The sequence below is a fragment of the Thauera propionica genome (genome assembly GCF_002245655.1).
Classification (GTDB): Bacteria; Pseudomonadota; Gammaproteobacteria; order Burkholderiales; family Rhodocyclaceae; genus Thauera; species Thauera propionica.
Map to the genome: position 1 here is coordinate 1 of NZ_NOIH01000022.1, position 47,595 is coordinate 47,595.

Consider the following 47,595-nt stretch of genomic DNA (forward strand, 5'->3'; position numbering starts at 1 on the left):
CCGCGCTCGAAGTAGGCAAGAACGCCGCCCGGTTACCGCTTACGGACTGGGCGTTACGGCGCACGGGCTGCGGCACGAGACCTTGTGCAATCTCTTCGAGGAGCTGGCAGGGGTTCCGGCCCCGATTCGTGTCGCCAATCCCCGTGAGGTGCTTGCGCAGGCCGATCCGGACAAGGTTGAGCTTGCGCGTGCGGCGGTGGCGGAGATGGCTGGCCATGCACGGGTCTCGATCAGTTCATCCTATCTGGGTGGGCTACTTGGTCGTGAGCGCGAGCCGAGCCCGGCCGAGAAGCGGCACATGGCGAAGTGGACAAGGTTCATTGAGCTGCATAGCCGAACCCTGCTGACCGAATCGGAGAAGCTGGAAAAGGCGCGCTTGAGGAAGATCCTGCGACTTGAGGACCTCAAGGGCGATGCTCCGGATGTCGAGGCGGCAGCTACGTCGGCAGAGTCGGACGAGGCGCATCTGGCGGCGGGAGGTGCGTGATGGGTGTCATCGACGGACGGCAAGTGCGTTTCCGGAAACGCCCCATGAACGCCTTCCCTCCCCTCTGTCTGGCTAGGCCTACCTGTGATGGGGTGCGGCGATGAGCGCGTTCCTGTTCGAGGCGGATCTGCGTGCCCACCTGGAGGCGTTACCGGAGATCGACGGGTTCGTGATTGGGGAGTGGCTCTGCACCTTGTCCCATGAGGCGCTTGGAGAGCTGATCGATCGGCTGGAAGTGATGCTGTCCGACGAGGACGCGGAGCTTGAGAACGAGCTGGTGCTCGATCTGCTGCTGGCGACGAACCTTGGGTATGCGGCCGAGTGCGGTGGGCGCACCTTGTCGGGTCTGGATGAGATCGAGGCGGCGATGTTGGGTCTGGAGCATGCGGCGCACCTTGTCGCAGTCGAACGGGCTGGGCTCATCGAGGTGGTGGGCATGGTGTCCATGAGCGACGAGGAGCGCCCGAGCCTTTCGCTGACACAGCGCGGCGTGGAGCGCCTGGTCGTGCGTCGGTGGATGTCGGGCGAGGACATCGGTGGCTCGGGAGCGCATCGCGTCCTGAATTGACGCGAGGCGTTGAGGGGCGACCGGGACCAGGGAAGCGGCCCCGGTTGGCACCAAGCCCTGTCACCCCTCTGTCTGGCTAGGAAATCACAACGGTAGGACTTGAACGGGCGCGACTTGCCGGTACGGTGGGTTGGGCACAAAACGGTTTTTCACACAGGAGAGCGAACGAGATGTTTTTCAAGAATGCGCAGGTGTACCGGCTGGCGAAGGACTGGGGCATGACGGCAGAGGACTTGGAGGCGCAGTTGGCCAAGAAAGCCTTTCAGCCGTGCGGCAGCCAGGACATGGAAAGCCGCGGCTGGGTGTCGCCCAACAAGACGGAGTCGCTGGTGGCGGCGGTGGGCGGTCAGTGGCTGGTCGCGCTGGGGTTCGAGAGCCGGATCCTGCCCGGTGCGGTGGTCAAGCAGGAGGCCGAGGAGCGTGCTCAGCTGATCGCCGAGCAGCAGGGGTTCAAGCCGGGCAAGAAGCAGATGAACGAGATCAAGGAGGCCGTGCTCCAGGAGTTGCTGCCGCGCGCCTTCACCAAACGCTCGACGATGTATGCGTGGATCGACCCGGTGGGCGGCTGGCTGGTCGTGGATGCGTCGTCGCAGTCCCGTGCGGAAGATGTACTGGAGACGCTGCGTCACACGCTCGACAGCTTCCCGCTGACGCTACTGCGCACTGAGCGCACCCCGGTGTCGGCGATGGCCGACTGGCTGGCGGCCGGCGAAGCGCCCGAAGGCTTCACGCTCGATTCGGACTTTTCGCTGAAGTCTGTCTCGGAAGACAAGGCCGAGGCGAGCTTCAAGCGTCATGGGCTGGAGTCGGCGCACGTGAAGGATCACCTGGAAGCGGGCAAGTTGCCCACGCGGCTTGCGATGACCTTCGACGACCGTGTGTCGTTTGTTCTGACGGACAAGGGCGAGGTGAAGCGCATCGATCTGCTCGACGTCGCCAAGGAATCGCTCGAGGGCAAGGACGAGGATGCCGAGGCGTTGTTCCAGGCCGAGTTCGCGCTGATGGCGGGCGAGCTGAGCCGCCTGTTCGAGTCGCTGGTCGATGCGTTGGGTGGGGAGCTGACGCAAGTGACGGATGAGCCCCAGGGGGTCCCCCTCCTGGAAATTGAGGTCAAAACTGTGCCCGCGATGGAGGTGGCATGATGCTCAACAAATTCTATCTTCTTGATGCTGATCGGCCCGAGGTACAGCGTGCGCTGGACCACTACGCGCGGGCACACCAAGCTGTCAACGCAGCGAAGAAAGCGCTATCGCGACTGAATGCTCGAGGCTTCACTTTTGACCGAGAACGGGGCCTGGGCCTCACGTTTCGCAGGGTCGAGGATGCGCACGGCATCAAAGGAATGAGCAAGTTGTCCCTGATGGAGCTCCCTCCCTTGAGCCATCACGTTACCAAGCTCCCACCTTTCGAGGTGCCCTGCTATGTCGGTTACCCTGATAAGCGCACGCGTGCTGGTCAAGAACTCGAAGATGAATTGCTGAACTTCAACCATCTTGTCCTCAGCTGGGAATGGTCACTTGAGGAGGCGCTGGGGATCTACAGAGGCCTCTCAGCCTGCGATCAATCGCGGAGTCACTACTGCGCGGCGTTTGCGCTGGCCGATGGTCGGGTAATCGTCAAGGAATCGGTGGAGAGAAGCACCCCAACGGGGGAAGGCCAATTGCGGAGCGAAAACGATCCGGTCATCCCCGAGTGGGCGATCGAGATCACAGAGGCGGAGTTTGATGTCCTGAAGGATCTGCCTCGCTACACAAGAGAGCACCCCGAGCCCGCGAGCGTGTAGTCCGGCGCCACCGAAGCAGTTTGAGACGAAGCGCGGCACGTCCGCGCTTTGTTGTTTCTGGGCCCGACGCACGAATTATCCAGATCAGGAAAAAGGCCATAAATCGGGATCGACACGCGCGTGCCTTGAAGTCGCGGCCTCATCCGGTAGGTTGGCTGGCATCTGTGGGCCGCATGGTGCATGCCTGTGTGGTCGTCTCCCATCAACCCATCCCCATCCTTATCCGTGAGCAATCAAACCCAGCACGATCTCCTGCGCGGCTCGCCCAGCTCGTCACTCAACACGCTCGGGTGTGATGTCGAGGTCGCTGACCACCGCCCCGCCGTGTCCTGTCCGTACTGCAACACGCCGGCTGAGTTGGTCCGCGGGGACGTGATCTACCGTGGCCGTCCGGAACTGCACGCCAAGCGTTTCTGGCGTTGCGCCCCGTGCGGTGCCCACGTCGGCTGCCACGCACCGAACCGACGGTTCGGATACGACGGCACGCAGCCGCTCGGCCGCCTCGCCAACGCCTCACTTCGCAAGGCCAAGGCGCGGGCACATGCCCTCTTCGATCCGTTCTGGAAATCGGGACGGATGAGCCGTGTGGACGCTTACACCTGGCTGGCCAGGGAGCTTCGGATCGATGTCGAGGCCTGCCACATCGGCGAGTTCGACGAAGCGATGTGCAACCGGGTCGAGGAGATCTGTAAGCGCTGGATGTTCGGCCCCGGTCCGGGCTGAACGGCAGGCTGAAGCCCGGATTGGTGCTGCATCACGGTGCGCCCACGCGTTTCCGGAAACACGCCATCGAAGTCGGGCGCGACACGAGACAGCCGGCCTATCCGCCCGCCTGACGCAACTGCGTTCCGCTTTCGAGGATCTTGAGGAACTCAGCGTAGGCGAACACGCGCCCGCGCCGCTTCCCTGTGATTTCTCCCACGACCCCGAGGGCCTCGAGCGCATCGAAGGCTTTGTTGACCGTGGGGGCGCTGAGTCCAGTCCTTTCCTGTGCCTGCGCGGCATTGAGGAACGGGTGTGTCTGGAGCAGCTCGTGGATGCGGAGCATGGAGTTGGTCTGCTCACCGCATGCGGCGATTCGCTCCCGATCGGCGCGAAACAGCGCGACGATGCGCATCGCGCTTTCGTACGCGTTGTTGGCCGTCTCGGCGACCCCGGTGAGGAAGAACTCCGTCCAGGTTTCCCAGTCCCCGCGGAGCCGGACCTCCTGCAGGAGGCGGTAATAGTCCTCCCGGTGGGTCTTCAGGTAGAGGCTGAGGTACAGGAGCGGCTCATGGAGAACCTTCTTCTCCACCAGGAACAGGGCGATCAGCAGGCGGCCGAGGCGCCCGTTTCCGTCCAGGAACGGGTTAATCGACTCGAACTGGACGTGCAGATAACCGGCCTTGATGAGCGGCGGGATTGCCGCGGAATCGTCGTGCAGGAAGCGCTCGAGGTCACTGAGACACGCTTCCATCTCGGTGACCGGCGGAGGCACGTAATGGGCGTTCCCCGGTCGGGTGCCGCCGATCCAGTTCTGCGAGCGGCGGAACTCGCCGGGATTCTTGGCTTCCCCTCGGCCACGCTGCAACAGGCGGGCGTGCATGTCCCGAAGCAGGCGCAGGCAGAGCGGAAGACCAGTCGGATCCCGAATGACCTGGAGCCCGTACATCATCGCGTCCACGTAGTTCGAGACCTCGGTGACGTCGTCGAGCGGCTTCCCGGCGAGCGCGGCGTTCTCGAACTGAAGGAGATCGTCGAGCGTCGACTGCGTCCCTTCGATCTGGGATGACAGAACCGCTTCCTTGCGGACATACATGTACAGGAATAGCGCCTTGTCCGGGAGCAGCATCGCCACCCCATCGAGGCGACCGATGGCCCTGTCAGCCTCGCTCAAGCGCTGAAGAAGGATCGGTGACAGCGCGAGGGGCGGATTGGGGGGCAACGGCGGTGGCACGTAGGCGTTCACGGCCTCATCGAAGGCCACGGTCGTCACGTAGCGCCCGATCCTTGAGGTCACGTCCTGTTGCGTTGGGCTGTCGGTCATGGGAGTCCTTAGTTAAGCCCGCTTTACTTAACCGGGCCACTAATTAAGTTTAAGCCTATTTTTTTTAATTAGCGATGAAGCTCCCACTTCCAGCCGGGTCGAGCCGATCTTCAGGCGCCGGATGTTCGATGCGGGCCCGCGTTGATTTTGCAGGTCACAAAACCCCCGTTTTGAGCTGTTTTACGGGGCAAGGCCGACTGGCGCATCCCGGTATAACGGTCTGATCTCAAACGCCGCCCCAGATTGGGGGTTCCGGAGCGCCCTATGTCAGAGCTATCGCCGGCCATGCTTGCGCGCCTCGCGCTGAAGATGCCCGCCGAGTTCGATGTGCGTCAGAGCACGATCTGGATCTACCTCGAGCGCGGCACGGGCCGATACGTGAAGGTGGTCCTGCCGCGGCTGCGGGTCGTGAACGCCGAGACGATGGGGCGGCTCAATGAGCAGGCGTCCGGGCAGGCGCGCGATCTGTGGTGCGAGAAGTACGGCACCCCGTTTCCGGAAACGGGTGTCGACGGCGACTGGTCCGAGTTCGTGCTTGCCGACGAGATTCCGCACGAGGGGCCGACGCGGCTCACCGAAGCCGAATGGGCACATGTTCAGCGGGCCGCCCGCCAGGCCGCGCTCACCGTGGACATTCTGTGGTTGCTGGTCGAGGGCCTTGGCTGGCGCCCTGGTCAGCCGGTCGCCGACAACGATCGCGGCTGGTTGTCCGTGTGGGCCGAGGAGGAGGAATCGCCGGGGGTGATGGAGAGCGTGCGCGAGCTGCTGTGCCTGCCGCGCCGCTACGACTGGATTCCGCCCGCAGTCACCGCCGCCTACCCCACCCCGCCCCGATCTTCCTGGCGCGCAATCGCCGCGGCATAAGCGAAATCCCGATCATTCATTTATCATGCGCGGTCGCGCTCAAGCTGTTCGTTACCCTGTGCTGCCGCTCATTTTCCTTCCCTGACCACAACCTCAATATCCGAATCGAACACCATGCTCGACGCGCTCAACGCCATCTTCATTGCCGCCAACATCGCCGCCCAGACCCTGAACGTGGTCGCCCGTGCAGACGAAGACATCCTCATCCAGAAGGACGTGAAGGTCTATGCGGTCTCCATGACCGAGCAGGCCCCGATGTGGACGGACAAGTGCAAGTACGAAGGGGTAATGGTCGAGTACGCCCGGGACTGGGAGGAGGAGCAGCTCTCGACCGGCGTCATCCTGGCGCCCGAACCGGACAAGCCGATTGGCTACGCGCTGATCCTCACCAAGGAGCGCTGCCCCGAGAAGGAGGAGCGGGCGATCTTGAACGTCGGCGACTCGCCCTCGTCGCCGTTCTTTGGCCGAAAGCATGTGCTGCGCGAAGGAAACCCGGTGGATACGCGGGATTTCGAAAGCATGAAGGAAGAATATCGGCCCAAGTGGATGCCGCAGGTGCTTCGCACGATCGAGGCCGAGGCGCCGAATAACCCGGCAGCCCAGCACTTCCTCGACGAGATGCGCACCCGGACTGCTGCGGCAGGCGTTGAGGCGCCGTTGCAGGCTGAGCCGAACCCGGAAGAGCCGAACCCGACGAACGCTGAGCCTGCGCAACCGCTAGCTGAAGCTGAGCCGGCGGAGCGCGCCGCTGAGAACTGAGAGACCCCTGTAGTGCCCAGACACCATGCCCCCTTCGATCCGGCGTTCATTCAGTCGGTGAACGAACACCAGTTCGGGCTCGGCGACACACCGGGTTTGCCCGCTCGCTGTCCGAACTGCTCCGAGAGCGGGCATCGCGCGGTGTTCGACGCACCTGGGCTTCTGGTGGCCGACACGGACGGGCTGCGCTGCCTCGATTGCGGGCACCTGGACCCCGCTCCTGTGTTTCCTCAGTCCGTTCTGGACGGCGAGCGGCGCGTGCGATGGGCACAGGTCCTCTATCGGAACCAGACAGCAACCATCTCCGCCCTGATCGGATCGCTCCTGGCGCATCCCTGTATGGGTTCGCAGGCGTCGGACGCCGAGCGGGATTGCGCTCCTCCCACGATGAGCGCGATTCGGCATGCCTTGGGCAGCCTTCGTCGCTATGCGCTGCTGTGCGAGGGCATCGAAACTCGCCCGGGTCGCCCCTTCGAGATCACAAGCGACTGGGCCTCAGTCCGGGACTGCTGCCCGCCTCCTGGATGGGCCTTCGATACGCTCTGTCACCTCGACGGCGAGACCGATCCGCACCATCCGGCCTTCGGGGTGGGTTGGCACATCGTCCGATTGGACGGGTCCGAGCCGGCCAACAAGCACGGTCGAGCGCACTACTGGCGCTACGTTGCCTGAGTCTTGGCCAGGGCGATCGGTGATCGGTATGCACTGCGGTTGAACTTCCACGTTCCTGTGCAAGACTCAACGACATCCCCCTGAACTGGAACACCCCCTATGCTTTTCGATGTAGTGGCCATCAGCCTGCAGACGAACGTCGTGCGCCTGGTGGCAGAGAAGAAGTCCAAGGAAGACGCTGATGCGCTCGTCTCCATGGCTGTCATGCGAAACGGCGTCGATAACGAGTTTTTCGCGAGCGTCAGCGCTGGTGCGTTCAGGTCGGGAGACCAGTACATCATGCGGGGTGCGGCATGAGCGTTTGTGCGGCTATCGAAACCCGTAGCGGGTGCGCAGCGGCTGCACCCTTGCCAAAGGGACAGGTGAAGGAGCCGCAGCGCGAGGTTGGCACGAGCCGCAAGCCGTCCGGGCGGCGCCAGAAATGCAATCCGCTGCTGGCGATGGCGCTGGGGATGGCCGCGCCGCACCCGCGCTCGCCGCTCGCCCCGGTGCGCCAGATCCGGCCGCTACACGACAACGACGAACCCGAGGATGCGCCGATCCTGCGCCCGAGCCCGCGGCGCGATCAGATCTTCGAGTTGATCCAGGCGCGGGCGCACAGCGTCAATGAGATCGCCGATCAGCTGCAGATCAGCATCAAGTCGGTGAACGAGCACCTGCGCATCCTGCTCACCGCCGGCAAGGTGGAACGGACAAGGCAGCGCGATCGCAGCGGTCGGGTGTGCATGGTGTATCGGGCAAAGCCAAGCGCCGCCGTTGCGTCGGCAGGCGATGGAGCCCCGGCCGCGTGACCAGCCGGAAATGACGCCCATCCCTGGGTCGATCACTTGAAGAGCGGGCCTCCTGTGGCACCTTGGAAGGACTCACTCAGGAGATCGCGCATGAAACCCATCGACCATCCGTCCTGCCCCGCCTGCGGCGCCACCGAGTACGAAGGCGAGCTCATGCCTTGCCCGCACTGCGATAGCCTCAAGTGCTCGCATTGCGACATGGGCGACGACACGGCGTGCATTGCCTGCGAGTGTGAGGACTAAGCGATGCCTGTCTCGATCGAACAGATCCGCCCGGGCGCCGTCTTCCGGTTCAAGACCGCCGCGCGCCGCGTCACCTCGCTCAGCAAGCCGTTGGGTGCGGGTTTTAACGTGAACTGGGAGTACGCCGATCGCCTGCCACGTGCCGGCAAGCGCACCGGCTCGCAGTGGGTGCACTACTTTCGAGCCAACGCGATCGAGGAGATCCCCGACCCGGGCCCCGCCGCGGAGCAGCGAAAGCTCATCCCGCTTCAGCGCGTGGTCGGTTGCCAGCCCGCTCCGGTCACCATCACCCTCGAGACCCGCTGTCCGGACAAGTACGCCATCGTCGATCTGGAAACCGGAGAACTGTGGGGCCACACCGGTGACACATTCCGCAGGCTGTCCGAAGCGGAAAGCGCCGACGTCGCCTATGTCGCCGGCCTGGCCTCGGGCGCACAGCGTAGCCACCCCGACGACCAGGCCGTTCATCGTTCTGCGGCGACCGGGGAGCACAACGCCATCCGTGAATCTCTGGCCGCACTCGTCGGCCGGTACGACGACCACGCGCTGCGTTCCCTGCTCGCCGAGCTCGTCGCCGAGATCGACGCGAGGGCAGCCCGTTGAACGCGCAAATCACCGAGCTCGAGCAGGGCGCCCCCGACACGCTCCGAGCGCCCCTGATCGCGGGCTGGGCGTCATACAACACGCCGAATGCGCTGTTTTACGGAGGGATGTTGCACGGGTGCCTTCGGTATAACGATGCTGTACGGGCGGCCTGTTTCGCCCATCGCATCGAGGATCGTTCATGTCGAAGTTTTCCACCCCTACCGAGCGCGCTCGAACCTGGCGGTGCAGCCCCTGCTGCTGCACAGGCCAAGGAGGTGCATGGTGATCGAGCACCTGCTGGGCCTCACACCTTTGAATCGTCCCGCCAACGCGCCCGTGAGACGGGTGACCCCGCTGCAGGAAAAGCGCGCCAAGCCCGAAGAGGTAAAGCGCTCGGCAAGCCGTGAGGACGTACATCGTCTGATCTGCACGAAGACGATGAGCGCGGCCGAAGTCGGTGAAGCGCTGGCGATCTCGACCAAGGCGGCTGCCGCCCACCTTCGCAGGCTCGAGGAGGCGGGTCAAGCGCTTCGCAGCGGAGATGTCACGGTCAATGGGCGCAAGGTGCCCAAGTTCAGAGGTAGCTAATGAGTTGGGATCTGGGATACCTGGCTGGGCAAGCAGCGGAGCGAGCGATTGGCGAGAACATTCTTGCGATCAAGGAAGGTCAGTGGAGACAGGAGATCAACGAGGTTGCCGCGGAACGCAATCAACTCGCCCGCAAGGTGCAAGAACTTGAGGCGCACCTTCGAGAACAGATTGCCTACTCCGACGACCTCCAACGAGATCTCGATCGTGCGCTACAGGCCTTGGCGAAGGCTGGCGCCAATCCCACTGAGCGACAAGCACTGTCCGTCGCACCCCATGTCCGTCGGCAGAAGCTGGCTGAAGAGGAACGGCTGCGCCGGGAAAAAGCTGAAGAACAGGAGCGGCAACGTCGCCATCAAGCGTACCTGGCCTCGCTACCAACTCCAGCCCAGATCGAAGAGATGAAACAAAGAGAGGAGCTAAGGGAGCGGCGCAGGAGGCGCAATTTCCGCATCCTGGCCATTACTTGCCTGGCGTCAATTACTTTGACCGGCCAGGTTAATTGTCGCCGGCCATCGGCCAAAACGATAAAGCAACGCAGATGCCGCAGTTCCATGAGCAATGTTCCTATACAGGCGCTGACGACCTCCTTCTGTTTGCTCCACGCTATGCGCGTTGAAAACCTCTTTTAAGCGATGTTTTTTCATGTGTTCTTGAGCATGAGATGTAGGCGTTCAACTTTTCCAAACGAGAGATCGGGCTGTGTTTGACCGAGCATTCAAGAGCCCTGTTTATCTACGGCGCTAAGGGTCAATCTTTACAATGTCCCCAATGTCTTGTACGTATGCGAGTGCATAGGCCATCTCTCCAGAGGTTTGCGCATGCAAAAACATCAATGGTTGTCCGCGTGTTATCTCGTCACCTAAGCGCACCTGCAATTGAATCCCTGCGGCTGGACTCTCAGGCGCACCGGCCAATTTGGCTAAACGAGAAAGCTTACGGTTGTCGATGTGTACTGCTCGGCCTGAAGTGGTTGCCAAAAGCGGTTCGACATAGAGAGCTTGGGGCGGCTCACGAAATCCCCCCTGAGCCGCGCAGATTCTCTGAAATTTTTCCCACGCGCGGCCACTGCTGATCGTCTCATGAGCCAACCGAAGTCCCTCCCCTTCTTTGGCGACGCCGCCAAGCTCAAGCACCGCGCCCGCCACCAACGCCACGCGGTCACATAGGTCTTGCGGCGCATCCGCCTCGTTGCGCAACACGGCCAACACGTCGCGCGCCTCCAACGCCGGGCCGATACCTCTGCCGACAGGCTGATTCCCGTCTGTAAACAGGCAACGCAATACAAGGCCAAATGACGCGGCGACTTCCGAAAGGTGATGCGCAAGATGCTCGGCAGTTTCCCGGCTGCGGACTTTTGCGGTTGGCCCAACCGGAATATCGATCACGATGTGGGTCGCCCCTGCTGCAATCTTCTTGGATAACACCGAGGCAATCAGTTGTCCTTGCGTGTCGATATCCAGTTCACGCTCAATACGCACGAAGATGTCGTCCGCGGGGCTGAGGTGCATCGCGCCGCCCCACGCCACGCATCCACCCTCTTTCTCCACGACCTTTCTGAGCGTATCCAGGTCCAGGTCTACAGGAGCCAGCGTTTCCATGGTGTCCGCGGTGCCAGCGGGAGAGGTGATGGCGCGTGATGAGGTCTTGGGCATCACCAATCCATTGGCTGCGGCGATGGCAACCACCAACGGCGTGGTGCGATTTCCCGGTAATCCGCCCACGCAATGCTTGTCCACAACAATCGGAGCCTGCCATTGCAGGTGATCCCCGACATCGACCATCGCACGGGTGAGATGGATGGTCTCTTGCATATCCAGAGGCAGTACCGCCGTTGCGGTCAGGAAGGCCGAAAGTGCGACATCGGTATAGCGACCATCGACCACATCACGGACGATCGCCTGCAACTCCGTCGTTTGCAGTCGGTGGCCGTGAATTCGCGCACGCACGGCCGACAACGATTCGAGCAGCGGAGGATGCCGAACCTGCACAAGATCGCCCTCATGAATGTCCAGGGCATCCCAGGCGGCCTCGGACAGAGCGATCTGTCCGGTTTTGAGCAGATCGCTGTCGATTTGGTACAGTAGCGCTTGCACAGTGCGGTCGCCGGCAATGATCAGTACCTGTGACCGCGGTGCCAGCCCTTCGGCACGGCAGACATGGCAATCGGTACGCATCAAGACGACGGGTTGATGCTGGGCATGCAGTCGCATGCGCAATGCTTGCAAGGCGGGTGTCTGGGGCGTGATGCGGGCACTCACAGGGCGAACTCCTGGTTTTGCATGGGCACCGATGCGTGCCAATTGAGTTCGCGCTGGATACGTTCGCGCAGCGCCTCAGAGGCATCAGATTCACCGTGAACAATGAACACTCTTTCCGGCGCCTTGGTAAAGCCGCGCAGCCATCGCATCAGCTCATCGCTGTCGGCATGAGCCGACAACATCGCAAGCTCGGCGACCTCTGCCTTGATCGGCATCCAGCGTCCATGGATCTTGACTTCGCGAGCGCCCTCAAGCAGCTTGCGCCCGCGCGTACCTGCTGCTTGGAATCCAGAGAACAGCAGCGTGTTCTGATGGCTACCGCCAAACGCTTCTATGTGATGCAGCACGCGGCCGCCGGTGGCCATGCCGCTGGCGGAAATAATCACCTTGGGGTATCGATTCGCCGATAGCGCCTTGGACTCTTCAACGTCGCGCACGTATGTGACTTCTGAGAATGCCGTCTCGAAATCGTGTTGAGCGAGCTTGTGGTCGTCGGCATGGCGGTGCAGCAGCGCAGTTGCGCTGGTGGCCATGGGACTGTCCAGATAGACGGGCACGTTGCGGAGCCGACCGCGCTGTCGCAACAGCCATAGGTCATAGATCAACGACTGCGCGCGTCCTACGGCAAAAGCGGGAATCACTACGGTGCCTCCGCGGCGAGTCGTACGCTCGATGATGTCGCCTAGCGCTTCGACGGCATCGGAACGGTCATGATGACGATTGCCATAGGTGGACTCGATGATGATGTAGTCCGCTTCCGTGACGGGTTCAGGATCAGGCATGACCGCATCGTCATAGCGGCCCAGGTCGCCGGAGAACACCAAACGCTTGCCGCCGATGTCGATCTGCGCCGTCGCCGCTCCAAGAATGTGGCCGGCCCTGCGTAGAACCAGGCGTGCACCGCCCGGCAATACCGTCTCCTGATGCAGTGGCACGGGCTTGAACTGCAAGAGCGTGCGTTCGGCATCTCGGACCCGATACAGGGCAAGGGCTGGCTTGTGCTTGGAAAATCCCTTCCGGTTGGCGAACTCGGCATCCTTCTCCTGCAACCAAGCACTGTCGAGCAGGATGAGTTCGGCGACGTCCCGTGTGGCTGGCGTCGAGAAAATCTTCCCGCGGAACCCGTTCAGCACCAATCGGGGGAGATATCCACAATGATCCAGGTGCGCGTGCGTCAGTACAACCGCATCGATGTCCTTGGACTCAACGACAAGATGCTGCCAGTTCAGCTCGCGCAGGTTCTTCAGTCCTTGGAAAAGTCCGCAGTCGATCAGGATGCGGGTACTGCCATATGTGATCAGGTGTTTGGAGCCGGTGACGGTACCGGCACCGCCCAGGCTGGTCAGTGAGAGCATGAAGTTGTCTCCTCGCTTGTTGGTGGGTTGTGAAATCAGGAGCTGGCGCGGTCACTGCGGACCGTGTCAGAACCACTTGAAATTCACGCGTCGGTCGCGGCAGCAGCAGCCTGCGAACTGTTCCAGCCGGTCACTTGCGCAGCGGCATAGATGGCATCCACCCAGGTGCATCGATTGGCGATCAGCATTCCAGCCACATCGAGGGTGCCGCCGTGGTTGATGTATCCCAAAGCCCGCGTCTTCGAAGGGCCGCTGTCAATGCGGCGAAGCACGCCCAGCATCGGCTCAGGGCGGGTATGGCTTATCAACACGCGCGGCAGGTGAGGCGGGAAGAGCGCTTGCAGGGATTCGTCACCGAGCACGAAGGCGGCCTCAAGTTCGTCTCGCGGAATGCGTAGACGGCCGGGCTCGACCACCACGGTGATGCACGACGCAAGCCCATGGTGCTCCAGGCGGGCATGGGCTTTGAGCGCTTCCTCCAACTGGTAGGCGCCAATCGCTACGAATTGCAGTTGTGCGGTGGACGGATCGCCGGCTACATGGGCTGCTCCATGCTCGATCAGCGATTGAGCCGCGGCGGCACTGAAGTGATTCGGCGTGTCGCGCTTGGAGACCACCACACAAGCCACTTGGCCGCGGCTGGCGTAGACCGCTCGCAACGCGGCGCACGCCGTGTTTTCATCCACCGGGAACAACACGCGTGCGGTGTCCGACATCTCCCCCAGCAATGCTTCGCCAATGGTCGGGTCCTGGTGTGACTGCTCGTTCTTGCTGTTCTCCCAGGTGTGGGATGTGACGATCAGCGGGACGGAGATCCAGCCTGGCGGCTGGCCCAGCTCCTTCTGCCGACGCGCGAAGATGATCTCCTGGCGCATCAATCCAAGCATCTTGACCGCGAATGCCTCGTAGCTGACGATCAGGTTCAGCCCCCCTTTGTTGGCGAGGGCGGCGGCCGCAACGGCTTCTTCATTGAGTGCGGTGACCACCGAGCCATCCGTCGATTCCGGGACGCCGGGTTCGGGCACGTTGACGCGGTGCTTGAGCAGCGCCAGAGTGGCCCCCATCTTGTTGCTGGCCAGTTCGTCGGGATTGCCGATCCGGATGCGCAACTGTGGATTTGCCTGCACCAGCTCCACGAACCAACGGTCCAGTGCGGACATGGCGCTGCCCGACACCTCCGTTGGCCCCCAGGTCGGCATCGGCAGTTGAGGACTCGCTGGATGGCGTCGGGCCATGGGGTGCTCGCTTTCGCGCGAGCGCCGGCTCTGGCCGTGATTCGCAAGAATGGTGAGCGCGTTTTCCAGTTCGGTCTCCGGCACGAACAGCGCCGCAGCCCCTGCATTGAAGGCCTCGCGTGCCTGTGCATCCTCGCGCGGATTGCCGTCCAGCGGCAGGTTGTGGGCGGCATTGGTCGCCGCGCCCGGGAAGCCAAAACCTTTCTCCGTCTCGGCGATCACGTAGGGCAGCTTGACGGGATAGCGCCGGTCCGAGCGTGCGGCGAAGGCGCTCAGCGTGTCTTCGGCTTCAACAATGGCCCATGCGATCGCCATCGGATCACGTCCATCAACGATGACCGGATCGAAGCCGTTGTGGCGCAGGTCCTCGGCCAGCCAGGTAGCGCCACCTTCCTGCACGATCTGGGTGCGCTGCTCGATGCGCCGTCCGTTGAGAATCATGACCGGGATGGCGAAGCCGCAGTCCTCGGCGCGCCACCAGCGCGGCGCCCAGTCCGAGCCACGTTGTTCCTCGAAAGCGCCATCACTGAGGAATGCCACCAGGCTTTCTCCCGGCAACGGCGTGTGCACATACTGCAGCCCGGCGAACCCCAGATAGCCGCCTTCGGAGATCGCGCCGGCCGTGTTCGGCCCGGCATGGCTACCCAGCGGTACCGCGGGCCGACCCTGCTTATCGATGGCATAGGAGTAGAAGTCCGCGATCAAACGCGACAGGCCCGCCTCGCTGCGGTCGTAGCGTCCACGCTGGGCGGCGGATACATCGCCGGTCAGTGCGTTCACCGCCTCGATCGCGGCCACGCAGTGCCCCTGCCCCATGAGCCAGCCGCGTGTCGTCCCGGTCAGCGCGTTGGCCAACAGATAACCCACGAAGGCTGGCACCATGTTGAGCGAGCCGCCGGTGTGGCCTTCGGGCGTTTGTTTGAAATCATCGGAGCCCAGTGGGCAGCCGCTTCGGTCGATGCGCCGGGCATAGGTCATATGCGCCACTACGCTCATGGCCGTGCAGGCCACCCGGTCGGCTGCAGCCAGCAGCGCATGGGCCGAGGCTTCATCTGCCACACGCCCTTGCGCAACCATGCGGTGCACGAGGGTCTGCATACGTTCGATGGTTTCGGACTGGTGCGCGATGGGCCCGTAACCGGCACGCCAATCGATTGCGAGGTTAGCCTGAGAGGGCATCTCGGGTTCCTTGAAAATAGCGGGATAGGTGGAAGATCAGGCTCGCGGATCGGTCTGGCCGCTGGATAGCGCGCCGGCAATCAGCGAAGCCAGACCGATCCGGTTGCTCGGATGCGGCACCGCGTCGGTGGACGTGATCCGAGCGAACAGCGGCGTCAATTGGCTCCAGGCGTCTTCGGCGAATAGGGCATGCACCACTACGCACTCCGGCTTGCGCATTCCTTGTTCGGCGAGTTTGTGCGCCGCGACAGCGAGCGTGCGGCCCGAGGATGCGATGTCGTCCACCAGCACCGGCGTTCTGTCACGCCAGACCGACAGGTCGGGAACATCGATGTCCACGCTGCGATCGCCATGGCGTGTCTTGCGAAGCACGGCGTGCGGCACGCCGATGCGGGAGGCGATGGAGCCGGCCCACTGCTCGCTTTCCTCATCGGGGCCGACGATCAAGGGCTTTTCGACATGATTGGCGATCCAGTCGGCCAGCAGCGGCGCGGCATGCAAGGTAGTGGTGGGAATCGTGTAGAGCGCGGAGAGCGTTGGATAGCGGTGCAGATGTGGATCCACCGTAAGCAGCTTGTCGAACGTCGATGAGACCATGCGTGCGAAAGACCGCGATGTCACGCTTTCGCCGTCATGGAATCGTTTGTCCTGGCGCATGTAGGCCAGGTATGGTGCAACCAGATTCACTTCGCGCGCGCCGAGCTCGCGTGCGGCGTCCGCGGCAAAAACCAGAAGCAGGAATTGCGGATCAGGATGGGTCAGCGTGCAAATCAGATCCACGATCTGGCCGGTAGGTTCGCCATGCAGTCGGACATAGCTCTCGCCATCGGGGAATCGGCGCGTTTCGATGCGGCCGACATCGCCGCCATATGTCTGCGCGAGACGACGGGCGAAATCTTCGTTGCCTGGAAGGGCAAGGGTGAGTCGTTGCATGCAGTTGTCTCCTTTCTTGTGAGTTGTCCTTGGTCGCTTATCGAAACTCAGGCGCTTGGTCGGAGTCGATGCTTCATCCGGGCAACCAGGCTCGTGCCGACGAATAACGACGGGATGGCCCGTGTTGAGTCCAGGAAGGAACTGATCTGCATCAGAATTTCCGTCCTACAGTGATCGTTCCGTAGACCGGGATTTCGTCTTGCCCCCGGAATTCGCGTGTGCGGTGGTAGCGGGCTATCGCGATGCGCCAGTTGCCCTGAGTCATCGCGATGCCATAGCCGACATCGGCCACGAATGGCCGTTTATCAACACTATGACTGGACTTGAAGGTATTGCCATCCAGCGTGATGTCGTGCAAAACCCAGCGGGCGTCGAGTGCTGCGAAGAGGTGTCCGTTCCAGTTGCTTCCAGCGGTCGTGCGCACGGGCGAGGTATTTTCTCCGGCCGGCCGCAGCGGCGCGGTGCCTAAATCGTCCGGCAGGCGCAGGCCATAGCGCAATTCTCCCCCGACATTCGCGTAGGTGGCGAAATTGCCGAAGCTGCCGCCCCAGTGGCGGGTGAGGTCCCAGCTCCAACCGCTGACGTTTTCTTGCCTGAAGACTCGCGTTCGGCGTTCGTGCAGCAATTGCAGTACAGGCTCGTCGCGCAGTTGGTGTCGCCAGCCATTGAATTTGTCGACGCCGATGGTGTCATGCCACCAGTTCTGGGTTTGCCTGGCCAAGGAGGAAGGGCCCACAACACCGACGCGGATTTGTGAGGTGCGCAGCGTATCGCCGCGCCGCGCGTTGTAGCCGAGGCTCAACATCATTGCGCCGGCGAAAGGGCGGTCGTCTTTGATCAGATCGCTGCGCGTTTTGTCGCTCGGGGTGTACATCATCTGCCCGAAGCCGATGGTCATGTTCTGTTCGTCAAAACCCTCGGGGTGCAGCACCGTGAGAAAACGATTCAGCCCACGGACGAGACGGGGTAGGCAAGGGTCATCGCGATAGTCCACAAGGTTGGGGGAGACCCAGCTGACGAGAAACCCGTTGGAGTACCCTTGGTCTTGTCCAATGCCGCCGAACATGTCGTTGTCGATCCGCAGATTGAGCGTTCCCGTTGAGCGCAGCGGGTTGTCCTGGTGGCAGGACTGGGCCTGTGCGGAGGCGCTCAGCAATAGCAGCAGCAAGGAGGCTGCGACTTCCAGCCTCCATTCAGCGGGGTCGGCGGACTGAACTTTCGTCACGCTGGCGTGCCACCCTGCCCAGGGGTTGCAGTCACAATGACCGATTGGGACTGGCGCACCAGCATCACCGGAACTGGTGCGATGCGAGCGAGCTGCTCTGCATCGCTTCCCATCAGCAGCCTGTCCACGCCCCGGCGTCCGTGGGTACCCAACACCACCAACTCGCATTGAGTAGTCAGTGCCTGCTGAGCGATGAGCACCGAGACGCGCTCGCCCTTGCTTTCCAGAAGGACGGTCTCAACCGCCAGGCCTCCCTGCCTCAGCCGCAGCGCCGCCTCGTCCAGCAGCTTCTGCCCGGCCGCCAGGAAGCCCGGCCTCACTTCTTCAATATAGATCCTCGGCCTCTCGAAGCCGTTGCTGTGCTTCATCTCCTCGATGACGTGCAGCAAGACGATGGTTGCGCCATTCAGGCGTGCCAGCACCGCAGCGTGGTGGAGCGCCAAATCGGCAGTAGGACTTCCGTCGAGCGGAACCAGGATTCTTGAGTACATGAATGTCTCCAGTTATCAGAGTAAAACGGGGTGACGAACAGATATTGCGTATACCGTGTCGCAATAGCGGACGCGGTATGCGCTTATTCAGTTGCGTACATATTCCCCTGGGGCGTCGCAAACAGTGGGGTATCCACTGGATTCAGCACCTATGAGCGGAGGCGCAACAACATCACCGGAACGCTCTCGCAGCCACGCCGACCATGCGGGCCACCAGGAATCCGGATGCGTCTGCATCGTCGCTTGCCACTCATCCGGCGCCATGTATCCATCACCGGCCGCGCGGGTATGGATTTGATATTGGCGCTTACCTCGGCCGGGCTCGCTCACGATGCCGCCGTTGTGTCCTCCAGTGGTCAGCACGAAAGTCAGCTCGGCCGAAGACAGGAGATGCAGCTTGTAAACCGAGCGCCAAGGCGCAATATGATCCGAGGCAGTGCCGACGCAAAACACCGGCACAGCGATGTCTCCCACTGAAACGGGGCGACCCGTGACGGGATAACGCCCCGCGCTGAGATCGTTATTCAGGTAAAGGCGTCGGAGATACTGCGAATGCATCTTCGCGGGCAGGCGAGTCCCATCGGCATTCCAAGCCATCAGGTCGGTCATTGGCCGGCGATCGCCCAATAGGTATTCGTCAATCATGCGAGACCATATGAGATCGTAGGAGCGCAGTAGCTGAAAAGCTACGCTCATCTGGTCGGAGGTCAAATAACCGGTTTGAGCCATGCTGGCTTCCAACAGCGCCACTTGACTCTCGTTGATGAAAAGACTCAGCTCGCCCGGTTCGCTGAAGTCCGTCTGTGCGGCAAGCAGGCTTACCGACACCAGCCGCGTATCGCCATCACGCGCCATGGCTGAAGCACCAATGGCCAGTAGCGTTCCGCCCAGGCAATAACCAGCCGCGTGGACTCCATGCCCGGGGACAACGGAAGTCACAGCGTCCAGCGCTGCATGCAGGCCGAACTCCAGGTACTCATCCATGCCCAAATCTCGATCCTCAGCATCCGGATTTCTCCAGGAGATGCAAAAAACCGTATGCCCTTGCGCAACCAGATACCGTATCAGCGAGTTATGCGGTGACAGATCCAGTACGTAGTACTTCATGATCCAGGCAGGAATGATCATGATCGGTTCGGGATGGACTTTCTCGGTAGTGGGCGTGTACTGAATCAGTTCGATCAGTCGATTTCTCAGAACGACTTTTCCTTCCGTGACCGCTACGTCGCGCCCAACGACGAAGTTCTCCGTTCCCGCGGGAGGCTGGCCGGATAGTTGCCGACGCAAGTCGTCGAGAAAGTTGGACGTCCCCCGCGCTAGATTGGCGCCTTGCTCTGCGATGGTTCTTTTCAGGACAACGGGGTTGAAAACCGCAGCGTTGGCGGGCGAAAGCATTTCCAGCCACTGTTTGGCGCCAAACGCCAGCAGGCGTTGGTGTTTCGGATCCACTCCCCACACCCCCTGCGTGGCCTGCTCCCACCATTTGGTCTGATTGACGAATGAACTGCGGAAAAGGTCGTAGGGCCATTGATCCCATGCAGGATCGTTGAAGCGGCGGTCATTGACAGGTGACCGGTCAGGAGCGGTGGCTCCCCGGTCCGGGTTGGCCGGATTCTTCTTCAATACGGCCATCCATTGCTCGGACAGGGAGGCTGCAAACGCCAAAAGCTCGGCTTGCTTGCCAGGACTGTTTGCTAAATGGCTCGCCCAGTCCACCCACGCGAGCAACGATGTCTCCGGCGAAATAGACGACCAAGCCTGTGCCCAAGCGACATGGGCATCCCCATCCAACTTCGGATTGATGGCTGAGTCGATATTGCCGTTCTTTTTATTCGTCAAAGCGTATTACCTCTATTTCTGCACAAGTAGAAAGAGCCCCTTGCTTGAAAACGGGAGTCGATTGCGATTTCCTGGGCGACGACGCCTCGCCAGCGCGTCAGCGATGTATCCATCTGCCAGCTCGCTCCGCTGTTTCGCTTCGCCTAACCGGCCATCAGGCTGATTACCAGTGCGTTCGCAATATCGATGACGAACCCACATACCAAGGGCACCACAATGAACGCCTCGCGTGCCGCACCATGCTCCCGAGTCACCGCCGTCATGTTGGCGATGGCAGTGGCGGTAGATCCCAGCGCAATACCGCCGAAACCCGCGCACACCACGGCGGCTTGGTAATCCTTGCCCATTGCCCGAAAAACAATCAGCAAAACGAATGCGATGACCAAGGCAATCTGCACCAGCATCGCCGCCGTGATGAAGGCGAGCACGGGCTGCAGTTCCCAGAGCCTGAGTCCCATCAGCGCCATGGTCAGAAACAGGCCCAATGACATGTCGGAAACCAGGGCGATGCCTGGCTGCATGCTCGGCCAGTTCCATAAACGTCCGCGCCCACTTGGCCTCATCCAGTCGGCCGCCATGCGCAGGAGAATTCCGGCCAGCAGGCAGCCCACAAAGGCGGGCAGCGTGACGGCGGTACGCGCGACCAAGGCATTGATTCCGTATCCCAACATCAAGGCGAAGTTGAGCCAGAGCAATGCCAGCAGCAGGCCGTAGTAGTCCAGGCGGGCATGCTGCTCATCCCTGTGCAGCGTGCCAATTTCCAGGGCGCTGTCCCCAGAGGCTTGAAGCCGATGCCTACGCATGAGCAAGCTTGCGACTGGGCCCCCGATGGTGCAGGCCGCGATCAGGCCGATCATGTTCGCTGCCAATCCCAGTTCCTGCGCTTGCGCAATGCCGAGGTTGTGAACGAAGTGATCGGACCAGGCCAAGGTGGTGCCCACGCCTCCTGTCAGGGAAATCGATCCCACCATCAGCCCGGTGCGCGGATCCAGGCCGAAGGCGCGTGCCATCTCCATCCCGGCCAGGTTCTGCAGCACCATGAACCCGATGGCCAACCCCGACAGGATCAGCAAGGGCCGTCCACCATGGCGCAGCGTGCGGGCGTCGGTACCCAGGCCAATGGCCGCAAAGAAGTACAGCAGCAGCGCGTCACGCGCTTCGAGATCGAAACTGATGACGATCCCCGCACCGTAGTACAGGGCGAAGACAACCAGGGCGCAGGCCAAGCCGCCCACCAGGGATTCCGGGATGCTGTATCGACGCAAGATGCCCCAACGCGCAACCAAGCCCTTGCCCACGAACAACAGCAGGATGGCGAGCGTGAATCCATGGAAGGCATCGATCGTCATCGCGCCTTCTCCCTGTCCAGGCAGGACAGCGCATGGCTGGCGGCTATCCACTCTTCGTTGGTGGGCTCGACCGCCACGGTGACCTGACTGTGATCGCTGGAAATCTTCGCCGCGTGGCTGGCGTTGGCATCGGTATCCAAGGCAATGCCCAAAAAGCCCAGCGCCGCACAGATGCGCTCGCGAATGAACGCATTGTGTTCACCGACACCCGCCGTGAACACCAGCATGTCCAGGCCACCCAGCACGGCGACCAAGGCCCCGATCTCGCGTACGATGCGGCGCACGTAAAGGGCCAGTGCCAAGCGCGCTCGCTCCCCCGTTTCGCCTGCATCGTTCTCGTGTCCGACAATGACGCGCGGCTCGGCCGAGATTCCCGAAACGCCGAGCAGGCCGGACTCGTGATAGAGGACGCGCCCCACTTGCTCCAGTGAGAGCTTCTCGATTTCCATCAGGTAGAGCACCGCACCCGGATCGAGCGCGCCGGTGCGGGTGCCCATCATCAGGCCGTCAAGCGCGGAGAAGCCCATGGTGGTGGCCGCGCTTTTGAGTCCACGCATGGCGCACAGACTGGCGCCACTGCCCAGATGGGCAACGACGGTGCGACCGCGCGCGGCGTCGCCATGGCGTTCGGGCAAGGCCACTGCCATGTACTCATACGACAGGCCGTGAAACCCGTACCGACGCAGACCGCGCTCCCATGCGGCATAGGGCAACGGCAGGACCTTCTCGACCTGGGGCAAAGTGTGGTGGAAGGCCGTGTCGAAGCAGGCCATCTGTGGCAGATCTGGCTGCTCCCGCAGCAGGATCTCCACGGCTTCGAGCGCGAATGGCTGGTGCAGCGGGGCCAGAGGAATGTAGCCCTTGAGGTCGGCCAGGACATTCGCGTCCACGCGCACGGGCATGAAGTATTTACTGCCGCCGTGGACGATACGATGGGCGACCGCACCGATCCGGCGGCCGTCGAGCCGCCGGCTGACACGATCGCGGATGAGGCGCAGTGCGGCGCGATACGGATGTGCCGTGTCCAGTTCGATCGAGAACGGCGCAACTCCGGTCTCTCCGAAATCCGGGTTGGCGCCGCCGATTCCCTGCACCTTGCCATTCCACAATGCCTGACGCGGCAGTGGCGCGGCCGAGGAATCGAACACCGCAAACTTGATGCTGGATGAACCGCAGTTCAGCACAAGGATCAGTCCGTGTTCGCGGCGCCCGGAGCGGGCCATGGTGACGTCCATCAGGTCGTCCTCTCTGCGCGCCGTCCGCGCGACTTCGCCGAGGTGTGCGGGGGTGTCTGCTGTCTCATCGTCTTCAGACTCAGCGCTCCGTGTAGCCGCCATCGGCGATGAGCTGGGTGCCCACAAGGAAGCTGCTTCCTTCCGACAGCAAAAACGCCACGGCATGGGCGATTTCGTCCGGTGTACCCAGGCGACCGATCGGATGCAGGCCAACGGCCTCTTGGAGGGCCGATTCATCCAGGAAATCCAGGATGGGCGTACGCACGTAACCGGGATGAATCGAATTGATCCGGATTCCCTTGGACGCATAGGCCAGTCCTGCCGAGCGGGTCAGCCCGGTCACGCCATGTTTGGCTGCGACGTACGCGGGGTTCGCTGCGTCGCCCACCACTCCGAGGATGGAGGAGACGTTGACGATGGCGCCGCCTCCAGAGCGCAGGATGGCGGGAATCTGATGGCGCAGGCCATAGAACACGCCGTTCAGGTTGACATCGATCACCCGGCGCCAGGCGGCAGGGTCCAGTTCTCCCGCCGGGCTCTGGTCGCCACCGATACCGGCGTTGTTGACGGCAAAATGAAGGTCGCCGAACGTATCGACCGCGCAGGCCACGGCAGCCTGGACCTCATCGATGCATGCCACGTCGGCCACGTTGGCCACGGCGTGGCCGCCCTCGGCGTTGATGAGGCTGGTGACGCGCTGCGCATTGTCGGCGCTGACATCGGAGACGACGACATTCAGGCCGTTGCTTGCAAGCAGCCGGGCAATGGCCTCGCCAATGCCAGACCCTGCACCGGTGACCAGGGCTACGCGGCCAGAGAATGAGTACTGCATGGTGTTTCCTCCAAAGGGGTGGATTAAAAAGAGGGGGTTAATAAGTTGCCGATAAGTCGGCTCAAGGGGGTGACAGCCGATAGTGGTGGGCGAGCATCAGTGCGATCGCGCATGAGGCGATGCGCGTATCACGCGAGTCGGCACGGCTGGTCAGAATGACCGGCACCTTGGCTCCAAGGACGATCCCAGCGCTGGCTGCTCCGCCCAGGAAGATCAACTGCTTGGCAAGCATGTTGCCGCTCTCCAGGTCAGGCACGGCGAGGATGTCAGCCTGCCCGGCAACCTCGGAGACGATCCCCTTGGTACGCGCAGCGGCGATGGAGACCGCGTTGTCGAAGGCGAGCGGCCCGTCGAGCAGGCCGCCAGTGATCTGGCCGCGATCAGCCATCTTGCACAGCGCCGCCGCGTCCAGCGTGGCGGTCATCGTCGGGCTCACCGTCTCGACCGCGGCCAGGATCGCGACCTTGGGTTCGCGCACGCCGATTACCTGCGCCAGCTCGATGGCGTTGCGGATGATGTCTGCCTTCTGTTCCAGAGTCGGGGCGATATTGATCGCCGCATCGGTAACGATGAACGGGCGCGGATAGGCAGGTGTCTGCAACAGGAAGCAATGGCTGACCCGGCGCTTGGTGCGCAACCCCGCTGCTGCCGAAACCAGCGCGGACATCAGCTCGTCGGTGTGCAGGCTCCCTTTCATCAGGGCTTCGACTTCACCTGCGGCTGCCAAGGCGACAGCTTGCTGCGCAGCGGCGTGGCTGTGCGGGACGTCCACAATGGCGACGTCGGTCAGGTCCAACCCGGCCTCGGTGGCGACTGCTTCGAGCCGCACCCGTGGCCCGACCAGCACCGGCTCGATCAACCCCGCCTGGCGCGCTTCGAGCGCGGCGGACAGGCTGGGGGCATCGCACGGGTGGGCGACGGCCACCCGAATCGGTTGCAAGTGCGCGACATGCGCCAGCAGGTGCTGCAGGCCTGTGCGGCCCTGCGCATCCGGGTGTATTTCCGGCAACGCGGTGCGCGCTCGTTCCATGCGCTCAGTGGGCGCCACGACCTCTACCTGGCCTTGGAAAACCGCCACCCCCGTCTGGTTGGTGCAGGTGCAGGCCAGCGTGACATGGTGGGTGGCCGTGTCCTTGCTGGTCACCTGCATCTGCACGGTCAGCCTGTCACCGGGCCGAACCGCTCCGAGGAAGCACAGACTCTGGCTGACATATTGGGTTCCAGGCCCCGGCAGCCGTGTTCCCAGCACAGCCGAGATCAGGGCGTTTGCACAAATGGCCTCCGTGGTGCCCCGAGCGCTTGAGGACACAGCAGGTTCTGGATCCACATCACCCGATTGCAGCGCGAACATGTGGATGTCTTGCGAAGAAAACGTGCGTTCGAGGCTGGCGCTGTCGCCGATGGCGATCTCGTCGAAGGTGCGGTTGCGCAGGACATGCCATGCATCGGCAGTGGCATCGACCGGTTTGGGCGAAGTCGTCATGTGCTTTTTCCTCGCCGTGTTTGTCTTGTCTGCGGCGCGGCGGGTGTCTTGGACGCGGTTGTCTTTTGAGGCGCCTTCGGCTTTGGCGAGGAGGTCTTGGGTTTCGTGTCCGCGACCGCAGAGGGTGCGTCATGGGCAGAGGGCATAGCGGGCGCCGAAGCCGCCTGCGCCCGGCGGATCGCCTGCTCGAACAGGGTAGACACCTGCTTCAACTTGGCTTGCTCTGGTGCGGACAGCGCATCGCCGCTGCCGAGCACCTGCGCGATCATCCCCGCAACCTGTCGGATGTCATCAGGCGCTACGTTGTTCAGCAGCCCGGGGATGGCGGACACCGCGGCGTCCTCGTGGAGCCTCATGAGCAAAGCCTGGCGACGCACGAGGTGGCGGAAGGCCTGCATGTCGAAGTCGTTGCCCAGTTGGGGGCGCACCAGCTCTTCTGCGTGGCGAAAATGCCGTTCATCGGCCTCGCCACGCTCGGCCAGCACGAAGAACAGTGCCCGTATGGCTGCTTCCACCAGCCCACCGCTGTGAACGGCTCCTTCGAGGCGGGTCAATTCTTGCACCAGATACTGGCGGTGCTCGGGCGTCTCGCTGGGATGGGCCCGCGGCGGTGCATCGTCGTGCAGGCTCTGTCCAGTCATGGCCTGCACCAGCGGCAGGCTGTACAGCGTGTCAAACGCCTGTGCGTAGATCTGGTCGCGGCAATCACGGAATTGATCCAGCATCTGTTCGACGGCGGTGGAAAACTGCGCCTGCAGTTGCAGGAAAGGGTTGGCCTCGGAGACGGGCTGACGATGGTCGCGCACGTGTTGCGCAGCCTCATGTACTGCGGCGGCGAGCGGATGCCTGTCAGACCACAATTCATAGCCCATGCGCAGCGGATGCAGCTGCTCCAGCCACTTCGCACCCTGGTCCGTGACCAGGGCACGCATCCATGGCTGCACGAAGCTGCGGTAGCAAGCCAGGTTGACCTCGGAGATCCGCGCAACGGCGGCGAACCGGCGATCGTTCTCAGGGTCGGGACGGACGATCTCACGGACTTCATCGATGCTGCTGCGGCGAATCCGCGTCAGGAAGACGTCACTGGTTGGGTCTCCTTCCTGCACTGGGTCGGGATGCTCATCGATTTGCATGTGGTGAATGCCTGCCGGCAGCACGTCGATGATGTCGATGTTCTCAGCGAACTCCTGGTGCTCTTTACGCCCGACGCTGCCGGAGACGAAGATTCCCAGATGTCCGATGCTGTCATGGGTAGCGTAGACGATGGTCTGGTCATGTCCCAGCACGTCCAGGTCGTTGCGGTACAGGTCGGTGATCCAGCCCAGGGCCTGGGGCGGTGGCGTGATGTTGTCCCCATAGGAGCAGAACACCAGGATCGGCGAGCGAATATTGCGCAGGTCGATGCGCACGCCATCAGACGTCACCAGCTGCGCCGTACTCAGTTTGTTGCCGATGAACAGGTTATCGACGATGTACTGTATTTCCACATCGTTCAGGAACACGTGGCCGCCCCAGTACTTCTCGAATTGCAAGTGGCGCGGGCCTTCCGTGTCGACCTTGGCGTACAGGTTGTACTGTTTGCTCCACAGCGTATTGGCCGGGTCCAGGTTCTCGAAGTTCTGTACCAGCCAGGCGCCGTCGAACCGGCCGGCGCCCAGATCGCTGGTCAATGCCGTCAACCAGCTACCGCCAGTGAGGCCGCCCGCGTAGCGCATCGGGTTATCACCGGCCCAGTAGGACAGCGGCGCGCCGGCTACGATGATCGGCCCGAACAGCTCGGGCCAGACAGCGGCTGCCATCAGAATCTGCCAGCCCGCCTGGCAATTGCCGATGACAGCGGGCTTGCCGCGGCTGCCGGGGTGCAGCTCGCCGACCCTGCGCACGAAGGCCGCTTCGGCGCGCATGACGTCCTCGACGGTCTGGCCGGGAACGGGATCGGGCAGAAAGCCAACGAAGTAGCAGGGATGACCAGCCTTGAGGGCCGCGCCGACCTCACTATCGGGTTTGAAGCCGCCAATGCCTGGGCCGTGGCCCGCGCGGGGATCGACCACCACGAACGGCCGCTTCTTGGGATCGGCCGGCGCGTCGGCTGGCGGCAGGATGCGTACGAGGCCATAGTTGACCGGCTGCGGAAGGTCCAGCCCGGACATGATGACCTCGGAGGCGAAGTCGAGTACGTTCGGCGTCTGCTCCTGCAAATGCTCCAGGTACTGGTTGCCGCGTTGGCGGCGAACGTCGGCATACAGAATGGATCGCTGCCAGGCATCCACTGCATACTCGGTTGCCATCGCCGATAGTCGCAACGGGTCCCACAGCAACTGCCCCCAATCGGCCGCTGGTGATGTCGTGGTGTCTCGATTCATGGCGATGGGCACTCCTTCTGTGATGAAACTGAAAAATTGAATGGCAAGGGGCCGCAGGCACATCGTCTTGCTGGCCCTTCCTCACTCAGTACATATGCTGGCCACCGTTCATCGATACATTGCTGCCGGTCATGAACCCCGCAGATTCACTGACGATGAATGCAACCAGTGCAGCGATTTCCTCAGGCCGTCCCAGACGACCCACGGGAATACCGGCAATCACTTGCTTGACCACTTCTTCCGACATGCTCGTCACCATCTTCGTATCCAGATACCCCGGCGAGACGGTGTTGACCGTCACGCCCTTGCGCGCCACCTCCTGCGCAAGGGCTTTGGTGAAGCCATGCATGCCGGCCTTTGCGGCGGAGTAGTTGGTCTGGCCGAACTGCCCCTTGGAGCCGTTGATCGAGGAGATGTTGACGATCCTGCCCCAGCCGCGTTCGAGCATGCCGTCGATGAATGGCCGGGTGACGTTGAAAACGGAGTCGAGATTGACCCGCAGGACCGCATCCCAATCGGCGTAGCTCAGCTTGCGGAACGTGGCATCACGCGTGATGCCCGCGTTGTTGACCAGGATGTCGATGTGGTGACCGTCTGCTTGAATGAGGCCGGCCAGCTCCTGGCAGGAGGCATGGTCGGCCACATCCGCGCCGTAGGCGGCGAAGTCGTAACCTTCGCCGGCTTGGGTTTTCAGCCACGCGCCAATGCTGGCATTGCCCGGCGAATGGACGATGAGCACGGTATGGCCCGCATCGTGCAAGGCCCGGGCGATGGCTTCGCCCAGGCCGCCGCTGCCGCCGGTGACCAGTGCAGTGCGTTGCTCAGCCGGCATTGCGACCACCTGTCTTGGCTGGTGCGTCCTTGTCCTGTGCCTTGGCCCACACCGCTCCCCATTGCTTGAAAATATCCTGGAACGGCAATATCGCATCTGCCTGGCCTACGGCCTGCGTGACCGATTTCTGCCAGTCCTGAATGGCTTGCTGCAGGCCTTGAGTGAAGGTGGTCTGATTCTTGATTGCGACTTGCGTTAGTGCCTGCGCGCCACCCATCTGGTGCTGAAACTGACGCCAGAAGGCCTGCGCGGGCAGCGTGGCCAACTCCTGCCAGTTCTGGGCCTTGAGCAGGCTTTCGATCTCAGTGCCGGACTCGGCAATGTTTTCGCTGCCTGCGCGCGTGGCGTTCTCCAGCCATTGCTGGCCGTTTTCCTGCATCAGGCGCTGCAGGCGCAGTTGCAGTTCCAGGTTCGCCTTGAAGAGGTTGAGGGGGATGGTTTCATTGCTCATGGTCAAACTCCTTACTGGGTTGAGTGCCCAATCGGGCGGTCAGACGATCAGGCCATCTGGCCGATCGTTTTGCGAAAGCGTGCTAACGACAGGAAAAACAGCACCGTGCCGATCAGGGCCAGCGCCAGGAAGGGCTGCCACACCGTCTCCAGCCCCGCGCCCCGATAAAGGATGGCCTGGCTCAGTTCCACGAAATGGGTGGTGGGTGCGATCAGCATGATGTTCTGCACGATCTCGGGCATGCTTTCGCGTGGCGTGGTGCCACCCGAGAGCATCTGCAGCGGCAGGATGGTCAGCATCATCAACATACCGAACTGCGGCATGTTGCGCGCCAGGGTGGCGAGGAAGATGCCCATCGACGTGGTGGCGAACAGACTGAGCGCCGCGCCAGCGAAGAACAGTGCAATGGAACCCTCGACTGGAACGCCCAGGACGCCGCGCACCATGAGATTGAGGGACAGGAAGGAGGCGATCAGCACGACCAGGGCCATCGACCAGACCTTGGAGAGCATGATCTGCGCGGGTGTAACCGGCATCACCAGCAGGTGCTCGATGGTGCCGTGCTCGCGCTCCCGGATCAGCGCTGCGCCGGTCAGGATGATGGACAACAGCGTGATGTGGTTGATGATCTGCACCACCGAGCCGAACCAGGCCTTGTCCAGTGCCGGGTTGAAGCGTGCGCGCAATGCCAGATCCACGGGTGGCGCGTCGGTGCCGCGGTAACGCTTGACGAACTCATTGACTTCGCCGGTGAAGATCTGCTGTATATAGCCACTGCCGGTGAAGGCCTGGCTCATGCGGGTGGCGTCGACATTGAGCTGCACGGCAGGCGATCGCCCCGCCAGCACGTCGCGCTGGAAGTTGGGCGGAATGACCAGAGCGAAGGTGTACAGCCCCGCGTCCATGCCCGGGTCCACGTCCCTATAGTCGATCATGGCCGGCTGGGTGAACTGCGGGGGGTAGAAGGCCGAGGCAACCCGCTGGGACAGCGCCGAATTATCCTCGTCGACGATGGCGATGGGCGCGTTGTGCAGCGTCTCCGGCATGGACGTGGCCCTGGTGTAGACCGACGCGGTGAACACATAGATGATGAGTACGAGCATCATCGGATCGCGCCACAGACTCCACAGCTCCTTAACACCCAGGTCGTAGATATTGGCCAGGTTTCTTCTGCGCATCTCAACGCTCCTGCTTCTTGAGTAGCAAAACGGCTGCGCCGAGAATCACCGGGACCGACAAAAGCATCGACCACAGCGGCCCCGTCAGGTCGGCCAGGCCGAGTGATTTGTTGAACACGCCACGGCTGATGGAGATCATGTGCGTGGCGGGGTAGATCTCGCCGATGAACTTGCTGGAGCCTTCAAGCGAGGACACGGGATCGATCAGGCCGGCGAACTGGGTGGCCGGTATGAGGGTGCCGATCATGGCAAAGAACATGGCGGCGATCTGGCTGCGCGTGACGGCCGAGGCCAGCAGCCCCATGCCTGTCGCGGCGAAGGAGAAGATCAGCGCGGCCAGCGCCAGGGTGAAGAAGCTGCCCTTGACCGGCACACCGAAGATGGTCACTGCGAGCAGGCTCATCAGCAGGAAGTTCACCATGGCCAGGCCGACATAGGGCAACTGCTTGCCAAGCAGGAACTCGATGCGCGTGACCGGCGTCACGTAGAGATTGGTGATCGATCCCGTCTCTTTCTCGCGCACCACCGCCAGCGCGGTCAGCATGGCCGGCAGCATGAGCAGCAGCAGAGGGATCACCGCAGGCACCATGGCCGGCAGGCTCTTGACATCGGGGTTGTAGCGAAAGCGCGTCTCGACGTTGGTGTTGCCAGCCATGCTGGCGCCGCCGCGCTCGCTGGCCTGTATCTGCAGCCAGTGCTGGTGCATGCCCTGAACGTAGCCCTGGACGGTTTCCGCGCGTTGCGGCATGGCGCCGTCGATCCAGGCACCTATCTGCACGTTCTGGCCTCGCAACACGTCGCGGCTGAAGCCAGGGGGGATTTCGATGGCCAGCGACAGTTCGCCGCTGCGCATACGCCGGTCGAGATCCTCGTAATCGACGATAGGCGGGTGCTCTGTGAAGTAGCGCGAGCCGGCCAAGTTCAGCGTGTAGTTCTGGCTAAGCGTGGTCTGGTCGCGATCGAGCACCGCATAGCTCAGGTCCTCGACGTCCATGGTGATGCCGAAGCCGATCACGAACATCAGCAGCAGCGAACCGCCCAGCGCCAGCGTGGCGCGTACCGGGTCCCGCTGCAATTCCAGCGTCTCGCGCCACAGATAGCTGAACATTCGCTGCAGACTGAAACCGCCAGAGCCGTGCCCGCCGTGTTCAGCGGGCGCCGCCGATGGTTGCTCCTCGTGATCGGCGGCCCCGGGCTGGCTGGCCGGCGCCGCCGTGCCGCCCTCGGCTTCGACGAGGTAGCCGATGAAGGCCTCTTCAAGGGTTTTGGCGCCGCGCTTCTCGACCAGTCTGGCGGGCACGTCGCTGTCGAGCACCTTGCCCGCATGCATCATCGACATGCGGTCGCAGCGCTCTGCCTCGTTCATGAAGTGGGTGGAAATGAAGACCGTCACCCGGTCACGCCGCGACAGCTCGATGAGCAGTCGCCAGAACGCATCGCGCGCCACCGGGTCGACGCCCGAAGTCGGTTCGTCCAGAATCAGCAGTTCTGGCTTGTGCACCATGGCGACCGCCAGCGACAGGCGTTGGCGTATGCCCAGAGGCAGACTGGCCGGCAGGCTGTCGATGACGTCCACCAGCCCGAAGCGCTCCACCATCTCTTCGACGCGGCCCGGAATGTCCTTCGGGGGCACGCTGAACAGCTTGGCGTGCAACTCCAGGTTCTGGCGTACCGTGATTTCGCTGTAGAGCGAGAATGCCTGCGACATGTAGCCGACGCGGCGGCGGGTGCCCAGATCATGCGGGTTCACTTCATGGCCGAACAGCCAGGCTCGTCCCTCGCTCGCCGGCAACAGGCCGGTAAGCATCTTCATCGTCGTGGACTTGCCGCACCCGTTGGAGCCGAGGAAGCCGAAGATTTCACCGCGCCGGATGCGGAAGGACACGCTATCGACGGCAACGAAGTCGCCAAAGCGCATGGTCAGCCCTTTGGCCTCGATGGCGATGTCGTCGGCGCCGCCATCCGACAAGGGGGGAATGACTACCGCTTGGTGTCCGCGCTTTTTCTCTTCCGGGAGCAGGCGGATGAATGCCTCTTCCAGGTTCGGGCTGCCTGTTCTTGCCAGCAATTCCTTCGGCGTGCCGGTGGCGAGGACCTTGCCGTCGTCGATGGCGGCCAGCCAGTCGAAGCGCTGGGCCTCATCCATGTAGGCCGTGGCCACAATCACGCTCATGCCGGGGCGATCGGCGCGGATGCGCTCGATCAGATCCCAGAACTGCGCGCGCGCCAGCGGGTCCACGCCAGTCGTCGGCTCATCGAGAATCAGAAAATCCGGGTCATGAATCAGCGCGCAGCACAGGCCGAGTTTTTGCTTCATGCCCCCGGACAGCTTGCCTGCCGGGCGCTCCAGGAATTTGAACAGGCCAGTGGCCTGAGTGAGCTCATCGATACGCTGGCGGCGCTCTGCGGCGCCATGACCGAACAGGCGCGCGAAGAATTGCAGATTCTCCTCGACCGAGAGCGTCGGGTACAGGTTCTTGCCCAGTCCCTGCGGCATGTAGGCGATGCGCGGGCATACCTGCTTGCGATGGGCCTTGCTGGCCATGTCGCCACCCAGCACCTCGACCGTGCCCTCCTGGATGATACGTACGCCAGCCAGCAATGAGAGCAGACTCGACTTGCCTACGCCGTCGGGGCCGATCAGGCCGACCATCCGTCCGGCGGGAATGTCCAGATCGATGCCATCCAGGGCGATGACGTCGCCGTAGCGCAGGCTTACCTGATGGGCACTGGCAACGGTCGCGAGCTGCGCACTGTAGCTCATACCTTACTCCGGCACGCGAACGGAGAGGTTTTGAGGCCACTCGGCATTGGCGTCGAGCTTGACCCAGGCCACGCCGGGCAAACCGGTCTTGACCTGCTGCAGGTGTTCACGCAGCAGCTCCTGCGAAATCTGCGCGCGCACGCGGAACATCAGCTTCTGCCGCTCGCTGGCGGTTTCTACCGTCTTGGGAGTAAATTGCGCCACACTGGCGACGAAGGAAACGCTCGCTGGAATAACAAACTCCGGCGCGGCATCCAGAATGATGCGGACCTCGGAACCCAGCGCGACGCGGCCGGCCACGGTCTCGGGCAGGAAGAAGGTGATGTAGACGTCCGACAGGTCGATAAGATTCAGGACGCGTCCGCCCGATCCCAGCACCTCGCCGGGTTGCGCCACCCGCACCTGCACCCGCCCGTCGCGCGGGGCACGCAGTTCGCTGTCGCGGATGTCCGCTTCGATGCGATTGATGCTGGCCGTGGCAGCGGACACGCTGGACCTCGCGCCGACAAGCTGCGCCTTGGCGGCCTCAACCGCGGCGCGGGCAGCGGCGGCCTGCGCTTTGCTGGCCGCAAGCGTCGCCTGTGCGCCCCGTACGCGTGCCCGGTCATCGTCCAGCTCCTGTATCGAGGCGGCGCCCTCTTGGGACAGGGTTTGCGAACGTTTCAGCCGCCGTTGGGCAGCGTCGAGCTCCGACTCGCGCTGACCGACCAGGGCCAGGGCGGCAACAACGTCGGCTTCGCGCAGCGCCACCTGTGCCTGCGCTGCGGTCACCGAGTGCTCGGCCTGCTGGCGCATGGCGAGGGCCTCGTCGCGCTGCGCTTCCAGCGTTTCCAGCCGCATCTTGGCCAGTGGCTGGCCGGCTGTGACGAAATCGCCTTCACGCACCAGGATGTCTTCGATGCGGCCGGGAAGTTTGGTGGCCACGTCGATCTCGGTGGCTTCGATGCGGCCATTGCCGTTGACGAATCCTTCGCCCGGGCCGCTGTCGGTAAACCTCGTCCAGCTCCACCAGGCCAGCGCGGCAACAACCGCTGCAGCGAAAGCGACCAGGAGTTTTTTCTTGAGAGAGGGGGAGACAGTCATGGGTTCGGCGTGCCTTAACGGGTTGATGGGGTGGAAGCGGGAGTCGAGGCCGCACCCTGTGCCTCGCCGGCTGCGGCGAGGGTGCCGCCGCCGAGCGCGGCATACAGCGCCACCTGGCTGGACAGCAGCGCGCGGCGCGCCTGTACCAGTTGTTGCTGGGCTCCCAGCAGATCGCGTTGGGCATCCAGCACTTCCAAGAAGGCGGCCGAGCCGTTGTCGTAGCGCAACTTGGCCAGCCGTGCGCGTTCGCTTTGTGCTTCCAGATTGGCCCGCTGGATCGTCAATTGCTCAGCCAGCCAGTACTTGGCGCTCAGTGCATCAGCCACCTCGCGGAAGGCCGTTTGAATGGTTTTCTCGTATCCGGCGACGGCGATGTCGCGGCGCACCTCGCTCAGTTCCAAGTTTGCGCGCCGCCGCCCGCCATCGAAGATGGGCAGCGACAAGGTAGGCATGAAGGTCCAGGCACGACTGCCGGAATCGAACAAGCCATTCAAGTCGGAGCTGGCCGTGCCGAAGCTGCCGGTCAGCGCAATGCGCGGCAAGAACGCCGCACGGGCCGCGCCGATGTTGGCATCGCCGGCACGCAATTGGTGTTCGGCGGAAATGATGTCCGGGCGACTGACCAGCAGCTCCGAGGGCAGGCCGGCCCGGAGTTCGGCCAGCACCGTTGTTTCATCGAAGGGTGCCTTGGTGGGCAGCGGGCCAGGATCGGCACCTACCAGCAGTGCCAGCGCGTGCAGTTGCGTGGCGCGTGCTTGCTCAAGCTGGGTTAGCAGCGCCTGAGCCTGGTTCAGCAAAGTTTGGACTTGAGTGAGGTCCAGCTTCGAGGTCGAGCCGACTTCAACGCGGCGCCGGAAAATGCGATAGGACTCCTCGCGGGTCGCGACGGTTTGACGGGCGATAGCCACGCGTTCGTCTATCTCGCGCAAGCCAAGATAACCGTCGGCCACCTGGGCGATCAGCGCCAGGTGGACGGCCTGGCGGGCCGCGTCGGAAGCCAGCCAGCTTTGCAGGGCGGCGTCTTCCAGGTTGCGGACCCGGCCCCACAGATCCAGCTCCCAGGTGCTCAAACCCACCTCGGCCCGATATTCGCCGCCCACCTGCGACCGGCCCGACATGTTCAGATCGCCAGGGACGCGGGCGCGTCCACCCTGGGCACCCACGCCCACGGCAGGAAATCGATCCGAGCGCTGAATGCGGAATGCGGCGCTGGCTTCCTCGACACGCAGCGCGGCCAGGCGCAGATCGCGGTTGTTCTCCAGCGCGGTCTCGATGAGGCGTTGCAGCAAAGGGTCCGTGAAGTAGGCCTGCCAGGCAAGTTCTCCCGCGTGGGCACCCTCGGTGCTCGATTCAAGATGACCAGGCCAAACCTCGGGTACCGGCAGCGGCGGGGTATCAGGAGCAGGAGCGAGCGACATGCAGCCGGTCAGTACGACGGCGCTCAGTGCCAGCGAGGCAGTGCGCAATTTGAACTCAGACAATAAAGGAAAAGCTGGAGGCATGATCACGTTCCGTACGGGGTTCGGGCTGATAGGGCCTGGTTGTAGAGGAGTAGCCGCCCACGTACAGCGACGCGCAGGCATGTCGGTCACCAACGAACGCTGCAATCGAGCGCGACTTTGATGGCTGTTCACGCCACCTCCCTATTAATGTCTGCACTCTCGCCTCTAGCGACCGGTCGATGGGGCTCTCCTGCTTCATTTTCCGGCGTTCCGGGTTCGTATGCGTCCCTGCGAATAGTGCGCGTTATCGCACACTATAAAGAAAACCACTGGACGGTTGTTTGTGATTATACCTTACAATCCCGAAAACGCAATTAGCCGTTCACTAGGCACTGCACACCCGCCAGTTGGAAGTGCTCAGCCTGGGCTGACCATGCGCCCATGGTGGAACCGGTGACCAGCCCATGGGACAATCCAGTCAATTTTTGAACAGGGACCTTTGTATGCCAACCAACAAAGACGACGTACCAGGCAAGCGCCGCTATCTGTCTTCTGTGGCCAGGAGAGAGGAAATATTGAATGCGGCGTTGATCGAGTTTGCGGATCGGACATACAACGCCGTGTCGATGGAGCGCCTGGCGGAATGTGCGGGCTTATCCAAGGCAGGCATCTACGCCCACTTCAAAAGCAAGGAAGAAATTTTTCATGCCTTGCTCGAACGCACGACAAAGCAGATTTGCGATTTCCAGGGCTGGCTCCCGGATGAAGATCTGACGTTGCCAGAGCTGGTAGATGTCTACCTGGATCGCCTATACGCGACCTTTAGCTCCCTTGCCACGATGTCGATTTACCGGCTGCTTCTGGCCGAAAGCGCCAGAACACCAGAGCTGGTGCAGCGTTGGCACAACGAAGTTGCTCACGGACTGAAAGAGCGGGCGCAGCTCATCATCCAACGCAACATAGAACGGGGCATCATTCGTCCGGGTGTCTTGACCGAGCACTTTTTCCCGCTGGCGCTCGCTCCCGCACTGCTATGGCTGAACTCGTCAATGCTATCCAGGGGAAACCCTTCCATAGAGCTCGTGCAGGTACGAGATGCGCATCGGCAGCTGCTGCTTGAGCTCTTGCAGCCTTGATGAGCAAGGTAAGGCAAAAAGCCAGACACCTCCCCATGCGCCTGGTGATCGGCATTGCGGTGCTATTGCTGACTGCGTGGGGCGCGCTGGCCCTGTGGCACCAGATGCCGCAACATCCAGCGGCTCGCTGGATCGCCACTCTGGCGTGGTCTGCCTCGGGGCTGTCCGTCGCCGTGTCGCTGGCAGGCTTGCTTGAAAGACGGACACGCAGGATCGCCGGATTCGTGTTCGGGGCCGCAACGGCAGCCCTGCTCATGTGGTGGGGAACGCTGCAGCCATCACACCAACGCCCATGGGCTGACGATGTCGCCCAGTTGCTGGAGGCCAGGATCGACGGCGATCATGTTCAACTGAAAAATGTACGCAACTTCGAATGGCGCAGTGAAACCGATTACACGCCGCGTTGGGAGAACCGTACCTACGACCTTACCCGCCTGCGTAGCGCCGATCTGGTACTTTCCTACTGGATGGGGCCGCACATTGCGCACACACTGGTGTCGTTCGGCTTCGACGGTGGCGAGCGGGTGGTGTTCTCACTGGAAATACGCAAGGAGCGCCACGAGTCCTTCTCGGCGATCGGCGGATTCTTCCGTCAGTTCGAGCAGATCCTGGTAGCCGCCGATGAGCGCGACATTGTGCGTACGCGCAGCAATGCGCGAGGCGAGGCCGTTTATCTCTATCGGTTGCAGATGAGTCAGGCGAATGTCCGCGCGTTGTTTCTGGAGTATCTGCACGCGGCCAATGAACTGCGGCGCACACCGCGCTTTTACAACACCTTGACCAGTAACTGCACGACCATCGTATTCGAGCTGGCTCGGCTCATTGCGCCAGCGTTGCCGGCGGACTATCGCCTGCTGCTGTCCGGACACTTTGCGGAATACATCCATGACCTGCACGGATTGACGCCCGGCCATCGCTACGCAGAACTGCAGGCACTGGGGCACATCAACGAACGCGCACTGGCCTCTGACGCATCAGGAGACGACTTCTCGATGTCGATTCGACAAGGTGTGCCCGGCGTGCCGGCCGACGAGGTATCTCCATGAGGTTCCAGCAGTCTTGCCGCATGGCAGTGTGGCTCGTCATTGCCCCGCTGTTGCTGGGGGGCTGCTCGATCCTGCGTGAGTTCGGCCCAGTGGTTGAGGTTCATACACTGGATGCGGGCGAGGCCATCGAACTCAAGCGCGGCGATATCCTGACACGCGGCAAACTCAGCGAGGCGACGACCCAGACCATCAGGGTGGCGGCATTGGATGCGCAGGCTTGCGCAAAACCGATCTCAGCGGATTGCGTCGAGGCCCTGGCCGCCGTGACCGGCGTTGCCGCGGATCGACGCCTGGCTGCACTGTCCGAACTGTGGCTGGCGCAGGCTCAGGCCATGAAGCCCGGATCAGAGCAGCAAGCCGCCTGGCTTGAGACCATTCGTTATGCCTATGCCTACCTGTTCTTCGGTGACCATACGCCTGGGGAGCGAGCCTTCGAGGATCGCCAGACGCAAGTGCGGGATTGGTATAACTATGCGGTCGAACGTGCCGCCACCGGGATGTTCGAGGTTCGGCAACAAATGTCTACGCAGTTGCCAGCGCAGACCCGCTGGAACATTGCAGGCTGGGAGCTGCAGCTGGATATGCGCAGCGCGCGCTTGCCGGGCAGTACGGCGGTGCCAGCCGAACTCCTGCCAGCCTCGTCCCTGTCTTTCCGCGGACTGCGCAGCCTCTACCGGCGCGACGGTTTCGGCGCCGAGCTGGTGGCGGTCATGCCGGACGAACCCCTGACTTCCGCCCCCACCCGGGATGGCCGTCCAGCGGCCAAACGCAATCAGCAGCCTCTACCCTGGAGCGAGATGCCCGCGCCGTCCATGACGATTCTGCTGCACCCGGACGGAGACGACCTGGACAGCGTGCTGCATACCCGCACTGTCCGTTTGACGGTGCATGACCCCTATGTGGAGTCGGCCATCATGCTGCGCGGGCAGCGCGTACCGCTGGCGGCCAATTTCACCGCCGGCTACGGACTGTGGCTGGCCCGCGCCAACTTCAACCGGCAGTCGCTGCGCAGCCTGCTTGGGCGCGAGGGTGGCATCGACCGTCCGCACGTCTACCTGATGCAACCCTACGATCCGAACAGACGTATCATCGTCATGCTGCACGGACTAGCCAGCAGCCCGGAAGCCTGGGTGGAGCTCGCCAACGAAATCCTGGGCGATGAGACCCTGCGCCAGCATTACCAGATCTGGCAGGTCTACTATCCGACCAACATGCCGATTGCCATAAACCACGCGGCGATTCGGAAGGCGCTGGAAGAGACGCTGGCTCATTTCGACCCTTCCGGCCAGGCACAGGCATCATCCGACCTGGTACTGATAGGGCATAGCATGGGCGGCGTTATCGCGCGGTTGATGGTGTCATCAACCGATCAGTCGCTAGTCCAGCTGGCCAGGGACCGCGGTCGGCTAACACCGAAGCAGATCGAGCGCATAGATCCGATGCTGCGTTTTGAACCTTTTCCGCACATCAGCCGCGCCATCTTCATCGCAGCGCCCCACCGGGGCACGTCAATCGCGGCAAAACCCCTGGGACGTTGGATGGCAAGTTTCATTCGACTTCCCGTTACGGTGCTCGAAGAGCTCGCCCAGACGCTGGTGCCCAATGCGGCGGCCAGCAGCCATGAAAGCCTGGCAACCATTCCCAATAGCGTGAACAATCTCGACGAAAACGATCCGTTCGTGCGTACGGCGGCGGGCTTTCCCATCTCATCCCAGGTGCGCTATCACTCGATCGTGGCCCAAGCCAATTCCGAAGTGGCCCTCGATGATTCCGATGACGGTCTTGTGCCTTATCGCAGCGCACATCTTCCCGGCGCACAGTCCGAGAAAGTCATTATTTCGGGGCACAGCGTGCAACAGAGCGCGGCCGCGATACTGGAGATCCAGCGTATTCTGAGAGAGGACATGGCTCTGCGGGAAGCGCATTTACAGCCATAGACAACTGCCATCTGCTGTGCGCGGCCGAGCTGATTTCGGATTTCGTATGGGCGTAATGCATTCATCTGAATGCGCAAAGAGCATCAGACTTACTGTTGCCCGCTCGACGCTGGCACAGTGGGTCGGTGCGTGCGGCGCGCAACTGCAGCCGATGGTAAAGGCGCTGGATGACGAACTGCGTCGCCACGTGGTGCTGCACGCCCACGAGACGCCGATGCTCAAGCCCAAGCATCTTGGCGACGGCAAGGCGTACCCAACGTGATCCGCCGTCTGGCGGCGACCCAGCCCATGCTCGACAAGATCGTCGGCCACCAACGCTACATCGCTCAGGCCTACGGCATATCGATGGAGCATGCGCGCTGGCTGTTGACCACCGTGGCGTTCCACTGCCTTGCCGTGGCCGACACGGTGCCCGGCGTCAATTACTTTGGCCGGCGGTCAGGTTAATTGTCGCCGGCCACCATTACTGCTTTTCTCATCTGGGGCGCAACAGCAGCCTATGAATATGTTGACAGCAAGGGTGGCCGCAGGCTGATCCTTGAGAACTGGTACGTGAATCGAGTCCTGCCGCTGCAGAAGCCTGCTCACGTCTCGCTTGACACATATGGATGCCTGAACTGCCACCACCGCAAAAGCGGTGAGTCCTTCATGGTCTACGAGTCGCGGTTCAAGCGTCTGGCATCAACCGCGCAGAAGAAGGAGGCGCTAACGCGCATGAGCGCTGCAGTCGCCACGAAGTCGGCCGTAAAGCGGTTCGATCTGTCCGATGCCGAGGTGCAGCGACTCACTACCGATATCACAAAGGGCGCGTATAGCTATCGGTGAAAGCAGCAATGAGGCCCTAGCACACAAATGCCATGAAACTACCGTTTTCGCTTGCGACCGACATATTCTTTGTTGATCTGTGAAATAAGTCAGATGCACGCGTACATAGCTGCTGAGTGCTCATCCCGCCTCATGCTAGAAGTCTTGTAATTGCTCCGTTTCGCCCCAGAATCGAATCTTCAATACAGCCCGTTAGCCAATCAAGAACGAAAGTAAGACTTTCCATGATCAAGATCAAAACCCTAGCGCTCATCTCTGCACTGACACTGGCATCCACGGCGTGGGCCAATAACGAAGACGAAAACTGGTTCGAGATTACATCGACCAAGGATTTTAAGTGGCATGGACAGAAGGCCAGTGGCAGTCTTACCGCGTTGGATGGGAAGAAAGATGTCGCCTACAGATACATCCTTCAGGAGACAAACAACGCGTCAAGAAAACTGACGTACAGCCAGGCTGCCGTCACCTTGACGTCGTGTAAGCAGGGGTATGGATACGTTATCTACAACAACATGCAAGGGGAGTTCACTAGGAGAGCCCAGTATGTACGGTTTGGCACCACTGTCACAGACCACCTCGGAACTGCTGCGTGTGCCGGTTGGGATCAAACTACAGGGAAAGTATCGCGAGCAATGGAAGATGACGAGTGGTTCATGGCCGCACGGGCAAAGGATGGCGGCGACGAGTTCTGGGTAAACACGCGAACGATCAAGAAAACGAAATATAAGTCCAAGCCTGCAATCTCTGCCTTGTCGGCATTTCATGAAAAGAAAACCGGCAAGACCATGTACGGCGTTTACGCCATTCTTCAATCCGACTGCAAACGCGGATTCGGGACGATTCACGAACAGGATTTCGACGGTAAGCTCGTTGGATCTTCAGATGTTTCCTTGCAAGGGAACTCTTTGATCGCTGCGACAGCGAATGTGATCTGCAACGGGGTCTGAACACGGCCTTGAGACACGACACATTCCCCGTTCAGATCGGAAAGGAAACCTACGGTTTCCGCGCACAGACCGACCCACAGAAGGCTTACTTCTGGCAGTCTGTGCTCGGTCGGGCCAAGACGGCGGGCACTCCCGTTCATTGCCTGTGCCTCGTCGATGACCGGGTGCGACAACTGTCTGTGCATGAGCGGGACGGCAGGTACCACCTTCAGGCGTTCCCGAACCAGGGTGAGTCTCACGCCAAGGAGTGCCGCTTTCACCGGGATGCCACCGGGCCGAAGAATGCGTTTCCGGAAACCACGGATGAGCCGGCACAAGATGACACGCCTCGGGATCGCCTGCCGCTGGGCTTCGCGATGCCCACGCATTCGCCATCGATGGGCGGAGCAGGAGCCGGCGGGCCAAGGAATAGCCCACGGATTCATCGTGTCTCGCTCGAGTACCTGTTGATTAAGCTCTGGAACACGGCCGGCCTCAACGAATGGAAGCCGTCTTGGGCCGGCAAGCGCAACATGTTCACCGTACTGAACCGACTGCGTACGGCCGCCACCGAGATCGAAATCAACGGCGAGCTGCTCGCGCAGAACCTAGTGATCGGGGAGACCAATGAGGGCGGCAAGGCCGACGCCCACAACGCTGCGGTGATCAAGCGTGCAACCGAGGCGCGTCGCCGGATCCTGGTGCTCGGGCGCCTTGCTGCGCCCAAGCGTCAGGATCAACCGCTCAGTCCGCTTCGGCTACGCAATTTCCGCGGTGCACCATTCCTGCTGATGAGCGCCGAGGTCACGCACATCGCCGAAGGCAAGTACGGCCCGGCGATCGCCGCGTGGCGTCATGCGGCTCAACCCGTTTTTACGCTGGCGATGGTCGAGCCCGGCGACCGTGGGCGATGGTTCGTTGCCGACGTTGGTTTTCTTGCGTGCGACGAACGCTTCGTTGCTGGCTCGGAACACTAGCGCCGGATCCGCTCAGGCGCCAGCCGGATCCCAGTCTGCCCCGTTGTCGTCCTCCACGAACTCCTCGACATCAACCGACTCGCCCTGTGCTTTGCTGAGCACAAACCGCCTCGCCGCGGGATATAGCTCGACGCGGACCGTGTCGCCGGGTCCGATCCCACGTTGAGCGAGTGCACGGTGCATCCCTCTAATTCGAAGAACGCGTCCGTCGTCATAGGAGCGGGTCGCTACTGCACGCTCAAACCCGTCGACGCTGTAGGACGTGTCGGGCAGCAGGAAAGGTTTCAGTGAGGACGGTGCATCAAAGGCGCCTGAGCGAAAGATGACCGGAGGCGGCTTCAGATGCACAACCACGACCTCATCTTGAGACGCCTTCGAGCCATTCGATTGCGTGGACGCAGACCCCTTCGCACTAGCCTGCCAGCGTTGGAACGTGCGCAGGGCCGCCTCTGTGCCGATGAAGTTGCCCACGAGGCGATACAGTCCGTGATCGAGCGTCTCAATGATGGGGGATGTGCCGATCGTCATGTGAAAAGTTATCGGTAGCACGCCAAGATCGCCACAAAGCGCTTGCCTGAGTTCGCTCCAGCTCCCGATTCCGCCACGTGCCAGGAGGGCGTCGCGCACGAGCAATTCAGTTTGGGATAGGACTTCTTCTGGACGTATGGGGGCAGATGGGACGAGGTCGTCCATCTGGCGAATCTCTATCCCTGGCGTTCTACGCATCAGCTCAACCAACACACTGCGGGGCGCATCAACCTCGAGCTCGAAGGCATCCTCCACGGTCACGTTGATGCGCCGCCGCGAGCGAGCCAGTGCGGACACGACATGGGCGATATCCACTCTTAGGGCACTGACGGCAAGGATTTTCCACGTTACGTGAAGCGCCTTGTTCTCAGCCGGCCCGTACTGTCCGAGCCAGAACCATCCCGTCCGCTCTTCAAGCCATTCAAACCCGGGCAGCGCCTGCAAGAGGCCCTGGAAACTCGCGTAGTTGAACACGGCGCCTTGATGCGCACAGAGTCCGTACACGAACTGAGCCTGAGCGGCACCGCAAGTACGAATCATCTTGCACGACATCTCGTAAATCGCTCTGCCCGAGGACGAGGGCGAATCCCCGACCCGACAAGCAACAGGCTCATCGCGGAGTATGGTGTGACCGGTGACGTTGCGTTGCACCTCGAACACCCTGGTCGCAAGCACCTCCGTCCCGAACTCATACAACCCGAGGATCGATTGTCCCGGCCCGAGCCGTTCCGCGAAAGTCTCCCCCAGTAATGACCGAAATGCGCGTCCAGCCCCGGTACTTCAGGCCGGGGAAGGATAGCGCGCTCGCTGCAGGCGAACTGGGGGCTTGAAATTCGGACCGGACGTGAGAGCCTGATCGCATGAGTGAGGGAGCGGGCTTCCATCGTGCGTACCGGTATCGGCTGCGGAGCAACCGCAAGGCCGAGGCGGTGCTACGACGCTGGGCAGGGTGCAGCCGCAAGGTGTGGAACCTCGCCCTGGCCGAGCAGCAGGCTCGACGCGAGCGTGGCGAGAAGTATGCCGGCTTCGCGGGCATGTGCCAGTGGGTCACCACCTGGCGCAAGGCCCCGGAGACGGCCTATCTTGCCGAGGTGCCGGTGCACGTGCTGCAGAACGTGGTGCGTGCGCTCGATGGCGCCTTCCAACGCTTTTTCAGGAAGGAAGGCGGCTACCCGAAGTTCAAGCGCCGCGGCGACCCGATCGGTCTGCGCGAGACCGATGTGAAGTGCTTCTCGGTGGACGCGGCCAACGGGCGCATCCGCTTTCCCAAGGTGGGCTGGTTGCGCTACCGGGCGAGCCGCCCCATCGAGGGGCGAGCGATCACGGCCACGCTGCGCGCCGAGGCCGATGGCTGGTACGTGTCGATCGCCTGCGCGTTCGAACCCAAGGCGCTCGAGCGCGGCCCGAAGGCCTGCGGCATCGATCGTGGGGTGGCAAACTTCGCTGCCTTCGACACCGGGCGGCGGATCGCACCGCTCGAGGCGCACAAACGATCACTACAACGGCTGCGTCGCTACCAGCGGGCCGTCGCCCGCAAGATCGAAGCTGCGAAAGTCGCCGCCGGCATTCCCAAAGGGAAACCCTTCCCGAAGGGGTTCCGGCTGCACCCCTCGAACCGGCTTCGCAAGGCACAAGCCCGGGTGGCGAAGATCCACCAGGGGATCGCCCGGCAGCGGGCGGACTTCCTGCATAAGCTGTCGACGCAGATCGCCCGCGAACACGCGCTCGTGTGCCTGGAGGATCTGAAGGTTCGATCGATGAGCGCCTCGGCCGCAGGCTCGCAGGAGGCGCCCGGCAAGCGGGTGCGTCAGAAGGCGGGCCTGAACCGCTCGATCCTCGATCAGGGCTGGTCGATGTTCAAGGACCAGCTCGCGTACAAGCTCGAATGGCGCGATGGAGTGCTCGTGCTCGTCCACCCCGCTTACACCTCGCAGCGCTGCCACGCCTGCGCTCACACCCATGCAGACAACCGCAAGGGCGAAGTTTTCCGGTGCCGGTCCTGTGGCCACACCGACCACGCGGACGTCAATGCCGCGAAGAACATTCTGGCCGCGGGACACGCGGTTCTGGCCGGCGACGGCCACGCGCTCGTGGAGGGACAGGTGCAGTCAGGCCGCCCGGTGAAGCGAGAACCCACCGAAGGGGTAGGCCGTGCGGCCTAGCCCAGCAGGAATCCCCGCCCTTCCCGCTGCGCGGCGAGCGAAGCGAGTGGGCGGAGAGGATGTCAAAACGTTGCCGGAAGCAGGGGCTGAATGTCGGCAATTAACTGATCGATGACTGGCGTCGCAAAGCGGCCCCCGGAAAAGCGGACTCCGGAAGAGCGGCCAAGCATCTTCGCGCAGATCTGCCTCACGCGCTCGCGCGTGACGCCAAAGCGCATCCCGATCGCCTCGAGCGTTCTATCCTCGCCGTTGCTCCCATACCGCTGGGCAAAAATCCGTGCATTGCGTGCCGTACTCTCCGCGAGCAACAAGGGATCGCACGTTCTTCGACGAGCATTGGGCTCAGCCAACCAGGAAGCAATCGCAACAATCTCGTCCCGCACGGTCCGGATGTTCCCGCCAGAGTTACGTGCAAGATCGACGATAGGAGCAGCAGGTGCCCCATGAAGGAGGGTTGCTTGCGTGGGCAATGATTCAGAGCCTGGTCGCTTCACAGTCGTCGAACCGTCCGTCGTTCGTTGAAGAGCTGAGCGGTCGTCTCCAGCGCTCCCCACGAGCCACCTCGCTCGAGGTATCCGTCACCGGCAGCCACAACCCGCCCGACTACAACGGCCTCAAGATGGTCCTGGGCGGCCAGACCCTGTTCGGCGACATGATCCAGGATCTGCGCCGCCGCATCGCGGAGGACGACCTCGCCCATGGCGCGGGCGAAGTGCGCACCGCGGACGTATGCGCCGCCTACATCGAGCGCATCATCCGCGACGTCAAGCTCGCACGCCCGATGAGGATCGTCGTCGATTGCGGCAACGGCGTTGCCGGCGGCATTGCCCCCGAACTCTTCCGCCGCCTCGGCTGCGAGGTCGTCGAACTGTTCTGCGACGTCGACGGCCGCTTCCCCAACCACCACCCCGACCCGTCCAAGCCCGAGAACCTGCAGGACGTGATCCGCACGCTGCGCGAAACCGACGCCGAACTCGGGCTGGCCTTCGATGGCGACGGCGACCGTCTCGGCGTCGTGACCAAGGACGGTGAGATCATCTACCCCGACCGCCAGCTGATGCTGTTCGCCGAAGACGTGCTGTCGCGCGTACCGGGCGGCGAGATCATCTTCGACGTCAAATGCACGCGCAACCTGGCGCCGTGGATCCGCGCGCGCGGCGGCAAGCCGACGATGTGGAACACCGGGCATGCACTGGTGAAGGCAAAGCTCAAGGAGACCGGCGCCCCGCTGGCCGGCGAAATGAGCGGCCACATGTTCTTCAAGGAACGCTGGTTCGGTTTCGACGACGGCCTGTATTCGGGCGCCCGCCTGCTCGAGATCCTGTCCGCACGTCCGGACGCCAATGCCGCCCTGAAGGCGCTGCCCAACGCCGTCAGCACGCCGGAGCTGAACCTGAAGATGAACGAAGGCGAGCCCTTCGAACTCGTGAAGCGCCTGAAAGCATCGGCACGGTTCGACGGCGCGCAAGCGGTGATCACCCTCGACGGCGTGCGCATCGAGTACGCCGACGGCTTCGGCCTGGCCCGTCCGTCCAACACGACGCCGGTCGTCGTGCTGCGCTTCGAGGCAGACGATGCGGACGCACTGACCCGGATCCAGTCAGCATTCCGCACTGCGATCAACGGCGTGTGGCCCGGGCTCGACCTGCCCTTCTGAACGTCCGCGGTGGCCCGCAAGGGCCTGCCGCCGCCGACAACACGCACCCGCGAGGAATATTTCCGCAGTGCAACGCGACAAGGCTTGCCGGCCATCGCCCGCAGCTTCATCATGAGTGCTCTGTGTGGCGAGGGAAGAACAAGAGAAATGTCGTACAAGACGAACAGTCTCAATCTCGGGGCGCTCGAACACGCGCTGAAGGGCGTCAATATTCCGGCCTGCCCGGCGGTGCTCGTCCAGATCATGGACGAGCTGAACAACCCGGACGCGAGCGACCGTCGCATCGCAGCCCTCATCGGCGAGGACGTGGGCATCGCCTCGCTGGTCGTACGCTCGGCCAACTCCCCCCTGTTCAGTCGCGGCAAACGCATTGCCTCGGTGGCCGATGCGGCCCGCCTGCTGGGTTTCGGCACCGTGACCAACCTCGTGCAGGAAGCCCTGCTGCGCAGCGCGATCGCCGTCGAGGACGTCTCGCTCGAGCGCTTCTGGGATACCTCACGCATCACCGCCGCAGCCAACGCGCGGCTGGCCCGCAGCACCGGCGCAGCACGACCTGAAACGGCCTACACCTTCGGCCTGTTCCACGACTGCGGCATGCCGCTGCTGATCCAGCGTTTCGACGGCTACAAGGCGGTGCTCGGCCAGGCGAACACCTGCACGGAGGGCTGGTTCACCGACGTGGAGGACCAGGCGCTCGGCACCAATCACGCCATCGTCGGGTATTTCCTGGCACGAACCTGGGGCCTGAACGACGCCGTGAGCCTCGGCATCCTGTGCCACCACGACTACTCGATCTTCGACGGTCTGAACGATCTCGGCGACGACGCCCGCACGCTGGTGGCAATCAATGCGATCGGCGAGCACGTGGCCAGCACCCACCTGCGCACACGCAACGACACCGACTGGAGCAAGGCAAGGGCGCCGGTGGCCCAGTATCTCAGCCTGACGCTCGCCGAACTCGACGACCTGGCGGACGATCTGATCTACGAGTTCGACCGCGAGATGGACGCCGAAACGTAACCGTCCGAGCAACCCCGTCCCCCGGCGGAGCCGGGGGCTTCAGAGATCGACGACGTGCCTGAGCAGTGCGAACGACACGCGCCAGCCGGGCTCGTTTTCGCAGTCGATGCTGGCCGTCTTCTGGTTGATGCGCACGATGGTGCCGATGCGCGTCTGCAGGTGGCGGTCCTCGAAGCTGACGCGATCGCCGACGCGGAAGTCCTCGCGGGTGGGACGTTGGGCGGACCTAGGCATCGGCGACCGGGGCTCTGCCCGGCTGTCGGCGGGGAGCTCGATTGCTGCGTAGGGCAGCGTCCAGGTCGCACGGGTGGCGTCGTCCTGCACCGTGAGCTGGGTGTCCTTCATCGCCACCACGGTGCCGCTTCGAAGCTGCAGCGCGGCGCCCGGCGCTTTTCCGTCCACGAAGCGTACCCGTTGCCCCAGGTTCAGATGCAGCCGGATATGCACGATCCGCGACGGATCCGACATCAGGCGCTCGATCACGC

Annotated in this window: 46 protein-coding genes and 1 pseudogene; 25 read left to right on the forward strand and 22 right to left on the reverse strand. The window is 62.6% G+C overall.

The genetic code is table 11. From position 1 onward, the window contains the following. From CGK74_RS15080 to CGK74_RS15100, 5 genes and pseudogenes are all read left to right on the forward strand, one after another. Positions 1–487, forward strand: a pseudogene (locus CGK74_RS15080) (Fis family transcriptional regulator); the annotation flags it as partial. A 100-nt stretch (positions 488–587) separates the two neighbouring features. Continuing rightward, the gene (locus tag CGK74_RS15085; protein ID WP_094269271.1) at positions 588–1,055 is read left to right on the forward strand and encodes a hypothetical protein; all 468 of its coding nucleotides are present in this window, start codon (positions 588–590) and stop codon (positions 1,053–1,055) included. 170 nt (positions 1,056–1,225) lie between these two features. Continuing rightward, a complete protein-coding gene (locus CGK74_RS15090; RefSeq protein WP_094269272.1) occupies positions 1,226–2,197 on the forward strand; it encodes a recombination-associated protein RdgC in 972 nt (323 codons plus the stop codon). Continuing rightward, on the forward strand, positions 2,194–2,838 hold the full coding sequence (locus CGK74_RS15095) for a hypothetical protein (RefSeq protein ID WP_094269273.1): 645 nt from the start codon (positions 2,194–2,196) through the stop codon (positions 2,836–2,838). The genes CGK74_RS15090 and CGK74_RS15095 overlap by 4 nt, the downstream gene beginning before the upstream one ends. A gap of 225 nt (positions 2,839–3,063) precedes the next feature. After that, positions 3,064–3,561: a zinc-finger-containing protein gene (locus CGK74_RS15100; RefSeq protein WP_240498744.1), complete on the forward strand. Its 498-nt coding sequence runs from the start codon at positions 3,064–3,066 to the stop codon at positions 3,559–3,561. A gap of 97 nt (positions 3,562–3,658) precedes the next feature. On the opposite strand, the gene CGK74_RS15105 is transcribed toward CGK74_RS15100, so the two are convergent. Further along, a complete protein-coding gene (locus CGK74_RS15105) occupies positions 3,659–4,864 on the reverse strand; it encodes a Fic family protein (protein WP_094269274.1) in 1,206 nt (401 codons plus the stop codon). Positions 4,865–5,128: 264 nt separating this feature from the next. Here CGK74_RS15105 and CGK74_RS15110 point away from each other — a divergent pair, with 264 nt between their 5' ends. The 9 genes from CGK74_RS15110 (at position 5,129) to CGK74_RS18810 (ending at position 9,998) form a co-directional block, all read left to right on the forward strand. Next, positions 5,129–5,728: a hypothetical protein gene (locus CGK74_RS15110; protein WP_094269275.1), complete on the forward strand. Its 600-nt coding sequence runs from the start codon at positions 5,129–5,131 to the stop codon at positions 5,726–5,728. A 114-nt stretch (positions 5,729–5,842) separates the two neighbouring features. Continuing rightward, on the forward strand, positions 5,843–6,487 hold the full coding sequence (locus tag CGK74_RS15115; RefSeq protein WP_240498745.1) for a hypothetical protein: 645 nt from the start codon (positions 5,843–5,845) through the stop codon (positions 6,485–6,487). Positions 6,488–6,544: 57 nt separating this feature from the next. Next, positions 6,545–7,159, forward strand: coding sequence for a hypothetical protein (locus CGK74_RS15120; protein WP_133091893.1), 615 nt, complete (start codon positions 6,545–6,547; stop codon positions 7,157–7,159). A 99-nt stretch (positions 7,160–7,258) separates the two neighbouring features. Then, positions 7,259–7,456: a hypothetical protein gene (locus CGK74_RS15125; RefSeq protein WP_094269277.1), complete on the forward strand. Its 198-nt coding sequence runs from the start codon at positions 7,259–7,261 to the stop codon at positions 7,454–7,456. A 50-nt stretch (positions 7,457–7,506) separates the two neighbouring features. After that, positions 7,507–7,950 carry an ArsR/SmtB family transcription factor gene (locus CGK74_RS15130; RefSeq protein ID WP_165770092.1) on the forward strand — a complete coding sequence of 148 codons (444 nt, stop codon included), beginning with the start codon at positions 7,507–7,509 and terminating at the stop codon, positions 7,948–7,950. 90 nt (positions 7,951–8,040) lie between these two features. Continuing rightward, a complete protein-coding gene (locus CGK74_RS18960; protein ID WP_165770093.1) occupies positions 8,041–8,193 on the forward strand; it encodes a hypothetical protein in 153 nt (50 codons plus the stop codon). Positions 8,194–8,196: 3 nt separating this feature from the next. Further along, positions 8,197–8,796, forward strand: coding sequence for a hypothetical protein (locus CGK74_RS19060; protein ID WP_206186268.1), 600 nt, complete (start codon positions 8,197–8,199; stop codon positions 8,794–8,796). A gap of 261 nt (positions 8,797–9,057) precedes the next feature. Then, positions 9,058–9,366 carry a helix-turn-helix domain-containing protein gene (locus CGK74_RS15140; RefSeq protein WP_094269279.1) on the forward strand — a complete coding sequence of 103 codons (309 nt, stop codon included), beginning with the start codon at positions 9,058–9,060 and terminating at the stop codon, positions 9,364–9,366. After that, positions 9,366–9,998, forward strand: coding sequence for a hypothetical protein (locus CGK74_RS18810; RefSeq protein ID WP_133091897.1), 633 nt, complete (start codon positions 9,366–9,368; stop codon positions 9,996–9,998). The genes CGK74_RS15140 and CGK74_RS18810 overlap by 1 nt, the downstream gene beginning before the upstream one ends. Positions 9,999–10,109: 111 nt before the next feature. Here the strand turns inward: CGK74_RS18810 and CGK74_RS15150 are convergent, their stop codons facing one another. The 18 genes from CGK74_RS15150 to CGK74_RS15235 form a co-directional block, all read right to left on the reverse strand. Continuing rightward, a complete protein-coding gene (locus tag CGK74_RS15150; protein WP_094269281.1) occupies positions 10,110–11,627 on the reverse strand; it encodes a thymidine phosphorylase family protein in 1,518 nt (505 codons plus the stop codon). Further along, on the reverse strand, positions 11,624–12,982 hold the full coding sequence (locus CGK74_RS15155; RefSeq protein WP_020307801.1) for an MBL fold metallo-hydrolase RNA specificity domain-containing protein: 1,359 nt from the start codon (positions 12,980–12,982) through the stop codon (positions 11,624–11,626). Before CGK74_RS15155 ends, CGK74_RS15150 begins: the two co-directional genes overlap by 4 nt. Positions 12,983–13,065: 83 nt before the next feature. Continuing rightward, positions 13,066–15,396 carry a phosphoketolase family protein gene (locus CGK74_RS15160; RefSeq protein ID WP_094269282.1) on the reverse strand — a complete coding sequence of 777 codons (2,331 nt, stop codon included), beginning with the start codon at positions 15,394–15,396 and terminating at the stop codon, positions 13,066–13,068. Between the two features lie 36 nt (positions 15,397–15,432). After that, complete coding sequence (locus CGK74_RS15165; RefSeq protein ID WP_094269283.1) at positions 15,433–16,329, reverse strand: ribose-phosphate pyrophosphokinase; 897 nt, start codon at positions 16,327–16,329, stop codon at positions 15,433–15,435. Between the two features lie 151 nt (positions 16,330–16,480). Next, complete coding sequence (locus tag CGK74_RS15170; RefSeq protein WP_094269284.1) at positions 16,481–17,554, reverse strand: lipid A deacylase LpxR family protein; 1,074 nt, start codon at positions 17,552–17,554, stop codon at positions 16,481–16,483. Next, the gene (locus CGK74_RS15175) at positions 17,551–18,045 is read right to left on the reverse strand and encodes a universal stress protein (protein ID WP_094269285.1); all 495 of its coding nucleotides are present in this window, start codon (positions 18,043–18,045) and stop codon (positions 17,551–17,553) included. The genes CGK74_RS15170 and CGK74_RS15175 overlap by 4 nt, the downstream gene beginning before the upstream one ends. Positions 18,046–18,132: 87 nt before the next feature. Then, positions 18,133–19,884, reverse strand: a complete 1,752-nt coding sequence (locus CGK74_RS15180; protein WP_094269286.1) for a PHA/PHB synthase family protein — start codon at positions 19,882–19,884, stop codon at positions 18,133–18,135. A 143-nt stretch (positions 19,885–20,027) separates the two neighbouring features. Further along, the gene (gene gltS / locus CGK74_RS15185) at positions 20,028–21,233 is read right to left on the reverse strand and encodes a sodium/glutamate symporter (protein WP_003050035.1); all 1,206 of its coding nucleotides are present in this window, start codon (positions 21,231–21,233) and stop codon (positions 20,028–20,030) included. Further along, entirely contained in the window at positions 21,230–22,468 is a 1,239-nt protein-coding gene (locus CGK74_RS15190) for an acetate/propionate family kinase (RefSeq protein WP_003050037.1), read from the reverse strand. The genes gltS and CGK74_RS15190 overlap by 4 nt, the downstream gene beginning before the upstream one ends. Positions 22,469–22,547: 79 nt before the next feature. Beyond that, on the reverse strand, positions 22,548–23,300 hold the full coding sequence (locus CGK74_RS15195; RefSeq protein ID WP_094269287.1) for an SDR family NAD(P)-dependent oxidoreductase: 753 nt from the start codon (positions 23,298–23,300) through the stop codon (positions 22,548–22,550). 61 nt (positions 23,301–23,361) lie between these two features. Further along, positions 23,362–24,783: a bifunctional enoyl-CoA hydratase/phosphate acetyltransferase gene (locus CGK74_RS15200; RefSeq protein ID WP_094269288.1), complete on the reverse strand. Its 1,422-nt coding sequence runs from the start codon at positions 24,781–24,783 to the stop codon at positions 23,362–23,364. Continuing rightward, on the reverse strand, positions 24,780–27,146 hold the full coding sequence (locus CGK74_RS15205) for a DUF3141 domain-containing protein (protein ID WP_094269289.1): 2,367 nt from the start codon (positions 27,144–27,146) through the stop codon (positions 24,780–24,782). Before CGK74_RS15205 ends, CGK74_RS15200 begins: the two co-directional genes overlap by 4 nt. An 85-nt stretch (positions 27,147–27,231) precedes the next feature. Beyond that, positions 27,232–27,978: an acetoacetyl-CoA reductase gene (phbB, locus tag CGK74_RS15210; protein WP_094269290.1), complete on the reverse strand. Its 747-nt coding sequence runs from the start codon at positions 27,976–27,978 to the stop codon at positions 27,232–27,234. Next, positions 27,968–28,429 carry a phasin family protein gene (locus CGK74_RS15215; RefSeq protein WP_044396478.1) on the reverse strand — a complete coding sequence of 154 codons (462 nt, stop codon included), beginning with the start codon at positions 28,427–28,429 and terminating at the stop codon, positions 27,968–27,970. Before CGK74_RS15215 ends, phbB begins: the two co-directional genes overlap by 11 nt. Before the next feature lie 47 nt (positions 28,430–28,476). Then, positions 28,477–29,607, reverse strand: a complete 1,131-nt coding sequence (locus tag CGK74_RS15220) for an ABC transporter permease (RefSeq protein WP_094269291.1) — start codon at positions 29,605–29,607, stop codon at positions 28,477–28,479. Position 29,608: 1 nt separating this feature from the next. Then, on the reverse strand, positions 29,609–32,371 hold the full coding sequence (gene rbbA / locus CGK74_RS15225) for a ribosome-associated ATPase/putative transporter RbbA (protein WP_094269292.1): 2,763 nt from the start codon (positions 32,369–32,371) through the stop codon (positions 29,609–29,611). Between the two features lie 3 nt (positions 32,372–32,374). Continuing rightward, positions 32,375–33,454 (reverse strand): HlyD family secretion protein, encoded by a 1,080-nt coding sequence (locus tag CGK74_RS15230; protein WP_094269293.1) that lies wholly within the window; start codon positions 33,452–33,454, stop codon positions 32,375–32,377. A 14-nt stretch (positions 33,455–33,468) separates the two neighbouring features. Continuing rightward, positions 33,469–34,956 carry an efflux transporter outer membrane subunit gene (locus CGK74_RS15235; protein WP_094269294.1) on the reverse strand — a complete coding sequence of 496 codons (1,488 nt, stop codon included), beginning with the start codon at positions 34,954–34,956 and terminating at the stop codon, positions 33,469–33,471. A gap of 443 nt (positions 34,957–35,399) precedes the next feature. Here CGK74_RS15235 and CGK74_RS15240 point away from each other — a divergent pair, with 443 nt between their 5' ends. The 8 genes from CGK74_RS15240 (at position 35,400) to CGK74_RS15275 (ending at position 41,743) form a co-directional block, all read left to right on the forward strand. Further along, positions 35,400–36,032, forward strand: a complete 633-nt coding sequence (locus tag CGK74_RS15240) for a TetR/AcrR family transcriptional regulator (RefSeq protein WP_094269295.1) — start codon at positions 35,400–35,402, stop codon at positions 36,030–36,032. Between the two features lie 35 nt (positions 36,033–36,067). Further along, positions 36,068–37,078, forward strand: a complete 1,011-nt coding sequence (locus tag CGK74_RS15245; RefSeq protein ID WP_240498746.1) for an Lnb N-terminal periplasmic domain-containing protein — start codon at positions 36,068–36,070, stop codon at positions 37,076–37,078. Next, complete coding sequence (locus tag CGK74_RS15250) at positions 37,075–39,015, forward strand: esterase/lipase family protein (RefSeq protein WP_094269297.1); 1,941 nt, start codon at positions 37,075–37,077, stop codon at positions 39,013–39,015. Before CGK74_RS15245 ends, CGK74_RS15250 begins: the two co-directional genes overlap by 4 nt. Positions 39,016–39,070: 55 nt before the next feature. Further along, on the forward strand, positions 39,071–39,277 hold the full coding sequence (locus CGK74_RS15255) for an IS66 family transposase (protein ID WP_199917100.1): 207 nt from the start codon (positions 39,071–39,073) through the stop codon (positions 39,275–39,277). Between the two features lie 26 nt (positions 39,278–39,303). Continuing rightward, a complete protein-coding gene (locus tag CGK74_RS15260) occupies positions 39,304–39,462 on the forward strand; it encodes a hypothetical protein (RefSeq protein ID WP_165770091.1) in 159 nt (52 codons plus the stop codon). Further along, complete coding sequence (locus tag CGK74_RS15265; RefSeq protein WP_094269299.1) at positions 39,463–39,840, forward strand: hypothetical protein; 378 nt, start codon at positions 39,463–39,465, stop codon at positions 39,838–39,840. A gap of 224 nt (positions 39,841–40,064) precedes the next feature. Further along, the gene (locus tag CGK74_RS15270; protein ID WP_094269300.1) at positions 40,065–40,787 is read left to right on the forward strand and encodes a hypothetical protein; all 723 of its coding nucleotides are present in this window, start codon (positions 40,065–40,067) and stop codon (positions 40,785–40,787) included. A gap of 8 nt (positions 40,788–40,795) precedes the next feature. Further along, positions 40,796–41,743 (forward strand): DUF1173 family protein, encoded by a 948-nt coding sequence (locus CGK74_RS15275; protein WP_165770094.1) that lies wholly within the window; start codon positions 40,796–40,798, stop codon positions 41,741–41,743. 12 nt (positions 41,744–41,755) lie between these two features. Here the strand turns inward: CGK74_RS15275 and CGK74_RS15280 are convergent, their stop codons facing one another. After that, positions 41,756–42,811, reverse strand: coding sequence for a hypothetical protein (locus tag CGK74_RS15280; protein WP_133091899.1), 1,056 nt, complete (start codon positions 42,809–42,811; stop codon positions 41,756–41,758). A 320-nt stretch (positions 42,812–43,131) separates the two neighbouring features. Here CGK74_RS15280 and CGK74_RS15285 point away from each other — a divergent pair, with 320 nt between their 5' ends. Further along, complete coding sequence (locus tag CGK74_RS15285) at positions 43,132–44,433, forward strand: RNA-guided endonuclease InsQ/TnpB family protein (RefSeq protein WP_094269303.1); 1,302 nt, start codon at positions 43,132–43,134, stop codon at positions 44,431–44,433. 62 nt (positions 44,434–44,495) lie between these two features. Here CGK74_RS15285 and CGK74_RS19410 read toward each other — a convergent pair whose 3' ends face one another. Further along, a complete protein-coding gene (locus CGK74_RS19410; RefSeq protein WP_276206068.1) occupies positions 44,496–44,816 on the reverse strand; it encodes a sigma factor-like helix-turn-helix DNA-binding protein in 321 nt (106 codons plus the stop codon). A gap of 86 nt (positions 44,817–44,902) precedes the next feature. Between CGK74_RS19410 and CGK74_RS15295 the strand changes: the two genes are divergently transcribed. Then, positions 44,903–46,090, forward strand: coding sequence for a phosphomannomutase/phosphoglucomutase (locus CGK74_RS15295; RefSeq protein ID WP_240498747.1), 1,188 nt, complete (start codon positions 44,903–44,905; stop codon positions 46,088–46,090). 147 nt (positions 46,091–46,237) lie between these two features. Continuing rightward, complete coding sequence (locus CGK74_RS15300) at positions 46,238–47,110, forward strand: HDOD domain-containing protein (protein WP_094269305.1); 873 nt, start codon at positions 46,238–46,240, stop codon at positions 47,108–47,110. A 39-nt stretch (positions 47,111–47,149) separates the two neighbouring features. Here CGK74_RS15300 and CGK74_RS15305 read toward each other — a convergent pair. After that, positions 47,150–47,595, reverse strand: a 446-nt coding sequence (locus CGK74_RS15305; protein WP_094269306.1) for a hypothetical protein, incomplete at its 5' end; no start/stop codon positions are given.

Coding starts and splice junctions, on each gene's coding strand:
- CGK74_RS15085 (WP_094269271.1), top strand. CDS start 588: ATGAGCGCGTTCCTGTTCGAGGCGGATCTGCGTGCCCACCTGGAGGCG.
- CGK74_RS15090 (WP_094269272.1), top strand. CDS start 1,226: ATGTTTTTCAAGAATGCGCAGGTGTACCGGCTGGCGAAGGACTGGGGC.
- CGK74_RS15095 (WP_094269273.1), top strand. CDS start 2,194: ATGATGCTCAACAAATTCTATCTTCTTGATGCTGATCGGCCCGAGGTA.
- CGK74_RS15105 (WP_094269274.1), bottom strand. CDS start 4,864: ATGACCGACAGCCCAACGCAACAGGACGTGACCTCAAGGATCGGGCGC.
- CGK74_RS15110 (WP_094269275.1), top strand. CDS start 5,129: ATGTCAGAGCTATCGCCGGCCATGCTTGCGCGCCTCGCGCTGAAGATG.
- CGK74_RS15115 (WP_240498745.1), top strand. CDS start 5,843: ATGCTCGACGCGCTCAACGCCATCTTCATTGCCGCCAACATCGCCGCC.
- CGK74_RS15125 (WP_094269277.1), top strand. CDS start 7,259: ATGCTTTTCGATGTAGTGGCCATCAGCCTGCAGACGAACGTCGTGCGC.
- CGK74_RS18960 (WP_165770093.1), top strand. CDS start 8,041: ATGAAACCCATCGACCATCCGTCCTGCCCCGCCTGCGGCGCCACCGAG.
- CGK74_RS19060 (WP_206186268.1), top strand. CDS start 8,197: ATGCCTGTCTCGATCGAACAGATCCGCCCGGGCGCCGTCTTCCGGTTC.
- CGK74_RS15140 (WP_094269279.1), top strand. CDS start 9,058: ATGGTGATCGAGCACCTGCTGGGCCTCACACCTTTGAATCGTCCCGCC.
- CGK74_RS18810 (WP_133091897.1), top strand. CDS start 9,366: ATGAGTTGGGATCTGGGATACCTGGCTGGGCAAGCAGCGGAGCGAGCG.
- CGK74_RS15155 (WP_020307801.1), bottom strand. CDS start 12,982: ATGCTCTCACTGACCAGCCTGGGCGGTGCCGGTACCGTCACCGGCTCC.
- CGK74_RS15160 (WP_094269282.1), bottom strand. CDS start 15,396: ATGCCCTCTCAGGCTAACCTCGCAATCGATTGGCGTGCCGGTTACGGG.
- CGK74_RS15165 (WP_094269283.1), bottom strand. CDS start 16,329: ATGCAACGACTCACCCTTGCCCTTCCAGGCAACGAAGATTTCGCCCGT.
- CGK74_RS15175 (WP_094269285.1), bottom strand. CDS start 18,045: ATGTACTCAAGAATCCTGGTTCCGCTCGACGGAAGTCCTACTGCCGAT.
- gltS (WP_003050035.1), bottom strand. CDS start 21,233: ATGACGATCGATGCCTTCCATGGATTCACGCTCGCCATCCTGCTGTTG.
- CGK74_RS15190 (WP_003050037.1), bottom strand. CDS start 22,468: ATGGACGTCACCATGGCCCGCTCCGGGCGCCGCGAACACGGACTGATC.
- CGK74_RS15195 (WP_094269287.1), bottom strand. CDS start 23,300: ATGCAGTACTCATTCTCTGGCCGCGTAGCCCTGGTCACCGGTGCAGGG.
- CGK74_RS15200 (WP_094269288.1), bottom strand. CDS start 24,783: ATGACGACTTCGCCCAAACCGGTCGATGCCACTGCCGATGCATGGCAT.
- CGK74_RS15205 (WP_094269289.1), bottom strand. CDS start 27,146: ATGAATCGAGACACCACGACATCACCAGCGGCCGATTGGGGGCAGTTG.
- phbB (WP_094269290.1), bottom strand. CDS start 27,978: ATGCCGGCTGAGCAACGCACTGCACTGGTCACCGGCGGCAGCGGCGGC.
- CGK74_RS15215 (WP_044396478.1), bottom strand. CDS start 28,429: ATGAGCAATGAAACCATCCCCCTCAACCTCTTCAAGGCGAACCTGGAA.
- CGK74_RS15220 (WP_094269291.1), bottom strand. CDS start 29,607: ATGCGCAGAAGAAACCTGGCCAATATCTACGACCTGGGTGTTAAGGAG.
- rbbA (WP_094269292.1), bottom strand. CDS start 32,371: ATGAGCTACAGTGCGCAGCTCGCGACCGTTGCCAGTGCCCATCAGGTA.
- CGK74_RS15230 (WP_094269293.1), bottom strand. CDS start 33,454: ATGACTGTCTCCCCCTCTCTCAAGAAAAAACTCCTGGTCGCTTTCGCT.
- CGK74_RS15235 (WP_094269294.1), bottom strand. CDS start 34,956: ATGCCTCCAGCTTTTCCTTTATTGTCTGAGTTCAAATTGCGCACTGCC.
- CGK74_RS15240 (WP_094269295.1), top strand. CDS start 35,400: ATGCCAACCAACAAAGACGACGTACCAGGCAAGCGCCGCTATCTGTCT.
- CGK74_RS15245 (WP_240498746.1), top strand. CDS start 36,068: ATGCGCCTGGTGATCGGCATTGCGGTGCTATTGCTGACTGCGTGGGGC.
- CGK74_RS15250 (WP_094269297.1), top strand. CDS start 37,075: ATGAGGTTCCAGCAGTCTTGCCGCATGGCAGTGTGGCTCGTCATTGCC.
- CGK74_RS15255 (WP_199917100.1), top strand. CDS start 39,071: ATGCATTCATCTGAATGCGCAAAGAGCATCAGACTTACTGTTGCCCGC.
- CGK74_RS15260 (WP_165770091.1), top strand. CDS start 39,304: ATGCTCGACAAGATCGTCGGCCACCAACGCTACATCGCTCAGGCCTAC.
- CGK74_RS15270 (WP_094269300.1), top strand. CDS start 40,065: ATGATCAAGATCAAAACCCTAGCGCTCATCTCTGCACTGACACTGGCA.
- CGK74_RS15280 (WP_133091899.1), bottom strand. CDS start 42,811: ATGATTCGTACTTGCGGTGCCGCTCAGGCTCAGTTCGTGTACGGACTC.
- CGK74_RS15285 (WP_094269303.1), top strand. CDS start 43,132: ATGAGTGAGGGAGCGGGCTTCCATCGTGCGTACCGGTATCGGCTGCGG.
- CGK74_RS15295 (WP_240498747.1), top strand. CDS start 44,903: ATGATTCAGAGCCTGGTCGCTTCACAGTCGTCGAACCGTCCGTCGTTC.
- CGK74_RS15300 (WP_094269305.1), top strand. CDS start 46,238: ATGTCGTACAAGACGAACAGTCTCAATCTCGGGGCGCTCGAACACGCG.